The organism is Streptomyces sp. NBC_00236 (genome assembly GCF_036195045.1).
In the GTDB taxonomy this organism is placed as follows: Bacteria; Actinomycetota; Actinomycetes; order Streptomycetales; family Streptomycetaceae; genus Streptomyces.
Genome location: NZ_CP108100.1, coordinates 2000905 through 2058424, shown reverse-complemented (window position 1 = coordinate 2058424; position 57520 = coordinate 2000905). Strand labels below are relative to the sequence as shown.

Below are 57520 nucleotides of genomic sequence, written 5' to 3'. Positions count from 1 at the left end.
GCCGCGATCGCCGACGTCCTGGACTTCGCCGAGCACTTCTTCGGCGGCGGCACCGAGTTCCGCACCCCGCTGGCGGCGGCCGTCAGGCTGCTGGACGAGGAGCTCAACACCGACGGACGCCGGCGCGGCGACATCGTGATGATCACCGACGGGGAGTGCGAGGTCAGCGAGCAGTGGATGCGCAGTTGGAACGAGGCCAAGCACACACTCGGCTTCCGCACCTTCGGCGTGGCCGTCGGCGCCCCGCGGGCCACCGGCCCCGGCACCGTCCTGGACGCCCTGTGCGACAACCTCCGCAGCATCGACGACCTGACCGACACCCACGCGGCCGGCGACCTCTTCCGCCTCATCTGAACGGCCCCGGCGTCCGGTTTGCGTTCTAGTGGTTGCACGACCCGATGCCCGGAACACCGGCCCGCACGAGCCGGACGAAGAGCGAAGGCCCGGGCCCCCGACACACGGAGAACACCATGAGGATCCACCTGACCAGCGTCTTCGTCGACGACCAGGACAAGGCCCTGCGCTTCTACACGGACGTGCTGGGCTTCGTGAAGAAGGCCGAGGTCCCGGTCGGCAAGGACCGCTGGCTGACCGTGGTCTCACCGGATGACCCCGACGGCACCGAACTCCTCCTGGAGCCCGACGGCCACCCCGCGGTGAAGCCGTACAAGACGGCCCTGGTCAAGGACGGCATCCCGGCCGCCTCCTTCGCCGTGGACGACGTCCCCGCGGAGTTCGCCCGGCTGCGCGGACTCGGCGTGCGCTTCACCCAGGAGCCGGTGGAGGCGGGCCCGGTGACCGTCGCGGTCCTCGACGACACCTGCGGCAACCTGATCCAGATCCTGCACAGCGCGTAGGGGCACGAGAGGGAGCCGCGGTCCGGCACGGGCCAGGTGCACCACCGTGCCGCCCCGGGGGCCGAACGTGCGAGGGCCGCCACCCCGGTCATGGGGTAGCGGCCCTCGCCCTGCTCAGAACTGCTGAGCCACCTGCTGCCTAGAGGTCGAAGTACAGCTCGAACTCGTGCGGGTGCGGGCGCAGCTGGATCGGGGCGATCTCGTGCGTGCGCTTGAAGTCGATCCACGTCTCGATGAGGTCGGACGTGAAGACGCCGCCCGCCAGGAGGTACTCGTGGTCGGCCTCCAGGGCGTCGAGCACGGCCGGGAGGGAGGTCGGGACCTGCTGGACGTTGGCGTGCTCCTCGGGAGCCAGCTCGTAGAGGTCCTTGTCGATCGGCTCCGGCGGCTCGATCTTGTTCTTGACGCCGTCCAGGCCGGCCATCAGCAGGGCCGAGAAGGCGAGGTACGGGTTGGACGACGGGTCCGGGGCGCGGAACTCGACGCGCTTGGCCTTCGGGTTGGAGCCCGTGATCGGGATGCGCATCGCGGCGGAGCGGTTGCGCTGCGAGTACACCATGTTGACCGGGGCCTCGAAGCCGGGGACCAGGCGGTGGTAGGAGTTCACCGTCGGGTTGGTGAAGGCCAGCAGCGACGGGGCGTGCTTCAGGATGCCGCCGATGTAGTAGCGCGCCATGTCCGAGAGGCCCGCGTAGCCCTGCTCGTCGTAGAACAGCGGGGAACCGCCGGCCCACAGCGACTGGTGGACGTGCATGCCCGAACCGTTGTCACCGAAGATCGGCTTCGGCATGAAGGTCGCGGTCTTGCCGTTGCGCCAGGCGACGTTCTTCACGATGTACTTGAAGAGCATCAGGTCGTCGGCCGCGGCGAGCAGCGTGTTGAACTTGTAGTTGATCTCGGCCTGGCCGGCGGTGCCGACCTCGTGGTGCTGGCGCTCGACCTGGAGGCCGTTCTTGTCCAGCTCCATGGAGATCTCGGCACGCAGGTCGGCGAAGTGGTCCACCGGCGGGGTCGGGAAGTAGCCGCCCTTGTAGCGGACCTTGTAGCCGCGGTTGTTGTCCTCCGACCCGGTGTTCCAGGCGCCGGCCTCGGAGTCGATGTGGTAGAAGGACTCGTTCGCCGAGGTCTGGAAGCGGACGTTGTCGAACACGTAGAACTCGGCCTCGGGGCCGAAGTACGCGGTGTCGGCGATGCCGGTCGAGGCGAGGTACGCCTCGGCCTTCTTGGCGATGTTCCGCGGGTCACGGCTGTACTGCTCGCCGGTGATCGGGTCGTGGATGAAGAAGTTGATGTTGACGGTCTTGTCGCGGCGGAACGGGTCGACACGGGCGGTCGACAGGTCGGCGCGCAGGGCCATGTCGGACTCGTGGATGGCCTGGAAGCCGCGGATCGAGGAGCCGTCGAAGGCAAGCTCCTCGGTCGGGTCGAAGACCGCCGCCGGGATGGTGAAGTGCTGCATCACACCGGGCAGGTCGCAGAACCGGACGTCGATGAACTTGACGTCTTCGTCGGCGATGTACTTCTTCACGTCGTCGGCGTTCTGGAACATCCAACTCCTCCTACTCCCGGCCCGGGAGGGACGGGGTTGCAGCTCGTTGTGTGGCCAGTGCGGTGGCACACGCTGGACCCGACCATAGGCAGACCGGATTTCTCAAGCATGACCCATTTGTTTCGCCGAAGTTAACCGAGCCGGGTGTGAGCGGCACCTCATGCGCGCGGCTCAGGGCGGTTCCCGGCAGGTTCCGGACCGGTTTCGGCGCGATGTCCCCGATGGTCCCGGCCCCCGCCCGGCGGGGGCCGGGACCGGGCGCAGTACCGTGGTCGGGTGGACAATAGGCAAGCAATCGGATCGTGGCTCTCCGGGCCGCGTGCGGCCGCCGAGGAGATGGGCGCCGACTTCGGCTACCGGGGCAAGCGGCTCGGGCTTCCCGAGGAGGGGCCGGGGGCCATCGCCCCACTCGGACGGCGTTTCGGCGCGATCTTCGTGGACTGGGCCCTGTGCATGCTGATCGCATACGGGCTGTTCGCTCGCGGTGACCAGCAGGCGACCGGAAACTGGGCGCTCGGGGTCTTCCTCGTACTGAGTGTGCTCACCGTCGGCACCATCGGCTGCACACCGGGCAAGCGCCTGCTGCGCATCAAGGTCGTCGCCGAGGACGGCGGGCGCCTGGGGTTCGGCCGGGTGCTGGTGCGCAGTGTGCTGCTGTGCCTGGTGATCCCGGCCCTGGTCTGGGACCGCGACGGCCGTGGGCTGCACGACCGGCTGGCCCGCGCGGTTCAGATCCGCATCTGACGGACGGGCGCGACGGGCGAGGGAACGCGAAGCGAAGCAACGGGCAGCACGAAGAGGGCGGGTCACGAACCACCGGTTCGCGACCCGCCCTCTTCGTGCGTTCTCTCAGTCCGCTCAGCGCATCTTTCCGCCGCGCGGCATCCGCATGCCCTTCGGCATGGGGCCCTTCGGCAGCGGCATGTTGCTCATCAGGTCGCCCATGGCGCGCAGCCGGTCGTTGGCGGCCGTCACCTGCGGGCCGGTCAGGACGCGCGGCAGCTTCAGCATCGTCGTGCGCACCTTCTTGAGCGGCACCTGACCCTCGCCGTTGCCGACGATGATGTCGTGCACGGGTACGTCGACCACGATGCGGGCCATCTTCTTCTTCTCGGCCGCGAGCAGGCTCTTCACCCGGTTCGGGTTGCCCTCCGCCACCAGCACGATGCCCGCCTTGCCCACGGCACGGTGGACGACGTCCTGGCTGCGGTTCATCGCGACCGCCGGCGTCGTGCTCCAGCCGCGGCCCACGCGGTCCAGCACGGCCGCGGCGGCGCCCGGCTGTCCCTCCATCTGCCCGAAGGCCGCCCGCTCGGCACGCCGCCCGAAGACGATCGCCATCGCGAGGAGGGCGAGCACGAAGCCCAGGATGCCCAGGTAGACAGGGTGGCCGATCAGGAAACCGATCGCGAGGAGGACACCGAAGGTGACGATTCCCACACCCGCGACGACAAGCCCGATCTTGGAGTCGGACCGCCTGGTCATCTTGTAGGTCAGGGCGATCTGCTTGAGCCGCCCCGCGTTCTCGGCGCTGTCCGCGCCTTCAGTGGTTTTTGCCTTCCTCGCCATGCAATGAAGTTTACGTGGCCTAGGAACGGCGGTCGGCCACGGCCTCCAGTACGTACTCGGACTCGACCCGGTCCTTGGCCCGGCGGCGGTCCTCGAGGACGGCCGTCCAGGCGTTTCGGCGGGCGGTGCGCTGGCCGCTGCTCAGCAGCAGCGACTCGACGGCGCGGAGAGCATCGGTGACGGACGGAAGGGCGGTGGCGCGTACCGGCACGGCCTGCATCGTGGAAGTCCCCTCGGAACGGATGCGCTCACCGGGCGGTGCCCGGCGGGCGGAGTGTGCTGTGCGGACTGGATACGGGGCGCAGGGGGCGACGCGGCCGCGAGAACCACTGCGCTGCCTGTATCCAGGGTCACTGCTTGGTGTTACCAGCGCGTGACCGGTCGGTCAAACACCAATGAAACCTTGATACGGGCGTCGCGCACGCCGAAGCGGCCCATCCGCGCCTCGGACCTGCGAGGAGGGGACGGGCCGCGTCGAACCAGCCAGTACTGTTCAGTAGCTTCTTGTGCTCGGATTCACACGGGCGCTGCTACGCGGTCGGCACCGGGGCCTCCGCGCCACGCCGCTCCATCGCCTGCTGGAACAGCCGGCCCGCGCGGTACGAGGAGCGGACGAGAGGTCCGGACATCACACCGGAGTAGCCGATCGCGTCGGCCTCCTCCTTGAGCTCCACGAACTCGTGCGGCTTCACCCAGCGCTCGACGGGGTGGTGGCGGGGCGTCGGCCGCAGGTACTGCGTGATCGTGATGAGCTCGCAGCCCGCGTCATGCAGATCCCGCAGTGCCTGGCTGACTTCCTCGCGGGTCTCGCCCATGCCGAGGATCAGGTTGGACTTGGTCACCAGACCGGCCTCGCGGGCACGGGTGATGACCTCCAGGGAGCGCTCGTAACGGAAGCCGGGGCGGATCCGCTTGAAGATCCGCGGCACCGTCTCCACGTTGTGGCCCAGCACCTCGGGGCGCGAGGAGAAGACCTCGGCGAGCTGCTCGGGCTCCGCGTTGAAGTCGGGGATCAGCAGCTCCACCTTGGTGTAGCCGCCCTCCCGCTCCGCCGTCTGCGCGTGGATCTGGCGGACGGTCTCCGCGTACAGCCAGGCGCCGCCGTCCTCCAGGTCGTCGCGCGCGACGCCCGTGATGGTGGCGTAGTTCAGGTCCATCGTGACGACCGACTCGCCGACGCGGCGGGGTTCGTCCCGGTCGAGCGCCTGCGGCTTGCCCGTGTCGATCTGACAGAAGTCACAGCGCCGGGTGCACTGGTCGCCGCCGATGAGGAACGTGGCCTCGCGGTCCTCCCAGCACTCGAAGATGTTGGGGCAGCCGGCCTCCTGGCACACCGTGTGCAGACCCTCGCTCTTCACGAGTTTCTGCAGCTGGTTGTACTCGGGGCCCATCTTCGCCCGAGTTTTGATCCACTCGGGCTTGCGCTCGATGGGGGTCTGGCTGTTTCGGACCTCGAGGCGCAGCATCTTGCGCCCGTCGGGTGCGACAGCGGACACTCCGGCACTCCCCTTTGCTTTCGCTGCATTGGATTCTTCGGCGAACACCAGGGTACGCCCGTAGTTCAAACGGCTTTACGTCTGCCCAACCTGTGGCCGGCAGGGCCTATTCCCGCGGAGGTGTTCCGAGGGTCAGGCCGTGGCCACGGCATCGTCTGTGCGCTCGATGACGCGCGGCGCGAGCTCGGCGTTCTCCAGGATGTCCCGCAGGTGCTTCTCGGCGACCGGGAGCACCTGGGCGATGGTGATCTCGCGGCCGAGCTCGTAACTGAGCGAGGTGACGCCCGCGTCCCGGATGCCGCACGGCACGATCCGGTCGAACCAGGTGTTGTCGGGGTTCACGTTGAACGAGAAGCCGTGCATGGTCACACCCTTGGCGACCCGGATGCCGATCGCGGCGAGCTTGCGGTCCTCGCGGCGCTGGCCGGCGTTGGACGGGGCGTACTCGGGTCCGTTCAGCCGGGCGTCGAACTCCTCGTCCTGGAGCCGGGGGTCGAAGTCGAGCGAAAGACCGCCGATCGCGGGGCGCTGCTCGACCGGGTCGCCCAGCACCCAGACTCCGCTGCGGCCCTCGACCCGGCTGGTCTCCACGCCGAACTCGGCGGCCGTACGGATCAGCGCCTCCTCCAGCCGGCGGACGTGTGCGACGACGTCCACGGGGCGCGGCAGCTTCTGGATCGGGTAGCCGACCAGCTGGCCCGGACCGTGCCAGGTGATCTTGCCGCCGCGGTCCACGTCGATGACCGGGGTGCCGTCCAGCGGGCGCTCGCTGTCGGCTGTGCGCCGGCCGGCCGTGTAGACGGGCGGGTGCTCCAGCAGCAGGCAGGTGTCGGGGACGGCGTCCTCGAACCGCGCCGCGTGCACCTCGCGCTGCTTCTGCCAGGCCTCCTGGTAGTCGACGGCATCCTCGCCGAATCCCAGACGGACGAACCGAAGCTCAGTCACGACAGCAGCCTCTCTACTTGCGGTGCCGGGGCCGGGGGTGTCCCGTCGTCCCGTCACCATGCACCGAATCGCGCCTCCGGCCACTGTACGACCGGTGCCGGAGCGGGGGCCCGGCAGGTGGTTCCCGTCAGCGCCGCCCTCAATCCTCACACGATCGGATGAATGTGATGCGAAGGCGGCCGGGGTAGGCCCGGAGGCCGCTAAATTCGCGCCGTTCCCTCGGGCCCGGCCCAGCACCGCGACGCGTCGGGGAGAACACAGAACAGTCCCTGAGGGGCTGCCCGCCCGGCCCCGTAGGCAGGAGACCGTACAGCTGATGTCGGAACGACCTCCGCAGCGCACCCCCAACCGCCGACTCGCCTCACTCATCACCGAAGCCGGGTTCTCCAACGCCGGCCTCGCCCGCCGGGTGGACCAGCTCGGACTCGAACACGGCCTCGACCTGCGGTACGACAAGACCTCCGTGACCCGCTGGCTCCGCGGACAGCAGCCGCGCGGCACCACGCCCGCGCTGATCGCGGAGGTCTTCACCCGGCGGCTCGGCCGCCGGCTCTCCGCGCAGGACCTGGGACTGGACGCCTGCGCGCCGGTCTACGCGGGCCTGGAGTTCGCGGCCACGCCCGCCGAGGCGGTCGACATCGTCAGCGGGCTGTGGCGCAAGGACTCCGGCAGCCATGTGGAGCTGCGGAAGATCGCCTTCACCCCGGCGGGGCTGGTCGTCCCCAGCCGGGACTGGCTGATCGGCCGGGCGGACGAGTGGGTGGGACGGGCCGGAGAGGGCGCCGCCGTCGCGGGCCAGGCCGCCAGGGTGCACGGGGCCGCCCCGGCGCACGCCGGGCAGCGTCCGGTGCCCGGGGCCGTCGGGACGCACGTCGGCGCGGCGCACGGGCCGTACGGAAGCGGCCCCGGCGGGTCCGTGCCCGGGGTGCCCGAGCAGGGCGGCGCGCCCGGGCCCGGTGTCCGGCACGGCCTGCGCGGGCCCACCCCGTCCCGGCCCGCCGGCCCGCACGCGCCGGGCGGCTCCCCGGCCGCCCTCGTGGCCGGGCCCGCCGGCGTCCCCAGGCAGCGGCAGACCGAGCGGGGCTCCGGCCAGAAGGTCAGCAGCGGTGACGTAGCCGCCCTCCGCTCGGTCGGTGAGCTCTTCCGCACCCTGGACAACGCCTACGGAGGCGGCCACGCCCGGCAGGCCCTCGTCCGGTACCTGGAGCACGAGGCGGAGCCGATGCTGCGCGGCACGTACGGGGAGGCCACCGGGCGGCGGCTCTTCGCCGCCGCCGCCGATCTGACCCGGCTCGCGGGCTGGACCTCGTACGACATCGCGGCCCATGGGCTCGCTCAGCGCTACTTCGTGCAGGCGCTCCGGCTGGCCCAGGCCGCCGGTGACCGGGCCTACGGCAGCTTCGTCCTGATCACGATGAGCCGGCAGGCCGTCTACCTCGGGCACGGCCGGGAGGCGGTCCAGCTGGCACGGGTGGCTCAGCAGGGCGTCGGTTCGTCCGCGCCCCACGCCGTCCTGGCCCTGCTGCACGCGGTCGAGGCACGGGGCCACGGGGTCCTCGGCGACGCCAAGGCCTGCGCGGCCTCGCTCACCCGGGCGGAACGCGCGCTGGAGGCGTCCCGCCCCGGCGACGAGGTGCCGCACTGGGCGCGCTACTTCGACGAGGCCCAGCTCGCCGACGAGTTCGGGCACTGCTACCGCGACCTCCAGCAGTACCGGGCCGCCGCGCAGCACGCGGAGCGCTCGCTCCAGCTGCGCGCCCCCGCGTACGCCCGCAGCCGGCTCTTCTGCCGCGTGGTGCTGGCCTCCGCCCGGCTCGGGCTCGGCGAGCTCGACCAGGCCTGTCGGCTGGGTGCGGAAGCCGCGCAGCAGGCCGCCGAGATGCGGTCGGTACGCGCCACGGAGTACGTACGGGACTTCGAGCGGCGCCTCGAACCCTTCCGGGACGCCGCAGCGGTCCGCGGCTACCGCGAGCGGGTGGCCGCGCTGGGGTGAACGCGTAACGCCTCAGGCGGCCTCCGGGAGTGCCGCGGTGCCCCCGGCCGACCGCACCCCGAGATCGGTGAGGATCGCCCCGGCCGCGCGCCGGCCGGAGGACAGGGCCCCCTGCACCGACCCGGTGTCACGGTGGTCGCCGCACACGTACAGCCCCGCGAGCAGCCGGACCGGACGCTGCGGGTCGTGCGGGGGCGGCATGGCGGGTACCGCCTCCGGATCGTGGTGGGCCGCCAGCAGTTCCCAGTCGTCGGTGGGCGTGCCGTAGAGCGATGCGAGATGTGCGCGGACCGAGCGGTCCAGATCGGGCGGCGGCGTACCGAGCACCGTCGAGCTGATCAGGACCCGGCCGTGCGGCGCGCGCGACGGGTCGACCTCGCTCATCACCGCGGTGTGCGCGACCGGGCCCGCGCGGTCGGCGTCCAGGAGCAGCGAGGCGCCGGTCGGCGGGGGAGCGGGGGCGGTGTGGTGGAGCACCGTGACGGGGTGGAAGGGCGGCACGCGCAGACCGGGCAGCAGCTCGGCGGCGGCGCCCGCGCCGGTCGCCAGCAGCAGGGAGCGGCAGCCGACCTCGCCGTGTTCCTTGGTGCGCACCGCGGTGATGTCCGCCGATGTGACGTGCACGCCCGTGCGTACGGTGCCGGGCGGCAGCGCGGCCGCGAGCAGATCCGGCAGCGTGGCCGAACCCCCCGACGGTACGCAGAGCCTGCCGCTCGCGTAGCCGCGCAGCGCGAGGTCGGCGCACCGGCTCGACGTGGCGAGCGCGGGGTCGCTGAGCAGCGCCGTGAGCAGGGGGCGCACGAATCCGTTCAGCGTCCGGGCGGACAGGCCGCGGCCGGCCAGCGCGTCGAGCGCGGCCCGTTCGGGCCGGGCCAGCACGCGGGCCCGTGGGGTGGCCGCGAGCCGGGCCAGCGCCACCCCGAGCCGGGCCTGGTCGATCGCTCCGCCCATGGCCCCGGTGAGGCTCCCGCTCAGGGGGGCCCGGGGGGCGCTTGCGAGGGCGCGTGCTGCCTTGAGTGCGCCCCGCGCGCTGCGTGAGCCCCGGGGGCTGCGTATCTCCCCGGTCCGGTACCGGCGGCCCTCGCTGTGGACGAGCACGCCGGGATCGAAGTTCCGCAGGACGAGTCCGTCGAGTCCGGGCGTCGCCTGCAGCTCCGGATACGAGGTGTTGAGAAGTGGGCCCAGGTGGTCGAGCCGGAACCCGTCCACCTCGTCGGTCATCATCCGGCCGCCGACCCGTGGGCCGGCCTCCAGGACGCTGACGCTCACTCCCGCACTGGTCAGTCGGTGGGCCGCTGACAGGCCGGCGATCCCGGCCCCGATGATGACGACGTCCGCGTGGTGTGCCGTGCTGAGCACGTGCCCCTCCCCGAGTCGGCGCAACTGGTGGGAGGCTCTTGCCCTCAACCGGCCCCCGGAATGCGCGAGTTCGGCATGAGGCTAGGAGGGTGGCGGGATTCTGCGCAGTCGCGCGCGGGCCGGGGCACCGTTGCACGGGGTCGCACGTCCGTCCGAACGAAGCGACGGAGGACGGCGCCTGGGCGGCGGGGTCAGCGCAGAGCCGCCCGGATGGCGGCGTCGATCCCGGGGAAGGCGAACGCGAACCCGGAGTCCAGCAGCCGTCCCGGCAGCACCCGCTGACTGCCCAGCACATCCTCGGAGAAGTCGCCCAGGGCGATCCGCAGTACGGGCGCCGGAGCGGTGAACAGCGTGGGCCGGCGCAGCACCCGGCCCATCGCCGCCGTCACCTCGCCGTTGGTGACCGGGGCCGGACCCGTCAGATTGACCGGCCCGGACAGCTCCGGGGTGTCCAGGACGTGCCGCAGCGCCGCGATGTGGTCGTGCAGCGCGATGAAGCTCCAGTACTGCCGGCCGTTGCCGAGCCGGCCGCCGAGCCCCGCGCGGAACAGCGGGAAGAGCCGGCCCCAGGCACCGCCCTCCCGGGCGACGACCAGTCCGGTGCGGGCGTGCACGGTCCGCACACCGGCCTCCTCCGCGGCGGCCGTGGCCTCCTCCCACTCCACGCACACCGAGGGCAGGAACCCGTCGCCGGGCGGCGCGCCCTCGTCCACGGAACGGTCCCCGGTGTCGCCGTAGTAGCCGATCGCGGACCCGGACAGCAGCACCTTCGGCGGGACGTCCAGGGAGGCGACGGCCTCGGCGATCGTGGCCGTGCCCAGCACCCGGCTGTCCCGGATCTCCCGCTTGTACGCCTCGGTCCAGCGATGGTCGCCGACCCCGGCCCCGGCGAGATGGACGACGGCGTCGCAGCCCACCAGACCGGCCACGTCCACGTAATCCCGCTTGGGGTCCCACTCCACCTCGTCGCCCGACCGGGCAGGCCGCCGGACCAGCCGGACCACCTCGTGCCCGTCGGACCGCAGCGAACGCACCAGCGCCGCTCCGATGAGTCCGGTCGATCCGGTGACGGCGATACGGGAGTGCGGCACAGGTCGCGGCATGAGTCCATCCTGCCCCACATGCCGCAGGCGACGCATGGCACAGTGACGCTTATGGCCGAGTCCTTCCCTCTTCCCGCGCCCCTTGTCCGTCCCGCGGTCCTCGACGACGGCCCCGCTCTCGCGGAGCTCGACCGGAGCACCTGGTCGACGCTGCACGCGGTGACCCCGAGCCCGCAGCCGCCGTACCCGCCGTTCTTCGACGACCGGCACCTGCCGCAGGACATCCTGGTGGCCGACGCGGTGAACCCGGCGGGCGAGACGGTCATCGCCGGGTACATACGCGTCGTGCCGCCCACTCCGCTGGCCTGCAACTCCCACGTCCGGCAGATACAGGGCCTCGCCGTGGCCGCCTGGGCACGGGGCCGCGGCACCGGCCGCACGCTGGTCCGCGCGGCGTGCGGTACGGCTCGCGGCCAGGGCGCCAACCGGATCACCCTGCGGGTACTGGCGCACAACGCGCCCGCCCGCGCGCTGTACGAGTCGGAGGGGTTCACCGTCGAGGGAGTCCTGCCCGGCGAGTTCTTCCTGGGCGGGCGCTACGTGGACGACGTGCTGATGGGCCGGCCGCTCGGCCCGTGACCGGGCCGGCCGCGCCTCAACCGGCGCCGAACCGCTGCCACAGCTCGGGCAGCCGCGCCGCGAGGACCGCGTCGTCCTCGAAGCCGAACGGGGTTCCCTCCGGCTCGACCGGCTGCGGCGGCAGCCCGAGGTCCGGCGCGACCACACCGGTGAGCTGCTCGTACGCCTCGTCGGCGGCGTAGCCCAGTTCTTCCGCGTCCCCGTCCAGCTCGTCGTCGAAGTCGTCGAGGAGCTCGGCCAGGCTGTCCGGATCGTGCACCGCGCCCTCGAAGACCTCCCGGCCCTGGCCGATCAGCCAGCAGCGGAAGTAGTCGAAGGCGTCGTCGCTCGCCCCGCCGAGCAGCACGGCGGCGGCCGCCCACAGGTCCCAGCGGTACGCCCGGTTGTAGCGGGCCTCGAAGTGCCGCGCGAAGTCCAGCACGGAATCGGGATCGAGCTGCACCAGCCGTTCGACGAGCAGGTCGGCATGGTCCTCGGGGTCGCCGTCGGCGGCCTCGCGAGTGCTGTCGATGAGCTCCCAGAATTCCGTCTCGTCCATCACGGGTCCAGCATCTGCCCCCAAGAGGGCCGATGCACGCCCAGACGCCGAAATGAAGCCTTACGGCCTCACATAGAGCGAGTGGAGCGCTTCGGCGGCCGCCGCGAACCTGCCGCGCAGCGTGGCCGGCTCCAGCACCTCCAACTCCGGCCCCAGGGCCAGCAGCTGACCGAACGCGACGTCCAGGGACTCGACCGGCAGGGTGACCGTGACCCACCCGTCGGCCCCGGGCGCACCGGCCCCCTCCAGCGCGTTCCGGGCCGCGACTCGGTCCACGGCGTGCGGCAGCCTGCGCACCCCGGCCTCCGAGAGCCGCAGCGTCACCTCGGCCCGCAGGAGCGACCGGGCGAACTGGGCCGCGCGTGCGTCCCAGAACGCGGGCAGGTCGAAGCTGTCGTCCCGGACGAACCGGGTGTCCGACACGGTCACGGCCGTGAAGCGGTCGATCCGGTAGACCCGGAAGTCCTCCTCCGCACGGGCGCAGAGGTACCAGACGCCGGCCTTGAGGACGAGACCGTACGGGGCCAGCTCACGCTCCACCTCGGTGTCCCGGCCGGCCCGCCGGTAGTGGGCGCGCATCGTCCGGTCGTCCCACACCGCCTCGGCCACGGCGGGCAGGAGCTCCGGTGTAACCGGTTCCTGGTACCAGCCCGGTGCGTCCAGGTGGAAGCGCCGGGCGGCGCCGGCGGAGGCGTCCCGCAGGGAGGGCAGGAGGGCTGCCGACACCTTGAGCCGGGCGGCGGACGCGGCGTCGGCCAGACCCATCTCGCGCAGGGCGGAGGGCAGGCCGGAGAGGAAGAGCGCCTCGGCCTCGTCCCGGGCCAGCCCGGTGAGTCCGGTGCGGTACCCGCCGACGAGCCGGTACCCACCCGCGCGGCCCCGCTCCGAGTAGACGGGGATCCCGGCCTCGGAGAGCGCCTGCGCGTCCCGGGTGACGGTCCGCTCCGACACCTGGAGCTCGTGGGCGAGCTCGGCGGCGGTCATGGCGGGGCGGGACTGCAGGAGCAGCACCATTCGGATGAGCCGGGCAGCACGCATGCGGCCATTGTGGCCGCGGTGGGGGATGCGTGTGGCTCCGGTCCGGGCGCGGCGGCCTCAAGCGCCGGCCGGGCTGGATGTGGCCTCAATCGCCGGCCGGCTCCCAAGATGGCCTCAATCGCCGGCCGGGCTTGAATGTGCCCTGGCCGGGTGGGAAGGGCGGCCCGGACGGGGCTGTCGTACGAGCAGCGGCCGGACACGACAGCGCACGGGTGCGCAAATCGAGCCTGTCCGGCGTTTGAGGACAAGGCCGGTGCCGGACATGGCAGCGTTCGGGCGGGCCGATCAGGCCTGACCGTGATCGAGGCCGGAGTGCAGCCGCGCGTGACAGCGCACGGGTGGGCACATCAAGCCCGTCCGGCGATTGAGGACAGAGCCGGTGCCGGAGCGGGGCGGACGTACGCGGAGGACGGGGCGCGGGAAAGACCCGTGCCCCGTCCTCCGGGCCGTCAGAGCCCGTACCGCTCGCGGGCTTCCTTGACCGCGGACGCCGGCACCTCGCCGCGACGGGCCAGCTGGGCCAGGGCCGCGACCGTGATCGACTGGGGGTCGACGCCGAAGTGGCGGCGCGCCGCGTCACGGGTGTCGGAGAGGCCGAAGCCGTCCGTGCCGAGCGAGGTCCAGTCCTGCTCGACCCACTGGCTGATCTGGTCCGGCACCTGGCGCATCCAGTCGCTGACCGCGAGGACCGGGCCCGGTGCGCCTTCCAGCGCCTGGGTCACGTACGGCACCCGCAGCTCACCGCGGAGCAGCGCCTCGTCGCACTCCAGCGCGTCGCGGCGCAGCTCGCCCCACGAGGTGGCGGACCAGACGTCGGCCGTGACACCCCAGTCCGCGGCCAGCAGCTCCTGGGCCTCCAGGGTCCAGTGGATCGCCGTACCGGAGGCCATCAGCTGCACGCGCGGGCTGTCCGCCTTCGCGGGCGTGCCCTCCTTGAACCGGTAGAGGCCCTTGAGGATGCCCTCCTCGACGCCTTCCGGCATCGCGGGCTGCGGCTTCGGCTCGTTGTAGACCGTCAGGTAGTAGAAGACGTTCTCGGCCTCGGGGCCGTACATCCTCCGCAGACCGTCCTGGACGATCACCGCGATCTCGTACGCGAACGCCGGGTCGTAGTTGAGCGACGCCGGGTTCGTGGACGCGATCAGGTGCGAGTGGCCGTCCGCGTGCTGGAGACCCTCACCCGTCAGCGTCGTACGGCCCGCCGTGGCGCCGACCACGAAGCCGCGGCCGAGCTGGTCGCCGAGCTGCCAGAACTGGTCACCCGTGCGCTGCCACCCGAACATCGAGTAGAAGATGTAGAACGGGATCATCGGCTCGCCGTGCGTCGCGTACGACGTGGACGCGGCGATGAAGTCGGCCATCGCGCCGGCCTCGGTGATGCCCTCGTTGAGGACCTGGCCGTCCTTGGCTTCCTTGTAGTACATCAGCTGGTCGCGGTCGACCGGATCGTACGTCTGGCCCAGCGGCGAGTAGATGCCGGCCGACGGGAACAGCGCCTCCATGCCGAAGGTGCGGGCCTCGTCGGGGACGATCGGAACCCAGCGCTTGCCGGTTTCCTTGTCCCGCATCAGGTCCTTGGCCAGGCGGACGAACGCCATGGTGGTGGCCAGTTCCTGCTTGCCGGAGCCCTTCTTCAGCGCGGCGAACGCGCGCTCCTCGGGCTGCGGCAGCGCCACCGCGTGCACCCGGCGGGCCGGGGCGGGGCCGCCGAGGGCGGCGCGGCGCTCCTGGAGGTAGCGGACCTCGGGGGAGTCGGCGCCCGGGTGGCCGTACGGCACCAGGCCCTCGTCCAGCTTCGAGTCCGGGATCGGCAGCTCCAGCAGGTCGCGCATGGCGCGGAACTGCTTGCCGTCCAGCTTCTTCATCTGGTGGTTGGCGTTGCGCGACTCGAAGCCGGGGCCGAGCGTGTAGCCCTTCACCGTCTGCGCCAGGATCACCGTCGGCGCACCCTTGTGCGCGAGCGCCGCCCGGTAGGCCGCGTACACCTTGCGGGCCTCGTGGCCGCCGCGCGAGGAGTGGAAGCACTCCGCGATCTTCGCGTCGGTGAGGAGCTTCGCCAGCTCGGCGAGCGCGGGCTCGGCGCCGAAGAAGTGCTGGCGGATGTAGGCGACGTCGCGGGTGGCGTACGTCTGGAACTGCGCGTCCGGGACCTCGCGGAGCCGGCGCACCAGCGCACCCGTGGTGTCGAGCTGGAACAGCTCGTCCCAGGCGGTGCCCCAGAGCGTCTTGACGACGTTCCAGCCGGCGCCGCGGAAGGCGCCCTCCAGCTCCTGCACCACGCGGAAGTTGGCGCGGACCGGACCGTCGAGGCGCTGCAGGTTGCAGTTGATGACGAAGGTCAGGTTGTCGAGCTGCTCACGCGCCGCGAGGGCGAGGGCGGCGGTCGACTCGGGCTCGTCCATCTCGCCGTCGCCCAGGAAGGCCCAGACGTGCGAGTTCGACGTGTCCTTGATGTTGCGGTTGGCCAGGTAGCGGTTGAAGCGTGCCTGGTAGATCGCCGAGAGCGGGCCGAGGCCCATCGACACGGTGGGGAACTCCCACAGCCAGGGCAGCCGACGCGGGTGCGGGTAGGACGGCAGACCGTCGCCACCCGCCTCCTGGCGGAAGTTGTCGAGCTGCTGCTCGCTGAGCCGGCCGTCGAGGAAGGCGCGGGCATAGATGCCGGGGGAGGCATGGCCCTGGATGTAGAGCTGGTCGCCGGAGCCGTCCCCCTCCTTGCCGCGGAAGAAGTGGTTGAAGCCGGTCTCGTACAGCCAGGCCGCCGAGGCGAAGGTCGCGATGTGGCCGCCGACGCCGAAGCGGGAGCCACGGGTGACCATCGCGGCCGCGTTCCAGCGGTTCCACGCGGTGATCCGCGATTCCATCTCCAGGTCGCCGTCGAAGGCGGGCTCCGCGGCGGTGGGGATGGAGTTGACGTAATCGGTCTCCAGCAGCTTGGGCAGCGCGAGACCGGCGCCCTCGGCGTGCTGGAGCGAGCGGCGCATCAGATACGCGGCACGGTGCGGGCCCGCGGCCTTGGTGACGGCATCCAGGGAGGCCGCCCATTCGGCGGTCTCCTCCGGGTCGCGGTCCGGGAGCTGGTCGAGCTCGCTCGGAAGCTTTCCTACGGGGTCGGTCATGATCGCCGCCTTCCGGTGAGGAGGGGGGTGGAGAAGTCCCTGACTGGCAGGACAGGGCGATGGGGCCGGTGGGCCCGCGGAGTGAACTGTAAGGCTCCGATCGATGATCGATCAAAGGATGAAAGGCAAAACTTCTCGATATGAAGAAAGTGGCATGGGGTGCCGCGAAACGGGGCACGGAGTGACGGGATATAGCAGGCAAAAGGGGCGCTCACCTGCACAGGCGAGCGCCCCTCACTACACATGCGCACCGCGGTGCGCGTCGGCCTCAGGCGTGTGCCGCCCCGGGCCTCAAGGGTGTGTCGCGCCGGCCTCGGGCGTGTGCGGCCCCGGGCCCCGACGATGTGTCGCGCCGGCCTCTGGCGTGTGCCGCCCGGCCTCAGGCGCGCGGCGCGCAGCCGAGCACATGTGCCTTGACCAGCACCCCGATGTCCGGGTCCTTCCGCAGGAACGCCTCGATGAGCGCCTCGTGCTCCTCGGCGTACGACTTCTGCACCGTGCCCAGCCAGCGGATCGAGAGGGCCGTGAACACCTCGATGCCCAGCCCCTCCCAGGTGTGCAGCAGGACGGCGTTGCCGGCCGCCCGGACCATCTCCCGGTGGAAGCCCACCGTGTGGCGCACCTGCGCCTCGCCGTCGGCCAGCCGGTCCGCCTCGTACAGCGCCGTCACGTGCGGGGCGAGCAGGGAGCAGTCCTCGCCGAGCCCCGGGGCCGCCAGCTCCGCGGCGATCTGCTCCAGGCCGGCCCGTACCGGGTAGCTCTCCTCCAGATCGGCCGCGGTGAGGTTGCGGACCCGGACGCCCTTGTTGGGCGCCGACTCGATCAGCCGGAGCGTCTCCAGCTCGCGCAGCGCCTCGCGCACGGGCGTCTGGCTGACCTCCAGCTCGGTGGCGATGCGCCGCTCCACGATCCGCTCACCCGGCTTCCAGCGCCCGCTGACGATCCCGTCCACGATGTGCTCGCGGATCTGTTCGCGCAGCGAGTGGACGACGGGCGGGGTCATGAGTGGCTCCTTCGGGGCAAACCGGTGCTGCCTGCACCAACTCGGCGGCCGGAGCGACCGGTGGTGTCTAGACAATACGGCGGCGCCCCCGCCCGGGAGTGTTCCGGACGGGGGCGCCGCTGGTGAGGCTGGTTACAACTGCGGTGCTCAGAGGCCGAGCTCGACCTCGAACTCACCGGCCTCCAGGATCGCCTTGACCGCGGTCAGGTAACGGGCGGCGTCCGCGCCGTCCACCAGACGGTGGTCGTAGGAGAGCGAGAGGTACGTCATGTCGCGGACGCCGATGACGGTGCCCTCCTCGGTCTCGATGACCGCGGGACGCTTGACGGTGGCGCCGATGCCCAGGATGGCTGCCTGGTTCGGCGGCACGATGACGGTGTCGAACAGCGCACCGCGCGAACCGGTGTTGCTGATGGTGAAGGTGGCACCGGACATGTCGTCCGGCGTCAGGCCGCCACCGCGGGCCTTGCCGGCCAGCTCGGCGGTCTTCTTCGAGATACCGGCGATGTTGAGGTCGCCCGCACCCTTGATGACCGGGGTCATCAGACCCTTCTCGGCGTCCACGGCGATGCCGATGTTCTCCGAGTCGAAGTACGTGATCGTGCCTTCGTCCTCGTTGATCCGGGCGTTGACGACCGGGTGGGCCTTCAGCGCCTGGGCGGCGGCCTTGACGTAGAACGGCATCGGGGAGAGCTTGACGCCCTCACGGGCCGCGAAGCCGTCCTTCGCCTTGTTGCGCAGCTTCATCAGCTTCGTGACGTCGACCTCGACGACCGAGGTCAGCTGGGCCTGCGAGTGCAGCGCCTTCATCATGTTGTCGCCGATGACCTTGCGCATGCGGGTCATCTTGACGGTCTGACCGCGCAGCGGGGACACCTCGAGCTTCGGCGCCTTGGAGGCGGCCGGTGCAGCGGCGGCAGCGGGGGCCGGAGCGGCTGCGGCGGCCTTGGCGGCCTCCGCGGCGGCGGCCGCCTCCACGACGTCCTGCTTGCGGATACGGCCACCGACACCGGTGCCCTTGACCGCGCCCAGGTCGACGCCGTTCTCGGCGGCGAGCTTGCGGACCAGCGGCGTGACGTACGCGCCGTCGTCACCGGAGGTCGCGGCCGGAGCGGCCGGAGCCGCCGGGGTGACCGGAGCCGGCGCTGCGGCGACGGGCGCCGGAGCGGCCGGGGCCGGAGCGGCGGCAGGCGCGGCGGGAGCCACCGGAGCCGGGGCGGGAGCGGCCGGCGCGGGGGCGGCGGCAGCCGGAGCGGCAGCAGCCGGAGCCGGAGCAGCGGCCGGAGCCGGAGCGGCGGCAGCCGGAGCCGGAGCGGCAGCAGCCGGAGCAGCGGCCGGGGCAGCACCGGGAGCACCGATGACGGCCAGCTTGGCGCCGACCTCGGCGGTCTCGTCCTCGGCGACGACGATCTCCAGCAGCACGCCGGAGACCGGGGCCGGGATCTCGGTGTCGACCTTGTCCGTGGAGACCTCGAGGAGGGGCTCGTCCTCCGTGACCTCCTCGCCGACCTCCTTCAGCCAGCGGGTGACGGTGCCCTCGGTGACGCTCTCGCCGAGCGCCGGAAGGGTGACGTCGGTGCCGGAGGCACCACCGGCGGGTGCGGCGGCCGGAGCCTCGGCAGCGGGGGCCGGAGCTGCGGGGGCCTCGGCGGCGGGCGCCGGGGCCGGGGCGGCCTCGGGCTCGGCAGCCGGAGCCGCGGCGGGTGCCGGGGCACCGGTGCCGTCGTCGATGACGGCCAGCTCGGCGCCGACCTCGACGGTCTCGTCCTCGGCGACCTTGATGGAGGCCAGAATGCCGGAGGCGGGAGCCGGGATCTCGGTGTCGACCTTGTCGGTCGACACCTCCAGCAGCGGCTCGTCGGCCTCGACGCGCTCGCCCTCGGCCTTCAGCCAGCGGGTGACAGTGCCCTCGGTGACGCTCTCGCCGAGCGCCGGAAGGGTTACGGAAACCGACATGGTTTCAGTTGCTCCTAACGAAAATGCGGAAGTGGTCGGTCGTCGCGCCCGGTCGACTGATCAGTCGTGGGAGTGCAGGGGCTTGCCGGCGAGGGCCAGGTGGGCCTCGCCCATTGCCTCGTTCTGCGTCGGGTGGGCGTGGATGAGCTGCGCGACCTCGGCCGGCAGCGCCTCCCAGTTGTAGATCAGCTGGGCTTCGCCGACCTGCTCGCCCATCCGGTCGCCCACCATGTGGACGCCGACCACGGCACCGTCCTTGACCTGGACGAGCTTGATCTCGCCGGCGGTCTTGAGGATCTTGCTCTTGCCGTTGCCCGCGAGGTTGTACTTCAGCGCGACGACCTTGTCCGCGCCGTAGAGCTCCTTGGCCTTGGCCTCGGTGATGCCCACGGAGGCGACCTCGGGGTGGCAGTACGTCACCTTCGGGACACCGTCGTAGTCGATCGGGACGGTCTTCATGCCGGCCAGACGCTCCGCCACGAGGATGCCCTCGGCGAAGCCGACGTGCGCCAGCTGAAGGGTCGGGACCAGGTCGCCCACGGCCGAGATCGTCGGAACGTTCGTCTGCATGTACTCGTCGACGAGGACGTAGCCGCGGTCCATCGCGACGCCCGCCTCCTCGTAACCGAGGCCCTGCGAGACCGGGCCGCGGCCGATCGCGACGAGCAGCAGCTCCGCCTCGAAGGTCTTGCCGTCGGCGAGGGTCACCCGGACGCCGTCCTGGGTGTACTCGACACCCTGGAAGAACGTACCGAGGTTGAACTTGATGCCGCGCTTGCGGAACGCGCGCTCAAGAAGCTTCGAGCTGTTCTCGTCCTCGACCGGGACCAGGTGCTTCAGGCCCTCGACGATGGTGACGTCGGTGCCGAAGGACTTCCACGCCGAGGCGAACTCGACGCCGATGACGCCGCCGCCCAGCACGATCGCGGACTTCGGGACCCGGTCCAGCTTCAGCGCGTGGTCCGAGGAGATGACGCGGTTGCCGTCGATCTCCAGACCCGGGAGCGACTTCGGCACGGAGCCGGTCGCCAGGAGCACGTGGCGGCCCTGGATGCGCTGGCCGTTCACATCCACCGAGGTGGGGGAGGAGAGCCGTCCCTCGCCCTCGATGTAGTGCACCTTGCGGGAGGCGACGAGACCCTGCAGACCCTTGTACAGGCCCGAGATCACGTCGTCCTTGTACTTGTGGACGGCCGCCATGTCGATGCCCTCGAAGGTGGCCTTGACACCGAACTGGTCGGCCTCGCGCGCCTGGTCGGCGATCTCACCGGCGTGCAGCAGGGCCTTCGTGGGGATGCAGCCGTTGTGCAGGCAGGTGCCGCCGACCTTGCCCTTCTCGATCAGAGCGACGTCCAGGCCCAGCTGCGCTCCGCGCAGGGCCGCGGCATAACCGCCGCTACCACCGCCGAGGATCACTAGGTCGAAAACGGTGCTGGCGTCGTTCGCCACGTCACGTCCTCCATGCATGTGCGCCGTACGCCGGGCCCCGTCATCGGGGTGTGACCGGCCGGTCGGCTGGTGTTCGGCCGCTTTTGTCATTCGGCCCTGTGGTGGGGGCCCTGTCCTGCCGAGAACCCATCTTCGCACTTGTTGACGGTGGGCGGGACGCGGGGCCCGTGTCTGAGACGGATCATCGTCCGTCCCAGTGGGTTACCGCTGCGTAGGGACAGGCCGATTCCGTCGGGTTTCGTCCAGAGCGAAACCGCCTGGGCCCTGCTGCGGTGCCGTGGATGCAACACGTACGGCCCCGGACGTATGCCCGGGGCCGTACATCAGCTGCCGGCTCAGCCGAGGTCTCCGGCCGCGGTGCGCTCCGCCAGCTTCACCAGGGTGCGGACCGCGGATCCGGTCCCGCCCTTCGGCGTGTAGCCGTACGGGGCGCCCTCGTGGAAGGCCGGGCCCGCGATGTCCAGGTGCGCCCAGGCGATGCCCTCGCCCACGAACTCCTGAAGGAACAGACCGGCCACCAGGCCGCCGCCCATCCGCTCGCCCATGTTGGCGATGTCGGCGGTCGGGGAGTCCATGCCCTTGCGCAGGTCGGCGGGGAGCGGCATCGGCCAGGAGGCCTCACCGACCTCCTCGGCGATCTCGTGGATCGAGGTACGGAACGCGTCGTCGTTCGCCATGATGCCGAAGGTGCGGTTGCCCAGGGCCAGCACCATCGCGCCGGTCAGGGTCGCCACGTCGACGATCGCGTCCGGGTTCTCCTCGGAGGCGCGGGTCAGCGCGTCGGCGAGGACGAGCCGGCCCTCGGCGTCCGTGTTGAGGACCTCGACGGTCTTGCCGCTGTACATGTGGAGCACGTCACCGGGGCGGGTGGCGTTGCCCGACGGCATGTTCTCGGCGAGCGCCAGCCAGCCGGTGACGTTGACCCGCAGGCCCAGACGGGCGGCCGCGACGACGGTCGCGAACACGGCGGCGGCGCCGGCCATGTCGCACTTCATCGTCTCGTTGTGGCCGGCCGGCTTCAGCGAGATGCCGCCCGAGTCGTAGGTGATGCCCTTGCCCACCAGGGCCAGGGTCTTCTCCGCCTTCGGGTGCGTGTAGGCGAGCTTCACCAGGCGCGGGCCGCGGGCCGCGCCCTGGCCGACGCCGAGCAGACCGCCGAAGCCGCCCTTGACGAGCGCCTTCTCGTCGAGGACCTGCACCTTGATGCCGTGCTCCTTGCCGGCGGCCGTGGCCACGGCGGCGAAGGACTCGGGGTACAGGTCGTTCGGCGGGGTGTTGACCAGGTCGCGGGCGCGGTTGATCTCCTCGACCAGCGCGAGGGCGCGCTCGGCGGCGGCCTTGAAGGCCTTGTCGCGCGGCTTGGCGCCGAGGACGGCGACCTCGCCGAGCGGCAGCTTCGGGCCGTCGGCCTTGGCACCCTTGGGGGCGAGCCTGTTCTCGCCGCCCTGGTAGGCGGTGAAGGCGTACGCGCCCAGCAGGGCGCCCTCCGCGATGGCCTCGGCGTCCTCGACGGAGGCGATGGGCAGCGCGAAGCCGGCCTTCTTCGAGCCGGCGAGCGAGCGGGCGGCGGAGCCCGCGGCCCGGCGCAGCGCCTCGGCGTCGTACGCGCCGTCCTTCTCCGGGACCGGGCCGAGTCCGGCCGCGATGACGACCGGGACCTTCAGGCCGTCGGGTGCGGGGAGCTTGGTCAGTTCGCCCTCGGCACCGGAGGCGCCCAGGGTCGCCAGGACGGTGGCGAGCTTCCCGCCGAACGCCTTGTCCACGGCCTCGGCGCCCGGCGCCAGGACCAGGTCCCCGGACTTGGAGCCGGCGCCCTTGGCGACGCCGACGACGAGCGCGTCGGCGCGAAGCGTCGCCGCACCGGCAGTGCTGAGAGTGAGAGCAGTCACGGTGGTGAAATCTCGCTTCCGTTGAGTTCTTTTCCGGTCTGTGCTGGTCGAGGGGTGGCCGACCGTGCCCGGCGCATCGTAGACGCCGCCCGCGATGTGCCGGGAATGAGCCTACGCGCGCCTTTGCTGCCCGATTACGGCGGCGGGCCGTCAGTGCGCCGCGGCGGCCGTACGGTTGTCACACCGGGATGATCTTCCCGGCGGAACGGACCGCGGCCGCACAGGCGTTGGCGGACGTCCTGCGGATGGATCCAGGGGGAACGATGGACGACCGGATGACCGCCCGGGTGAGCGGCCGGCCGAAGGCCCTGCCCGCCACCGTACTGATTCTGTTGGTGATGCTGGCCGGCTGCACCTCGGCACCCGGGTCCACGCCCTCGCCCGCCTCCTCCGGGCGGTCCGCCGCGGCGCGCTGGCAGCCGGAGCCGGGCACCGACTGGCAGTGGCAGCTCTCCGGCCGGCTGGACACGTCCGTGGACGCCCCGGTGTACGACATCGACGGCTTCGACCACGACGCGGGGCAGGTGGCCGAGCTGCACCGCAAGGGGCGCAAGGTCATCTGCTACCTGTCCACGGGTGCCTGGGAGGAGTTCCGCCCGGACGCGGCGAGGTTCCCCACGGCGGTCCTCGGCAAGGGCAACGGCTGGGAGGGGGAGCGCTGGCTCGACATCCGGCGCACCGACGTCCTGGAACCGCTGATGGAGAGCCGGATCTCCATGTGCGCGAAGAAGGGCTTTGACGCGGTCGAGCCCGACAACATGGACGGCTACCGCAATCCGAGCGGCTTCCCGCTGACCGCCGCCGACCAGCTGCGCTACAACCGTCTCGTCGCCCGCATCGCCCACCGCCACCACCTCGCCGTCGGCCTGAAGAACGACCTGCCCCAGATCCCCGAGCTGGTGGACGACTTCGACTTCGCGGTCAACGAACAGTGCGCCCAGTACGAGGAGTGCGAGGAGCTCTCCCCGTTCGTCGAGGCGGGCAAGGCGGTCTTCCACGTGGAGTACGAGCTGCCCGTGGCGCGGTTCTGCGGGCAGTCCCGGCGTCTGGGGCTGAGCTCGCTGCTGAAGAAGTACGAACTCGGTGTCTGGCGGGAGCGGTGCCCGCAGGCGGGGGCCTGACGGGACGTCCGAGGGGGCTCAGCCGAGGGCCAGCCCCACGAGCGTCACCGTCGCCGCCGTCTCCGCCAGCGCGCCGAACACGTCGCCGGTCACCCCGCCGAAGCGCCGCACACAGTGCCGCAGCAGCAGCTGGGCCACCGCGAGCGCGGCCAGGGCGGCGAGGGCGCACCGCAGCGCCCCGTACCCGCCGAGCAGTGCCCCGGCGCCCGCGCAGGCCGCCACGGTCAGGACCGCCGTCACCACCGCGCCCGCCGCCGGGACCGTGCCCGCGACCGCGGCGCCGAGCCCCTCCGGCCGGGCCGCGGGGACACCGCGCCGGGAGGCCAGCGTGAGCGCGAGCCGGGCGACGACACCGGACACGGCGGCCGCCACAGCGCCCTGCGCCCAGCCCTGCGCGTACAACTGCTGAAGGACCGCCACCTGGGCGAGCAGGACGAACAGCAGGGTGATCACACCGAACGGCCCAATGTCCGACTGCTTCATGATCCGCAGTGCGTCGTCGGCCGGCTTGCCGCTGCCCAGACCGTCGGCGGTGTCCGCGAGACCGTCCAGGTGCAGCCCCCGGGTGAGGGCCGCCGGAACGGCGGCCGAGGCGACCGCGGCGAGCAGCGGCCCCGAGCCCAGCAGCAGCAACAGGGTGCCGGGCACCGCCGCCAGGGACCCCACGGCGAGGCCCGCCAGCGGGGCGCAGAGCATCCCGGCCCGGGCGGTCTCGCGGTCCCAGCGGGTGACGCGGACGGGGAGCACGGTGAGGGTGCCGAAGGCGAAACGCAGGCCGTGGCTGTTCAGGGAGGTCACGGCGCGCAGGCTAATCGGTGGGCGCGGCCGATAGATTGTGCGGAACATAACGAAGCGGGGCAACTACGACTTATCGGGAGTGGGTGGGATGGGTCACTGGTTCGATCGGAACATCATCGAGCCGGGGAAGCTGCCCCTGCTCCTGGCGCTGGCCGCCTTCGTGCTGACGTTCGCCGTCACCCGGGTCATCACCCGGATGATCCGGGCCGGCAAGGGGCCCTTTGGCAACATCACGCCGGGCGGGGTCCATGTCCACCACGTGGTGCCGGGCGTGGTGCTGAGCGTGGTCGGCGGGTTCGGCGCGGTGGCCAGCGGGAAGCAGGGCTTCGCGGCCGGGGCCTGTGCGGTCGTCTTCGGCGTGGGCGCGGGGCTCGTACTGGACGAGTTCGCCCTGATCCTTCACATGGACGACGTGTACTGGACCGAGCAGGGCCGTCAGAGCGTGGAGGTCGTGGTCCTCACCGCCGCCCTCGTCCTGCTGGTGCTCGGCGGGTTCTCGCCGCTCGGCGTGGACGATCTGAGCGACGATCAGCAACAGGGCCGGCTCGGCCTCGTCCTCACCCTCGTCGTCAACTTCTGCTTCGTGCTGATCGCGCTGTTCAAGGGCAAGGCGCGGATGGCGGTGCTCGGCACCCTGGTTCCGTTCGTCGCCCTGGTCGGGGCGGTCCGGCTGGCCAGACCGACCTCGATGTGGGCCAAGCGGTTCTACCGCAACCGGCACCGGGCCCGGTCCCGCTCGGTGCTGCGCGCCTACCACCACGATGTCCGATGGGCCGGGCCGCGGCGAAAGTTCCAGGACCTGATCGGCGGCGCACCGGACAGGGTGCCCGCTCCCTCACCCAAACCCTGACGGCGCCGCCCGCGCAGGGCCGGCACCGTGCACAGCACGAGCGCCGTCGCGATGGCCGCCAGGTGCTCCTTGCCCGCCAGGTTGTCCTTCACCGCGATCTCCGCCACCATCGCCACGATCACCAGCCCGCCGGTGAACCGGGCCCGGTAGGTGCAGCAGACGCAGACGGCCAGGGCGACCACGGCCGCCGAGGGCCCGGTGTCGACGATCTGCGCGTCGGAGCCGGGCAGGCCCAGGAGCCCGTCGGGGCCGACCGCGACGCCGATCCGCGCGTACAGCGTCCCGGCCAGCGTCGCGACGTACGCGATCAGCAGCGTCCGCCAACGCCCCAGGCAGATCTCGGCGGTCCCGAACACCAGCAGCACCTGGGCCAGCGCACCCCAGACCGGCAGGTCGAGCGCCGGGACGAACAGGGACAACGGGGTACGCAGCAGAGCCACCGGGAGCGGATCCTCGGCCCGCACCGCTCCGAGCGCCTGCACCGGCCCGTAGCCCCAGGACCGGTTCTGCACCACCTGGAGCAGCGCCGTCAGACAGACCGCGGCCAGGGTCATCGGGACGGCCCGCAGCCGCTCGGTGGCGAGCGCCGTGCGTACCGTCGTCCACAGCGGGCCCCACTCCCGGCGGGCCGCCCGCCCGAGCGTGTGCAGCGGGGTCATCCACGCGGTCCGAGCTTCGAGCGGTGCAGCCACTTGGGCAGTCCGGGCGCCTCCAGGAAGCCTTCGGCGCGGCCCGCGGCGATGCCGATGCGCGGCAGGTCCGCGCTCTTCTCGAAGAGCAGGTAGCGAGGTTCCCAGATGGGCCGGTACTTGGCGTTGGCGCGGTAGAGCGACTCGATCTGCCACCACCGGGAGAAGAAGCTGAGCAGCGAACGCCAGAGCCTGAGCACCGGCCCGGCGCCGAGCCGTGATCCGCGCTCGAAGACGGAGCGGAACATGGCGAAGTTCAGTGAGACCTGGGTGACGCCGATCTTCTCGGCGCGTTGCAGGAGTTCGATGACCATGAACTCCATCAGGCCGTTCTCGGCGTCCCGGTCACGGCGCATCAGGTCCAGCGAGAGGCCGTGCGGACCCCAGGGGACGAAGCTGAGCACGGCGCGCAGCGCACCGGGTCCGCCGCCCTCGGCAGGGGGCGCATCACGGCATTCGAGCATGACGCACTGCCCGTCGGCCGGGTCGCCCAGCCTGCCCAGCGCCATCGAGAAGCCGCGTTCGGTCGCGCCGTCGCGCCAGTCGTCGGCCCGGCGCACCAGTTCGGCCATCTCGGCCTCGGGGATGTCCGCGTGGCGGCGCACCGTCACCTCGTAACCCGCCCGCTTCACCCGGTTGTACGCCTGCCGGACGGTCCGCATCGCCCGCCCGTCCAGGGTGAACTCGCCCGTCTCCACGATCGCCTCGTCGCCCAGCTCCAGGGCGTCGAGGCCGTGCCGGGCGTAGATCGTGCCGCCCTCCTCGCTGACCCCCATGGCCGCCGGGATCCAGCCGTGCGCGCGTGCCTCGGCCAGCCAGGGGCCGATCGCGCCGGGCCAGGCCTCGGGGTCGCCGATCGGGTCGCCGGAGGCCAGCGACACGCCGCCGACCACCCGGTAGGCGACGGCGGCCTTCCCGGTCGGTGACCAGACGACGCTCTTCTCGCGGCGCAGCGCGAAGTAGCCGAGCGAGTCCCGTTCGCCGTGCCGCCCGAGCAGGGCGCGCAGCGCCGCCTCGTCCTCGGGAGTGATCGGGTCGACCGCGCGGCGGGCCCGGAACGCCACGTACACGACGGCGATGAGCAGCAGCGTGGAAAGGATGTTGATGACGACGTTCACCCAGCCCGGCGTCGAGATGCCGGGGAAGCGGGAGTCGTCGGCGGCGACGGAGACCAGGCGCAGCGCGCCGTAGCGCCAGCGGTCCAGGAACGTCGAACGGTGCTCGTCGTGCGCGGTGTTGGTGAGCGTGACCAGGCCGGCGGCGATCAGCGAGGTGACCAGCAGCCCGCCGACCGCCACCAGCGCGGCCAGCTTCGGGTTGGACCGGTCGCCCTTCGCGTAGAACTCCCGCCGGCCGAGGGCGAGCGCGAGGACGAAGGCGGCGGTCAGCGCGAGCGAGATCCAGTTCTGCGGATACCGCCGCACCTCCGGGAAGCCGATCACCGCAGCGAAGAGCAGCAGGGTGAGGCCGCTCAGCACCGTGTTGACGATCCACGCGGCCCGTTTGCGACGGCGCATCGTGACCGCCAGGAACAGGGCGACGACGCCGGAGGAGAAGCCCGCGGTGAGCAGGTAGGGCGTGAAGTAGTTCTCGGTGTTGTGACGCCGGAGGTCCTGGCCGAAGGTGACCCAGACGGCGCTCAGGAAATTGAGGAACGACACCACGCGCAGGTACCAGATGGCGAAGGCCGCGCCCCGCCGCGACCGGTCGGTGCTCTGCGGCCGGACGGCGGTCCGGCCGGATTCCTCGCTGGCGAAGCAGACCTCTCCCATGAAAAGCGATCATATGGGGCATCGCGTTTCATGAAAGGGACCGCGCTGCGGCCGGTGTCCGGACAGCCGCAGTCGCGTCGGTCAGCCGCCGTCCGTCACTCCCCGGCGGGGGAGGCCACTCCGTCGGACGTCTCGTCGTCCTTCACTTCGTCGTCCGAGTCGTCCGAGTCGTCGTTGTCGGTCTCCGGCGTACGTTCGGGCAGTTCGGCCGCCAGCGCGGCCGCGGCCTGGACGAACGGGAGCGCGAGCAGCGCTCCGCTTCCCTCGCCGACGACGACGCCATGGTCCAGCAGCGGGTTGAGCGCCATCCGGTCCAGCGCCTTCGCCTGTGCCGGCTCACCGCTCAGCTGCCCCGCCAGCCACCAGTCCGGCGCCCGGAACGCGGCCCGCTGCCCGACCAGCGCGCACGCGGCGGAGACCACACCGTCCAGGATCACCGGGAGCCGGCGCACCGCGCACTGCAGCAGGAATCCGGTCATCGCCGCCAGGTCCGCACCGCCCACCTTCGCCAGCAGCTCCAACTGGTCGCCCAGTACCGGCCGGGCCCGGCGCAGCGCGTCACGGACCGCCGCGCACTTGCGCATCCAGGCCAGGTCGTCGATGCCCGCACCGCCGCGCCCCGTCACCACCGAGGCATCGGTGCCGCACAGCGCCGCGATCAGCGTGGCCGCGGCCGTCGTACCGCCCACGCTCAGATCGCCGAGCACCACCAGATCGGTGCCCGAGTCGGCCTCCTCGTCGGCGATCGCCATGCCGAGGCGCACCGCCTGCTCGGCCTCCTCGACCGTCATCGCGTCCTCGACGTCGATCCTGCCGCTGCCGCGCCGCACCCGGGTCCGGACCACCGCTTCCGGCAGCAGCCCGGGCTCGCAGTCCAGCCCGGCGTCGACGATCCGCACCGGCACGGAGAACCGGCGCGCCAGCACGGCCAGCGGCGTCGCACCGTCCAGCGTGGCGCGCACCAGCTCGTGCGCGGTGCCGGCCGCGCGGCCGGACACGTCCAGCTGCGCCACCCCGTGATCACCGGCGAACAGCACCACACGGGCCTGCTCGATCGCCCTGACCGGCACGGCCTGCTGGGCCGCCGAGAGCCATTCGCCCAGCTCGTCGAGGCGGCCGAGAGCACCCGGCGGCACGATGAACCGCTCCCGGCGTTCCTCGGCATCGCGCCGTACACCCCCGTCGGGGCGTTCGATCAGGTCGGAGAAGTCGTCCAGATTCACGGGGGTCTGCCTCGCGGGTCGATACGTGGTGTGGGCCGGGGAGCCGGGCTCCCCGCCGAACAGTACCTGCCGCGATTTCCGGCCCCCCTCAGTGCGGCGTACGGTCCCCGAACCGGAGTTGGGTGATCGCGGGCGTCAGGGTCCGCAGTCCGGGGAGCAGGTTCTGGATCCGGATCAGCTCACCCATCGCGCCCCGCCCGCGCGGCAGATGCAGGCCCCGCACCTCGGTGATCCCCGGATGCGCGCCGCGCAGCTTCCCGCGCTCGCCGGGGTCCATCGCCCAGGGCATCGGCGGGACCGTCATGGCCCCCACCTTCGAGGTACCCGCCACGGTGCCCCTCGCGAGCCACCGGGCCATCGAGTCCAGGACGAGGATCCCGCCGGGCAGCCGTGCGGCGCAGGCCGCCAGGATCCCGCGCACCTCGGCGGGCCGCAGGTACATGAGCAGACCCTGCGCCGTGACGACGACACCCCGGCCCTCCGGGTCCTCGATCTCGTCCAGCCAGGAGAGATCCGTCGCCGAGCCGGACAGCGTCCGCAGCCGGTCCGAGGGCGGCAGCAGGGTGCGGCGCAGGGTGGCGACCGCCGGCAGCTCCACGCTCAGCCAGTTCAGCCGGCCGTTGTCGACCCGCCAGAAGCCGGTCTCCAGACCGTCGCCGAGCGCGACCACGGTGGCCTCCGGGCGGTCGGCGAGATACTCCTGCACGGCCAGGTCGAAGCAGCGCGAGCGCAGCGCCTGAGCCTGCGAGTGGAAGGCATTGGGGACCCCGAACCGCTCCTCGAACGGGTAGTCCAGGTCCGCCAGCAGCTGGAGCGCCATCGGGTCGTCCAGCACCGGATAGCGGCGGCCCGCTTCGAACGCCCGGTTGTACAGCGTCCACAACAGGGTCTCCGGAACCCCGTCCAGCATCGGCCGTACACGTGCCATGTCCCGCTCCTCCTGTTCCGTTCGGTGGCGGCTCCTTCAGCCGCGCAGCGTCAGCGCCTGGCCGGCCACCACCAGCAGTACCTGCTCGCACTCGTCGGCGAACGCGGCGTTCAGCCGGCCCAGCTCGTCTCGGAAACGCCGTCCCGCCGCGGTCGCGGGCACCACGCCCGAGCCGGTCTCGTTGGTCACCGCGACGACGGTGCGCCGGGTCCCGCGGACCGCGGCCACGAGTTCGGCCGTCCGCTTCCGCAGCGTGCTCTCACCACCGCCTGCCCACGCCGCGTCGTTCCAGGCGTCCACCCGGTCCATCGCGTCCGTCAGCCAGAGCGCCAGGCAGTCGATGAGCAGCGGTGGCCCGTCCGAGGCCAGGAGCTCCACCAGCTCACAGGTCTCCTCGGTGCGCCAGGCCGCCGGTCTGCGCTCCCGGTGCAGTCCGATCCGGGCCGCCCACTCGGTGTCGCCCTCCCGGCTGCCGCCGGTCGCCACGTACACGACCTCGGGGTAGGTCTCCAGCCGCCGTTCGGCCTCGACCGACTTCCCGGACCGCGCGCCGCCGGTGATCAGGGTGCGCCGGGGGATGTCCGGTTCGGCGTGGTACCCGCCGACGGTCAGCGTCGTCCCGTCCGGCACGGCCCGTGCCCCGCCCGCGGAGAGCCGGCGGTCGAGCTCGGGGCCGGGCGGTGCGTCGTGGTCCAGGTGGACGGCGATCACCTCGGTGGCCGGCCCGATCGCCTCGACCGCCCGCAGCCGGGCCACGGCGTCGGGCCGTCCCACGACGTCGGCGACGACCATGTCGTACGGCTCCGCCATCCGGTCGGCGAGACCGGCCGGTGCGGCGCCCGGCGGCAGGTAGAGCAGCCGTTCGCCGTCCGGCGAGGTGACCTCGTACCCGGTGCCGGGCGCGTCCATCGGCACGGCCCGCACCCGGTGTCCGCTGATCAGGGTCAGCACCCGCCCGTCCGGAACCCGGCCCGCCGAGGGCAGCCCGACGGGCAGTTCGACGGCGGGCCCGTCGTGCGGATGGGTGAGCAGCACCTGCCGTACGCCGGTGAGCGAATGGCCCGCTCGGGCGGCGGCGAACACCGCCCCGGGGGTCAGATCGAGCAGCAGTGCGTCGTCGACCAGCAGGGCGGTCGCGGCCCGTGCCCGCGCCCCGCGGGCGGTGGCACAGGCGGCGCAGGGGCAGTCGGGCCGCGGCAGCCCGTCGGGGGCTCCGGTGCCGAGCAGAGTCAGTTCCACGCTCCGATCCTCCCGCGTCCCCGCACCGGGTGCGCGACGTGGGGGTGACCGGGCACGCGCGAGCCCCTTCCCGCCCTGGTCGTCAGCACTGTGCCGCGTCAGTGCGTGCATGGTGTCGCGACGGGGCAGCCCTTAGGCTGCGGACGGAACAAAGTGACCCAGGAGGCGGACATGGCGTGGACGTGGCGGTTCGAGAAGTCCGACGGTACGGAGACGGAGCCGGCCCTGCAGCCGGAGGAATTCACGACCCAGGGTGACGCGGAGTCCTGGATCGGTGAGTACTGGAAGGAACTCCTCGACGGCGGGGCGGACCAGGTGACGCTCTTCGACGACACGACGAAGATCTACGGCCCGATGAGCCTCCGGGCCGAACAGGCCGAACAGGCCGAGCAGAGCGAGACGTCCGCCGGCGAGGCCTGAGCCGCAACGGCCGCCGGGCGGACCCGTGAGGGCCCGCCCGGCGGACTGCGCTGCGGTGGACGGAGCGCCTGCGGCTGCGTCCACCCGGATCAGATCTCGCCGAGCGTGACCTCCGCCGTCTTCTCCGCATCGCTGCGCAGATACGTCACGGTGACCTTCTCGCCCGGCTTGTCCGAGGCCAGGGCCTCCGACAGGGACGTGATCGTGGTGACGGGCGCGTCGCCGACCTTGGTGATGATGTCGCCGGCCCGCAGCCCCGCCTTCTCGGCCGCGCCGTCCTTGGCCACACTGACGATCGCGACGCCCGCCGGCTTGTAGCTGTCGTCGACGACCGTGCGGCCCGTGATGTTCAGGGCCGCCCGGCCGGAGTCGGTGACCTTGCCGTCCTTGATGATCTGGTCGGCGACGGTCCTCACCATCGAGACGGGGATCGCGAAGCCGATGCCGGGCGCCGCGCTGTCACCCATCTGGGGGTCCGTCGCGGCGAGCGTCGGGATGCCGATGACCTCGCTGTTCAGGTTCACCAGCGCGCCCCCGCTGTTGCCCGGGTTGATCGCCGCCGAGGTCTGCACCATGTTCGCGATGGTCGCGCCCGTGCCGCCGCCCGAGCGGCTCTCGCTCACGGTCCGGCCGAGGGCCGAGACGATGCCCTGGGTGACGCTGCTGGACAGCCCGAGCGGCGAGCCCATGGCCAGCACGATCTGGCCGACCTCGACCTTCTCCGAGTCGCCGAACTTCGCGGGCTTCAGCCCTTCCGGGACGTCGTCCAGCTTGATGACGGCCAGGTCCTGTTCGGGGTAGGCGGCCACCAGCGCGGCGCTCATCACCTTCTCGCCGTTCGCCACGGTGACCTTGAAGGTCTTCTCGTCACCGACGACGTGGGCGTTGGTGACGATGTGGCCCTTGGCGTCGTAGACGATGCCCGAGCCCAGACTGTCGGAGGCGTCGATCTGCACCACCGACGGAAGCACGTTGTTGATGACGGTCTGGTAGTCGTTCTGCAGATCGCCGGTGGCCTTCGAGGCCGAGCCCTGCTGGGTCTGTCCGGACTTCGTCGCGGCGGCGTTCGAGGTGCTGGAATTTGAGTCGGAGCAACCGCTCACCAGCGCGATCGCGCAGACACCTGCGGACAGAGGCAGCAGCAGCCGGCGCACACGGCTGTGGGAGTGAAAGGCATCCATGTCCGGATTATTGCTTTCAACCCGGTTGGTGGCCTGTTGGGTTCACCCGGCAGGGGAGCCCCGGCCGGGGAGTTGTCCGGCCGGGCGTCTCAGCCCCGCACCCCGCACAGATGGAGCAACGCGGCCACTCCGCGGTACGGATCCGTCCGTCCTGCCCGGTCCTCCGCCGCGAGCACCCGCTCCAGCTCCGCCGCCGACGGCAGCTCCACGTCGTTGCCCACGTTGTCCGTGAAGATCCGCACCCCGTACCAGGCGTGCAGTGGTGCCGCGATCCCGGCGAGCGTGGCCGTGAGGGCGTCGAGCCGGTCCACGCGCACGGAGAGTCCGAGGCGGTTGGTGTACCGGTCCGTGTCGAACGCGGCCAGGGCCGCGTCCCAGTCCCCGGCGATCCCGGGCCGCATCGCCAGCGCGTCGGCGTTCCGCACGAGCAGCGACAGCAGACCGCCCGGCGCCAGCATCCTGGCCAGACCGGCCACCATGGCGTCGGGTTCCTGGACATACATCAGCACGCCGTGGCAGAGCACCACGTCGAAGCTGCCGGGCAGGAAGTGGACCCCGGTGTCCTGGCCGTTGCCCTCGATGAACCGGACCCGCTCACGGATGCCCGCCGGCTCGCCCCCGAGCGCCTCGCGGGCGACCCGCAGCATCTCGGGGTCGGATTCGAGGCCGGTGACGGTGTGGCCGGCCCGGGCCAGGCGCAGGGCCTGGGTGCCCTGGCCCATGCCGACGTCGAGGATCCGGAGCCGCTGCCCGACGGGGAAGCGTGCCGCGATCTGTTCGTCCAGCTGTCGGGCGACCAGCTCCTGGCGCACCGTGTTACGCAGTCCGCCGAGCCCCTTCAGCCACACCGACGAGGCCCCGGAGAACCCGGAGACCGCATCACCCGGCCGGCCCGCGGACGCGCCGCCGGCCGAACCGGAGAGATGCGTACTCAGGGCCGCTCTCCGCGCTTGACCTGCGGCTTCGGCAGCCGGAGCCGACGCATCTGGAGCGTGCGCATCAGCCCGTAGGCCACCGCGCCGCGCTTCGGCGTATCGGGGAAGCGCTCGTTCAGCTGCTTGCGCAGACGGAAGGTGAGCCCGATCGAGTCGACGACGATCAGCACGATCACGCCGAGCCAGAGCAGCAGCGAGATGTTCTGGATGCCCTGCACCTGGATCACGCTGAGAATCAGGATGACCACGGCGAGCGGCAGGAAGAACTCCGCGATGCAGAAGCGCGAGTCCACGAAGTCGCGGACGAAGCGGCGCACCGGGCCCTTGTCGCGGGCCGGCAGATAGCGCTCGTCGCCACTGGCCAGCGCCTCGCGCTGCTTGGCCATGTCGACGCGGCGCGCTTCGCGCTGGCGCTTCATGGCCTCCTTGCGGTCGAGCGGCGCACCACTGGAGGCGCGACGGCGCTGCGACTGGGCGTCGCTTCGCTTGGGGGTGGGGCGACCCTTGGGAGCCTGCGGGTCGCGGGACGTCTTGGAGAGGTCCGCCGTCACCTTGTCGGTGGGGGCCTTCTCTTCCTTGGAGCGGCTACGGAACACAAGGCCCAAGGGTACGGGGTCGATCGCCACGACACCGGGCCGGCCGGGAACGATCCGGCAACGGCCTGCGTCCTTGCTGGTGTCCGAGCCGGACGATACGGGCGTCATCGGCTGTTTCCCCGACCGTCACCTACTCCCTGGGCTGGAGCGGTCACCGGGGGCAGTCGTCCTTGGGGAGGACCCCATCGCTGCTCGAACAGTGCGGTAATAGAGACAGGGCCCGTACTGTGGGTTCTGTCGGAGTGCTGGTGACCGGTTGAGTCAGAAGGGGGCGCGCGAAGCCCATGAGCGGTGTCATGAAGCGTATGGGGATGATCTTCCGCGCGAAGGCAAACAAGGCCCTTGACCGGGCCGAGGATCCGCGCGAGACCCTCGATTACTCGTACCAGAAGCAGCTGGAGCTGCTTCAGAAGGTGCGGCGCGGCGTCGCCGATGTGGCGACTTCGCGCAAGCGCCTGGAGCTGCAGCTGAACCAGCTGCAGGGCCAGACGTCCAAGCTGGAGGACCAGGGCCGCAAGGCGCTCGCGCTCGGCCGCGAGGACCTGGCCCGCGAGGCGCTGTCCCGCCGCGCGGCCCTCCAGCAGCAGGTCACCGACCTGGAGACGCAGCACACCACGCTGCAGGGCGAGGAGGAGAAGCTCACCCTGGCGGCCCAGCGGCTGCAGGCCAAGGTCGATGCCTTCCGTACGAAGAAGGAGACCATCAAGGCCACCTACACGGCGGCCCAGGCCCAGACCCGGATCGGCGAGGCCTTCTCGGGCATCTCCGAGGAGATGGGCGACGTCGGCCTGGCCATCCAGCGGGCCGAGGACAAGACCCAGCAGCTCCAGGCACGGGCCGGCGCGATCGACGAACTGCTCGCCTCCGGAGCCCTGGACGACCCGACCGGCACGGCGAAGGACGACATCGCCGCCGAGCTGGACCGGATCTCCGGTGGTACGGATGTGGAGCTGGAGCTGCAGCGCATGAAGGCCGAACTGGCCGGCGGCTCCACCTCGAAGCAGGCCATCGAGGGCGGCCCTCAGGACGCCGGGCAGCAGCAGGACCAATCCCGGTCCCCGCACAAGTTCGACAAGGATTAAGGCAGCGTCATGATCGTACGGATCATGGGGGAGGGCCAGGCAGTCCTGGCCGACAGTCATCTCGCCGAGCTCGACAAGCTCGACGACGAACTGCTCGCCGAAATGGAGCGCGGCGACGGCCCCGGCTTCCGCTCCACGCTCCACGCGCTCCTCGCCAGGGTGCGCGAACTCGGCACACCCTTGCCGGACGACTCCCTGGAGCCGTCCGAACTGATCCTGCCGTCGCCCGACGCGACCCTCGAAGAGGTCCGCGCCATGCTCAGCGACGACGGTCTGATTCCCGGCTGACCGGCTGACGACCGGAGGCTCCACCACCCGCACCCCCGTGCCCCGTGACCGGCCCCGGCCGGTCACGGGGCACCGTGCTGTGAGCTCTCCGCCGGTTCTCCGGCCACGCGGCCCGATTTCCTCGCGACACGCCGTAACGTAGCTTGACGTGACCACTCTCGGAACCGGGGTTCTGCGCGTCCGGAACTGGCTGCGCGACCATCCCCTCGCGCTGGACGGCGCGCTCGCCCTGGCCGTGTTCGTGGCCATGGTCGTCGGATCGTTCGTCGACCCGGGCTCGCACCACGGGCCCACTTTCGGCACCCGCGCGCCCGCTGCCGGCAGCGTGCTCCTGATGGCGCTCGGAGCTCTCGCCCTCGTCTGGCGCCGCCGCCGGCCGATGGCCGTGCTCGGCGCCACCGGAGCGCTCGCCGTCGTCGAGCTGCTGGCCGCCGATCCGCCGGCCCCCGTGGTGATGAGCACCGTCATCGCCCTCTACACCGTGGCGGCCCGCACCGACCGGCCGACGACCTGGCGGGTCGGGCTGCTCACCATGGGCGTGCTCACCGCGGCCGCGATGCTCTTCGGAGCGGCGCCCTGGTACAGCCAGGAGAACCTCGGGATCTTCGCCTGGACCGGGATGGCGGGCGCCGCGGGGGACGCGGTCCGCTCCCGGCGGGCGTTCGTCGACGCGATCAGGGAGCGCGCCGAACGGGCCGAGCGGACCCGCGAGGAGGAGGCCCGGCGCCGGGTCGCCGAGGAACGGCTGCGGATCGCCCGTGACCTGCACGACGTCGTCGCCCATCACATCGCCCTGGTCAACGTGCAGGCCGGGGTCGCCGCCCACGTCATGGACCGGCGCCCCGACCAGGCCAAGGAGGCGCTCGCCCATGTCCGGGAGGCCAGCCGCTCCGCGCTCAACGAGCTGCGGATCACCGTGGGCCTGCTCCGCCAGTCCGGCGATCCGGCGGCACCGACCGAACCCGCCCCCGGTCTCGCCGTCCTCGACGAACTCGTGGAGACCGTGCGGCGGGCCGGGCTGCCCGTCGAGGTGGCCTGCGCGGCGAAGGACGGCCCGCCGCTGCCCGCCGCCGTGGACCTGGCCGCGTACCGGGTGATCCAGGAGGCGCTGACCAATGTGGGCAAGCACGCGGGCCCCGGGGCGAAGGCCGAGATCAGCGTCGTACGGGTCGGGGCCACGGCCGAGGTCATGGTGCTGGACAACGGCCGCGGCACGGCCGCCGGTGCGGGCGGCGACATCGTCCGCGGCGGCCACGGCCTGCTCGGCATGAGGGAGCGGGTCACCGCCCTCGGCGGCACCCTCACCGCCGGACCCCGTTACGGCGGCGGCTTCAGGGTCCATGCGATCCTGCCCCTCAAGGCCCGTGAGCGGGAGCCGGACCATCCGGGCGAGGCGGGCCGTACGGGGGAGAACGTATGACACCGGCCATCAGGGTGCTGCTCGTCGACGACCAGGCGCTGCTGCGCAGCGCGTTCCGGGTGCTGGTCGACTCGGAACCCGACATGCAGGTGGTCGGCGAGGCGGCGGACGGGGCACAGGCCGTGGACCTGGCCCGCTCGACGCGCGCCGACGTGGTGCTGATGGACATCCGGATGCCCGGCACGGACGGGCTCACCGCGACCCGGATGATCAACGCAGATCCGGAACTCGCGGACGTCCGCGTGGTCATGCTCACCACCTTCGAGGTGGACGAGTACGTGGTGCAGTCGCTGCGGGCCGGCGCCTCCGGCTTCCTCGGAAAAGGGGCGGAACCCGAGGAACTCCTCAACGCCATCCGGATCGCGGCGGGCGGCGAGGCGCTGCTGTCGCCCGCCGCGACCAAGGGGCTGATCGCCACGTTCCTCGCTCAGGGCGGCAGCGCGGGCGGGGACGGGCCGGGCGCCGCCGAGTACTCCGCGCGCCTGGAGGCCCTGACGGCCCGGGAGCGCGAGGTGCTGGTGCTGGTCGCGGGCGGGCTGTCCAACGACGAGATCGCCGAGCGGCTGGTGGTCAGCCCGCTGACCGTCAAGACCCATGTGAACAGGGCGATGGCGAAGCTGGGGGCCCGGGACCGGGCCCAATTGGTCGTCATCGCGTACGAATCGGGCCTGGTCCGCCCTCGGGTGGAGTGAGGGTGCAGGCGCGGCGTACTCCAGCTGCGGTATGCGCGGCATAAGGAAAGCGACCTGCGACCGACGCATTCGGCCTGGGCGGTGAGCGATCGTATAGAGGCCGACCGGTATACCGATCGGCCCGGGCCGGGTCTGTCCCCGAGTTACCCGCCCACCTGCCGCGTAAGCCACAGAAGAGAGACCTAACCCATGTCCTGGCTGTCCAGATTCAGCCTCGCGCAACGGGCCCTGATCGGGCTGATGTCGATCGTCGCGCTCGTCTTCGGAGCGATCGCGATCCCGCAGCTCAAGCAGCAGCTGCTGCCCACCATCGAACTCCCGATGGTGTCGGTGCTCGCCCCTTACCAGGGTGCGTCCCCCGATGTGGTCGAGAAGCAGGTCGTCGAACCGCTCGAGAATTCGATCAAGGCCGTCGACGGCGTCACCGGAATGACCTCCACCGCCAGCGAGGGCAACGCCGTCATCATGGCGACGTTCGACTTCGGCGACGAGGGCACCAAGCAGCTCGTCGCGGACATCCAGCAGGCGGTGAACCGCTCCCGCGCGCAGCTGCCCGAGGACGTGGACCCGCAGGTCATCGCCGGCTCGACCGACGACATCCCGACCGTCGTCCTCGCTGTCACCTCCGACAAGGACCAGCAGGCGCTGGCCGACCAGCTGGACCGCACCGTCGTCCCCGCCCTGGAGGACATCGACGGCGTCGGCCAGGTCGCCGTCGACGGTGTGCAGGACCTCCAGGTCTCCATCACGCCCGACGACGCGAAGCTCGCCGCGGCCGGACTGAACGCCGGCTCGCTCGCCCAGGCACTCCAGGCCGGCGGCGCGACCGTCCCGGCGGGTTCCTTCTCCGAGTCGGGCAAGAGCCGCACCGTCCAGGTCGGCGGCGCCTTCACCACTCTGCGGCAGATCGAGGACCTGCGGGTCACCGGCCAGAACCCGGCGACCGGCAAGCCCGGCAAGCCGGTCAGGGTCGGTGACATCGCGACGGTGAAGCAGGAGCCCTCCACCGCGGTCTCCATCACGCGGACGAACGGCAAGCCGAGCCTCGCCGTCATGGCGACGATGGACAAGGACGGCAGTGCCGTCGCCATCTCCGACGCCGTCAAGGACAAGCTCCCCGACCTGCGCAAGGACCTCGGCGCCGGCGCCGAGCTGACCGTCGTCTCCGACCAGGGCCCCGCCGTCTCCAAGGCGATCTCCGGCCTGACCACCGAGGGCGCGCTCGGCCTGCTCTTCGCGGTCATCGTGATCCTGGTCTTCCTGGCCTCGCTCCGCTCGACCCTGGTCACCGCGGTCTCCATCCCGCTCTCCGTGGTCCTCACGCTGATCGTGCTCTGGACCCGCGACCTGTCGCTCAACATGCTCACCCTGGGCGCGCTGACCATCGCGATCGGCCGGGTCGTCGACGACTCGATCGTCGTCCTGGAGAACATCAAGCGCCACCTCGGCTACGGCGAGGAGCGCCGGTCCGCGATCATCGCCGCGGTGAAGGAAGTGGCCGGTGCGGTCACCGCCTCGACCCTCACCACGGTCGCCGTCTTCCTGCCCATCGGTCTGGTCGGCGGCATGGTCGGCCAGCTCCTCGGCCCGTTCTCGCTGACCGTCACGGTGGCCCTGCTGGCTTCCCTGATCGTCTCGCTGACCGTCGTCCCCGTGCTGTCGTACTGGTTCCTGCGCGCCCCCAAGGGAACGTCCGAGGACCCGGAGAAGGCCCGCCGCGAGGCCGAGGAGAAGGAAGCCCGCAGCAAACTCCAGCAGCTGTACGTGAAGGTGCTGCGCTTCGCCACCCGGCGCCGCATCACCAGCATCGCCATCGCCGTCGTCGTGCTCATCGGCACCTTCGGCATGGCCCCGCTGCTGAAGACCACCTTCTTCGACCAGGGCGAGCAGGAAGTCCTGACCATCAAGCAGGAGCTCACCCCGGGCACCAGCCTGGCGGCCGCCGACGAGGCGGCCAAGAAGGTCGAGAAGGTCCTCACCGACGACAAGGGCGTCAAGACCTACCAGGTCACCGTCGGCTCGTCCGGCTTCATGGCGGCCTTCGGCGGCGGCACGGGAGCCAACCAGGCCTCCTACCAGGTCACGCTGAAGGACTCCGGGGACTTCGAGGCCGCCCAGGACCGCATCGACACGGCCCTGGGCAAGCTCGACGGCATCGGTGACACCACCATCGCCGCGGGCGACGGCTTCGGCAGCCAGGACCTGAGCGTCGTGGTCAAGGCCGCCGACGCGGACACCCTGAAGAAGGCCTCCGAAATGGTGCGCGCCGAGGTCGCGGAGCTCAAGGACGTCACCGACGTCCAGAGCGACCTGGCGCAGAGCATCCCGCGGATCTCGGTCACGGCGAACGACAGGACCGCCGACGCGGGCTTCAGCCAGGCCACGCTGGGCGCAGCCGTCGCCGGAGCGGTGCGCGGCACCCCGTCCGGCAAGGCCATCATGGACGACACCGAGCGCGACGTCGTCATCAAGTCGGCCCACCCGGCCACCACGATGGAGGAGCTGAAGAACCTCCCGCTCGGCCCCGTCAAGCTGGGCACGATCGCCGACGTGAAGCTGGTCCCCGGACCGGTCTCCATGACCCGGATCGACGGCCAGCGCGCCGCGACGATCACGGCCAAGCCCCTCGGCGACGACACCGGCTCGGTCAGCACCGACCTCAGCAAGAGGATCGACGCACTGGACCTCCCGGAAGGCGCCACGGCCACCATCGGCGGCGTCAGCGAGGACCAGGCCGACGCGTTCGTGAAGATGGGTCTGGCCATGCTGGCGGCGATCGCGATCGTCTTCATGCTGCTCGTCGCCACCTTCCGCTCGCTCGTCCAGCCGCTGATCCTGCTGGTCTCCATCCCGTTCGCGGCCACCGGCGCGATCGGCCTGCTGCTCATCACCGGCACCGCGATGGGTGTCGCGGCGATGATCGGCATGCTGATGCTCATCGGCGTCGTGGTGACGAACGCGATCGTGCTGATCGACCTGATCAACCAGTACCGGGCCCAGGGCCTCGGCGTGGTCGAGGCGGTCGTCGAGGGCGGTCGCCACCGTCTGCGCCCGATCCTGATGACGGCACTGGCGACGATCTTCGCCCTCCTCCCGATGGCGCTCGGCGTCACCGGCGAGGGCGGGCTCATCTCGAAGCCGCTGGCCGTCGTGGTCATCGGCGGCCTGGTCACCTCGACGCTGCTGACGCTGCTCCTGGTGCCCACGCTGTACACGATGGTGGAGCTCTTCAAGGAGCGCCGCGCGAAGAAGAAGGCCGCGAAGCGGGCCAGGAAGGCCGGCGTCCCGGCCCCGGCCGCCTCCGAGGAGACCACCTCCTCCGAGGAGCCGGAGCCCGCGAAGGCCTGACCGGTCACACAGGAAGGCCCCGGCACCCTCGGATCGAGGGTGCCGGGGCCTTCCCGCGTGCGGTACCTACGGCAGCGCCAGCATCCGCTCCAGCGCGAGCTTGGCGTACTTCTCCGTCTCCGGGTCGACCTCGATCCGGTTGACCAGGTTCCCCTCGGCCAGCGACTCCAGCGTCCACACCAGGTGCGGCAGGTCGATCCGGTTCATCGTCGAGCAGAAGCAGACCGTCTTGTCGAGGAAGACGATCTCCTTGTCCTCCGCGGCGAACCGGTTGGCCAGGCGGCGCACCAGGTTCAGCTCGGTGCCGATCGCCCACTTCGAGCCGGCCGGGGCCGCCTCCAGCGCCTTGATGATGTACTCCGTCGAGCCGACGTAGTCCGCGGCGGCGACGACCTCGTGCTTGCACTCCGGGTGCACCAGCACGTTGACGCCGGGTATGCGCGCCCGCACGTCGTTGACGGACTCCACCGAGAAGCGCCCGTGCACCGAGCAGTGCCCGCGCCACAGGATCATCTTCGCGTTGCGCAGCTCCTCGGCGGTGAGGCCGCCGTTCGGCTTGTGCGGGTTGTAGAGGACGCAGTCCTCCAGCGTCATCCCCATGTCCCGTACGGCCGTGTTGCGGCCCAGGTGCTGGTCGGGCAGGAACAGCACCTTGTCGCCCTGCTCGAAGGCCCACTCCAGGGCGCGCTTCGCGTTCGACGAGGTGCAGATCGTGCCGCCGTGGCGGCCGGTGAAGGCCTTGATGTCCGCGGAGGAGTTCATGTACGAGACGGGCACGACCTGCTCGGCGACGCCGGCCTCGGTCAGCACGTCCCAGCACTCGGCGACCTGCTCGGCGGTGGCCATGTCGGCCATCGAACAGCCCGCCGCCAGGTCCGGCAGCACGACCTTCTGGTCGGCGGTGGTCAGGATGTCCGCGGACTCCGCCATGAAGTGCACGCCGCAGAAGACGATGTACTCGGCCTCCGGGCGGGCCGCCGCGTCCCGGGCGAGCTTGAACGAGTCTCCGGTCACATCCGCGAACTGGATGACCTCGTCGCGCTGGTAGTGGTGCCCGAGGACGAAGACCTTCTCGCCCAGCTTCTCCTTGGCCGCGCGGGCGCGCTCCACCAGGTCCGGGTCGGACGGGGAGGGCAGGTCGCCGGGGCATTCGACGCCGCGCTCGCTCTTGGGGTCCGCGTCGCGGCCGAGCAGGAGCAGGGCGAGGGGCGTCGGCTGGACATCGAGTTCCTGGACGGGGTGGGCCGTGGTCACGTCACGCACCCTTTCTTCTCTGCGGGGGAAGCCTTTTCGTCTAATTGACGCTATCTATCATAACTGCTTCACGTCACTTTGACGATGCCGATAGCGTCGATGTGACGCATCCGCCCGCGCGGCCGGTGTGCGAGCATGAATGGAACAGGCAAGCGCTCGGCCCGGAATGAATCCGCGGTCCCGACGGTTGCAACGTCGGCAAGCAGTCTCCGTACAACCCGGGAGAGAAGCAGATGTCCGTATCGGACGAGACCACCACCGTGAGCGACGGCATCCTCCTGTCCGACGCCGCCGCAGCCAAGGTCAAGGGCCTGCTGGAGCAGGAAGGCCGCGATGATCTGGCACTGCGCGTCGCCGTCCAGCCCGGCGGCTGCTCGGGCCTGCGCTACCAGCTCTTCTTCGACGAGCGTTCGCTGGACGGCGATGTCGTGAAGGACTTCGACGGCGTCAAGGTCGTCACGGACCGGATGAGCGCCCCGTACCTGGGCGGCGCCTCCGTCGACTTCGTCGACACGATCGAGAAGCAGGGCTTCACGATCGACAACCCGAACGCCACGGGCTCCTGCGCCTGCGGCGACTCGTTCAGCTAGAGCGCGCAGCGACGGTACGGCGGCGGCCCCGGGATTCCGATCCCGGGGCCGCCGCCGTTCTCGTGTGCGGGTGTGTGCGGGGCGCTCAGCCTCGCGGCACCACGGTGCCCGACGCCGCGTCGACCACGTTCCGCTCGCCGAGCGGCTGGTCCAGCGTGACCGTACGGGTCAGCTCCTTGGCGATCATGATGCAGACCTTCCCCTTCTCCGGCTTCGTCTCCGTCACGGACACCCGCACCGTCGACCCGTCCTCGCTCGCGCTCGCCGTGTACGTGCTGCAGACGCCGCCCCAGAACGTCACCGAGAGCGTCCGCCCGTCGGTGCCGTACGAAAGGACCGTGCGCCCGGACTCCGTCGTCCCGCCGCTGTCCGGGGTCTTCTCCGAGGGGGCGTCCTTCGTCAGGTACGCCGGATCCACCGCGACCTGGGTGACGGTGTCGCCCGTACCGCCGGCGCCCGGCCGGACCGTGAAGATCCAGGACGGTACGAGCAGTTGCTCCCCGTCCACGTACCGGGCCGCCAGACCGAAGGCCGCCTTGTCGACCGTCACCGTCGTCGTGGACGGCTCCGCGCCGGTCCGTGTGCCGCAGCTCATGCGGGACGGCTTCTCGCCGTCGCCCAGGGGGGCGGGAGTCGCGCAGTCGCCCGTCTTCGGGCCGCTCGGCGGCTGCGCGGCGTTCAGCTGCTTCAACGCCTCGGCCGCGCCGATCACCGGGTAGTCGGCGCCCTTCTCCAGGCCCTTCAACTGCCCGCTTCCGCCGACCACTTCGCCATCGGAGCCGACCTGGATCCCGGTCGCCCAGCCGTACGTCGGCAGTCCGCCCACCACCGGGTCGGCGTTCACCACCCGGACCGAGCCCATCAACTGGCGGGCGTCGAGGGCGGCGTCGTCCTGGCCGACCGCCTTCAGTACCGGCACCGCGGCGGCCTTCGCGGCCTTCTCGCTCACCGGTGTCCCCGATCCGCCCGGGCCCATGTGCTTGCTCGAACAGACCGTCACACTCTCGCAGTTGTCCGTGCCGCCGGAACCGTACCGGGCGAACGTCCAGGTTCCGGGCGCCTGCTTGGTCACCCGCAGTACCGGCCCCGAGCCGTCCCCGTCGGTGCCCACCTTCCAGGACGTTCCCTCGGCCCGCGGTGTGCCCTGCACGCCCAGCGCCTTGGCCAGCCGGGCGACCTCGGGCGCCGAAACGGTCCCGCTCGCACGCCGGACCGCCGCCTTGTCGGGCCCGTCCGGCAGGGCGCCGGACGCGCGGTAGACCAGCCGGCCGCCATGCGGATCGGGCTCACCCGGCGCGATGCCCTCCGTGGGGGCCGAGGGCCGGGGGGAGGGCGTGGCCGGTCCGCCCGACCGCTCGTCCAGGGAGAGCGGCGGGGGAGTGGCACCGGAACCGTCCGCGGCGCTGTACTCGCCGCCGCCATGGCCGTCCGCCGCCATCGCCCAGTACGCGCCGCCGCCTCCGGCCACCAGCACGGCCGCCGCCACCGAGGCCACGGCGAGGGGAGACCGCCGCCGTGGGCGGGTCACATCGTTGTCGGGTCGCTCGGTGCTCACCGGTTCGCTCCTTCGCCGTCGTACGCCAGGACCCTGCGGGGCCCGTCCCGTTGGTACGGAACACCGTTGGGACGGGGCGCGGGCGCACACGGTTCCCTCGTGGGGCAGCCGGTGCGGCGAGGAGCCCGGCTACTCAGTCGCCGTACTCCGCCATCGCGTCGATCAGCCGGGCCGAGGCGGGCGGCACGTTCACGCCGTGAATCAGGGAGGGCGCCACAGGGGTGGGAACGGTCCTCACGGGTACCACCCAGTGCGGAGCCATCCGTGCGCAGTCTCCACGTAGCTCGGCCAGAGTGGTCTCGGACTCGCGCGGGGCGATGTTGTTCGACATATCGGCACCGTAGGCACCCCTCGGCTCAGGAGGAAAGCCCTACTATCGGGTAGTTTCCACCCTTCGCCTGATTGCCGGAAACGGGTAGCGTGGGGTGGCTCGGAAATCGGGGGTGGGTGAAGGCGCGTGACCAGTCCCGTGACGCCGCCCCCCGATTCCCCGGGCCACCCCATCTGTCACGCCGTCCCGGGAACGCAGACACCGTTCCCCTCGACCTCCGCAGGAGCAGTCTCCCCGTGCGTATCGCAGTCACCGGCTCCATCGCCACCGACCACCTCATGACCTTCCCCGGCCGATTCGCCGACCAGCTGGTCGCCGATCAGCTGCACACGGTCTCGCTCTCCTTCCTGGTCGACAACCTGGACGTGCGCCGGGGAGGTGTCGCCGCCAACATCTGCTTCGGCATGGGGCTGCTCGGCACCCGTCCGATCCTGGTCGGCGCCGCGGGCTCCGACTTCGACGAGTACCGGGCCTGGCTCGACCGCCACGGCGTCGACACCGGTTCGGTGCGGATCTCCGAGGTCCTGCACACCGCCCGCTTCGTCTGCACGACGGACGCCGACCACAACCAGATCGGCTCCTTCTACACGGGTGCCATGAGTGAGGCCCGCCTGATCGAGCTGAAGGCCGTCGCCGACCGCGTGGGCGGCCTCGACCTCGTCTCCATCGGCGCCGACGACCCCGAGGGGATGCTCCGCCACACCGAGGAGTGCCGCTCCCGGGGCATCCCGTTCGCCGCGGACTTCTCGCAGCAGATCGCGCGGATGGACGGCGACGAGATCCGGATCCTGCTCGACGGCGCCACGTACCTCTTCTCCAACGAGTACGAGAAGGGCCTCATCGAGTCCAAGACCGGCTGGACCGACGCCGAGATCCTCGCCAAGGTCGGCCACCGGGTCACCACCCTCGGCGCCCAGGGCGTGCGGATCGAGCGCGTCGGCGAGGAGCCGATCGAGGTCGGCTGCCCGGAGGAGAACGTCAAGGCCGACCCGACCGGCGTCGGCGACGCGTTCCGCGCCGGATTCCTCTCCGGTCTCGCCTGGGGCGTCGGCCTGGAGCGCGCCGCCCAGGTCGGCTGCATGCTCGCCACCCTGGTCATCGAGACGGTCGGCACCCAGGAGTACACCCTGCACCGCAACCACTTTATGGACCGCTTCACCAAGGCGTACGGACACGAGGCCGCCGCCGAGGTGCGCACGCACCTCGCGTAAGGGGCTTCAGGACAGCCGGCGGACCACATAGGCCGAGCCCCGGTCCGCCGGCTCCTCACCCACGTACTCCTGCTCCCGCATCGCACACCAGGCCGGGATGTCGAGGCGCGCCGCCTCGTCGTCGGACAGCACCGTCACCGTCCCGCCCACCGGTACCTCCCCGATCACCTTTGCGAGCTCGATCACCGGAATCGGGCAGCGTCTCCCGAGCGCGTCCACGACCAGCGAGGGCGCCGCGGCGGGGGAGGGGGCGGTCGTGGAGGGTGCGCCCAGCTTCTCCCGTACGCCCGCCACCGCCGGGGGCAGCGCCTCCAGGAAGCGGTCGACGTCCTCCTCGGACGTCCCCGCCGGCAGCGATACGCGCACGTTCCCCTCCGAGAGCACCCCCATCGCCCTGAGTACATGGCTCGGCGTCAGCGTGCTGCTCGTGCAGGACGAACCGGACGATACGGAGAAGCCGGACCGGTCCAGCTCATGGAGCAGGGTCTCCCCGTCGACATAGAGACAGGAGAAGGTGACCAGATGCGGCAGCCGCCGCACCGGGTCTCCCACCACCTCCACATCCGGCACCAGCGCCGGGACCCGGGCCCGGATCCGGTCGACCAGCGCCCGCAGCCGCACCGACTCCGCGGCCGCCTCCGCCCGCACCGCCCGCAGGGACGCCGCAGCGGCCACGATCGCCGGAATGTCCTCGAAGCCGGCGGCCCGCCCCGACTCCCGCTCGTCGGCAGGGCCTTGGACCGCGAACCGCACCCCCTTGCGCACCGCGAGGAGCCCGACCCCGGCCGGTCCGCCCCACTTGTGGGCGCTCGCCGTCAGCAGCGACCAGCCGGCCGGCACCGGCTCCCATCCGAGCGACTGGGCGGCATCCACCAGCAGCGGCACACCCGCGGCCCGGCAGACCTCGGCCACCTCGGCCACCGGCTGCTCGGTGCCCACCTCGTGATTGGCGGACTGCAGGCAGGCCAGCGCGGTGTCCTCGCGCAGCACGTCCGCGTACGCCTGCGCACGCACCGCACCCGTCACGTCCACCGGCACCTCGGTGACCGATCCGCCGCCGCTCTCGTGCGTGGCGGCCGAATGGAGCACCGCCGAGTGTTCGACGGCCGACACCACCAGATGGCGGCCGACACGCCGACGTCCCGCGAGAGCTCCGGAAATTCCGGAATGGATCGCGCGCGTGCCCGAGGAGGTGAACGTCAGCTCGTCGGGACGGCAGCCGACGGCCTCCGCCGCCGCCTCCCTGGCGGCGTCCAGCAGCAGCCGGGCGCGCCGCCCCTCGCGGTGCAGGCGGGCCGGGTCGGCCCAGCCCTCGTCCAGCGCGGCAAGCAGCGCCTGACGGGCGACGGGGTGGAGGGGGGCGGCGGACGCGACATCGAAGTAAGGCACCCGGCCACGCTAGCCGGGTCCCGGCCGCCACCCGGGACCCGGCTGCCCGGACGACAGGGAGAGGGGGCGTCAGATGGCGGCCGGAGCCCTGGATTCCACCCCTTCGGGGAGTCGGGCGGCGCGTTGGGCACCCTCCCCGCGCGACCCCAAATAGCGTCCAGTAGGGTTTGGTCCGCATAAACATCCAAACCCCTGCCCGCGTCAGGGCCGGCGACCGACCAGCGAGACGGGCGCGCCGACCGTGCGGGCGAGACTCTCGGGAAGGCGCTACGTGAGTCCCAACGGCTCCGACCGCTTGTCGCGGCGCCCGATGCGGCGGAAGCTGCCGCAGGTGCTGACTGCGGGCCTGGTCCTGGCGACGGCCTCCGGTTGTTCATACAACTGGGAGGATTTCCCCCGCCTCGGTATGCCCACCCCGGTAACGGAAGAGGCTCCTCGGATCCTTTCCCTCTGGCAGGGCTCGTGGGCGGCAGCGCTCGCCACGGGCGTCCTTGTCTGGGGACTGATCATCTGGAGCATCATCTTCCACCGGCGTAGCCGGACCAAGGTGGAGGTACCTCCACAGACCAGGTACAACATGCCCATCGAGGCGCTGTACACCGTGGTCCCTCTGATCATCGTCTCGGTGTTGTTCTACTTCACCGCGCGCGATGAATCGAAGCTCCTCGAGCTCTCCCCGAAGCCTGCCCACACCATCAACGTGGTCGGCTACCAGTGGAGCTGGGGCTTCAACTACATCGAGAACGTGGACGGCTCGGCCGCCACGGGCAACGAGGTCCCCAAGGAGCTCGACGCCATCCCGGACCGGTTCCGCGAGCAGTTCCCCAAGGGTGCGGACGGCGTCTACGACGCCGGCATCCCCGGAGACCGGAACCCGCAGAACGGCAACCCCGGCCCGACCCTGTGGCTGCCCAAGGGTGAGAAGGTCCGCTTCATCCTGACTTCGCGTGACGTCATCCACTCCTTCTGGGTGGTGCCGTTCCTCATGAAGCAGGACGTCATTCCGGGCCACACCAACGCCTTCGAGGTGACTCCGAACAGGGAGGGCACCTTCATGGGCAAGTGCGCCGAGCTCTGCGGCGTCGACCACTCCCGGATGCTCTTCAACGTCAAGGTCGTCTCCCCGGAGCGCTACCAGGCGCACCTCAAGGAGCTCGCGAAGAAGGGCCAGACGGGCTACCTGCCGGCCGGCATCGAGCAGACCGACCCGGCCAGGAATGCGGAGACGAACAAACTGTGAGCATCCTCAACGAACCTCAGGGTGCCGCGGCAGCAGACGACTCGTACGAGGACGAGCTGCCGGTCCGGCGCAAGCAGCCGGGAAACGTCGTCATCAAGTGGCTGACCACCACTGACCACAAGACGATCGGCACGATGTACCTGGTCACGTCGTTCGCGTTCTTCTGCATCGGCGGACTGATGGCGCTCTTCATGCGCGCCGAGCTGGCCCGTCCGGGCACGCAGATCATGTCGAACGAGCAGTTCAACCAGGCGTTCACGATGCACGGCACGATCATGCTGCTGATGTTCGCGACGCCGCTGTTCGCCGGATTCGCGAACTGGATCATGCCGCTGCAGATCGGCGCGCCCGACGTGGCGTTCCCGCGGCTGAACATGTTCGCGTACTGGCTGTACCTCTTCGGCTCGATCCTCGCGGTGGCCGGCTTCCTGACCCCCCAGGGTGCGGCCGACTTCGGCTGGTTCGCCTACTCCCCGCTGTCGGACGCGGTCCGTTCGCCGGGTGTCGGCGCCGACATGTGGATCATGGGTCTGGCCTTCTCCGGCTTCGGCACGATCCTCGGTTCGGTCAACTTCATCACCACGATCATCTGCATGCGCGCGCCCGGCATGACGATGTTCCGCATGCCGATCTTCGTCTGGAACGTCCTGCTGACCGGTGTGCTGGTCCTGCTGGCCTTCCCGGTGCTGGCGGCGGCGCTCTTCGCGCTGGAGGCGGACCGTAAATTCGGTGCGCATATCTTCGACGCGTCCAACGGCGGCGCATTGCTCTGGCAACACCTCTTCTGGTTCTTCGGCCATCCAGAGGTGTACATCATCGCTTTGCCCTTCTTCGGGATCATTTCGGAAGTGATCCCGGTGTTCAGCCGCAAGCCGATGTTCGGTTACATCGGCCTGGTGGCCGCGACGATCTCCATCGCCGGCCTCTCCGTGACCGTGTGGGCGCACCACATGTACGTCACCGGAGGCGTGCTCCTGCCGTTCTTCTCCTTCATGACGTTCCTCATCGCGGTGCCCACCGGGGTGAAGTTCTTCAACTGGATCGGCACGATGTGGAAGGGCTCGCTGTCCTTCGAGACACCGATGCTCTGGGCGATCGGCTTCCTGATCACCTTCACCTTCGGTGGTCTGACCGGCGTCATCCTGGCCTCGCCGCCGATGGACTTCCACGTCTCGGACTCGTACTTCGTGGTCGCGCACTTCCACTACGTCGTCTTCGGCACCGTGGTGTTCGCGATGTTCTCCGGATTCCACTTCTGGTGGCCGAAGTTCACCGGCAAGATGCTGGACGAGCGGCTCGGCAAGATCACCTTCTGGACGCTGTTCATCGGCTTCCACGGCACGTTCCTGGTGCAGCACTGGCTGGGTGCGGAAGGCATGCCGCGTCGTTACGCGGACTACCTGGCCGCGGACGGTTTCACCGCGCTGAACACGATCTCGACGATCTCCTCGTTCCTGCTCGGTCTGTCGATCCTGCCGTTCTTCTACAACGTGTGGAAGACCGCCAAGTACGGCAAGAAGATCGAGGTCGACGACCCGTGGGGCTACGGCCGTTCGCTTGAGTGGGCGACCTCCTGCCCGCCGCCGCGGCACAACTTCCTCACGCTGCCCCGGATCCGTTCCGAATCCCCGGCGTTCGACCTGCACCACCCGGAGATCGCGGCGCTCGAGCAGCTTGAGCACCACTCCGAGGGTGACAAGGCCCTCGCCGGCGGCAAGGAGGCGGGCAAGTGAAGGTCCAGGGCAAGATGTTCCTCGGTCTGGCGCTGTTCATCCTCGTCATGGCCATCACCTACGGCGTGTGGTCCAAGGAGCCGGTCGGCACCACCGCCCTCGTCCTGGCCTTCGGGCTGAGCGTCATGATCGGCTTCTACCTGGCCTTCACGGCCCGGCGGGTCGACGCACTGGCGCAGGACAACAAGGAAGCCGATGTGGCGGACGAGGCCGGCGACGTGGGGTTCTTCTCCCCGCACAGCTGGCAGCCGCTCTCACTGGCGGTCGGCGGCGCTCTCGCCTTCATGGGAGTCGTCTTCGGCTGGTGGCTGCTCTACTTCTCGGCCCCGATGCTCCTGATCGGTCTGTTCGGCTGGGTCTTCGAGTACTACCGCGGTGAGAACCGCACCCAGTGACACCGCTCCACCCGTGACACCGCTCCACCTGACGGGGGGCCCGCACTTCCACGAGAAGTGCGGGCCCCCCGTTTGCAGTCACCCGGCGCGCTGAAACGGATGAATCTTCTTAGCGTGGGTTCATGAACCACACGCCGCGTATCCGTCCCGTCATCAGCTGCGCTCTGCTGGCCGCGACCCTGGTCGCAGGGGCGGCAGCCTGTGGGGAGTCCGACGACCATCCGCTCTCGGCGCAGCCGTTCGACGCGGCCGACGAGATCTCCTCCAACACCCCCGACGGCGGCGAGAAGGTCGATCCGGACAAGCCCCTCGAAGTCAGCGTCGACAGTGACGACGGCCGCATCACCGACGTGACGGCCGTGGACACCGAAGGACGCCACCTGGCGGGCGAACTGGCCGCGGACGGGCACCGCTGGCACTCCACGGCCCCGCTCGCCGCAGGGACCCGTTACACCGTCAAGGTCGGCATGGAGGACGACGACGGCGCCCCAGGCAGCCGTACGCTCACTTTCGAGACCGCGGCGGCCCAGAAGTTCCTGAAGGTCACGTTCGGCCCGCAGGCGGGCACCTACGGCGTCGGACAGCCCGTCACAGCGGTACTCAGTGCTCCGGTGGCCGACCGAGCCGCCCGTGCCACCGTGGAACGCGCCCTGAAGGTGCGCTCCACGCCCGCGGTGACCGGCTCCTGGTACTGGGTGGACGACAAGACGCTCCACTACCGGCCGCAGGACTACTGGCCGGCGAAGGCCACCATCGAGGTCAGCAGCAATCTGACCGGGATCAAGGTGACCAACGCGCTGTACGGCGCTCCCACGAAAGCGTTGAAGATCACTACCGGCGACCGCATCGAGGCCATCACCGACGCCTCGGAGCACTCCATGACGGTCAAGCGCAACGGCGAAGTGATCAACACCATCCCGGTGACCACCGGCAAGCCCGGCTTCTCCACCCGCAACGGCGTCAAGGTCGTGCTGGGCAAGGAGTACTACGTACGTATGCGCGGGGAGTCCATCGGCATCGCCGAGGGTTCCGAGGACTCCTACGACCTGCCGGTCTACTACGCGACGCGGGTCACCTGGAGCGGCGAGTACGTCCACGCGGCCCCGTGGTCCACCGGATCACAGGGGTCCGCGAACGTCAGCCACGGCTGCACCGGCATGAGCACCAGCGAGGCCGAGTGGTTCTTCAACACGGTCCGCGAGGGTGACATCGTCACCGTCGTCGGCAGTGAGGGCGAGACCATGACGCCGTTCGACAACGGCTACGGCGACTGGAACCTGTCCTGGGCCAAGTGGCAGAAGGGCAGCGCCCTGAGCAACGACGCCACGCCCGACCGGGTCGACACGGTCCGGGCGGCGCGGCTGCGCCCCGGAGTCTGACCTCCGGAGTGCGCCGCGCCCCGGAGCGACGGCGGAAAGGCGGGGCCTCAGGCCCCCACGGACAGCCTGCTGCGCAGCAGGGCGGCCAGGGCGTCCGCGAACTCGACCGGCTCGACCGGCAGGGTCACCGCGGCGTCCGCGCGGCTCCAGGTGGCCAGCCAGGCGTCCTGGGGGCGGCCCATCAGGAGCAGAACCGGCGGGCAGCGGAAGATCTCGTCCTTGACCTGCCGGCAGACGCCCATGCCGCCCACGGGGGCCGTCTCGCCGTCCAACACGCAGACGTCGACGCCTCCGTGGTCCAGTGCGTCCAGGACGGCGGGCAGGGTGGCGCACTCCAGGAACTCCACCTGCGGCACGTCGGCCGCGGGCCTGCGCCCGGCCGCCAGCCTCACCTGCTCACGGGTGTGTGCGTTGTCGCTGTAGACCAGGACCGTGGCGGTCGGCTGCATTGTTCCTCCGTGACGTCTGTGTCTTCGGGGCATGGGGGACCGATGCGCGGATCGTACTCCGCCCGACAGGCTGTCAGCACCGGTCCGGGCAGCGGATCCATGGGCCGTTCGGGGAGGACACACCCCTCTGACACACCGAACGGCACCCCCCGGAGTGAGGGCGGGATAAGCGACCGACATAATGTCGGTCGTGGCGACAGCAACGACAGTAGAAACCGGGCACGCGCACCCGTCGGTCAATCGGCCGAACCTCACCAGCGTCGGAACCATCATCTGGTTGAGTTCCGAGCTGATGTTCTTCGCGGCCCTCTTCGCGATGTACTTCACCCTGCGATCGGTGACCGGAGCGGAACACTGGAAGGAAATGGCGTCAGCCCTGAACTTCCCGTTCTCGGCGACGAACACCACGATCCTGGTGCTCTCCTCACTCACCTGCCAGCTCGGCGTCTTCGCCGCGGAGCGGGGCGATGTGAAGAAGCTCCGTACCTGGTTCGTGATCACCTTCGTGATGGGTTCGATCTTCATCGGAGGCCAGGTCTTCGAGTACACCGAGCTGGTGAAGAAGGACGGCCTCTCGCTGTCCTCGGACCCGTACGGCTCGGTGTTCTACCTGACCACCGGCTTCCACGGTCTGCACGTGACAGGCGGTCTCATCGCCTTCCTGCTCGTTCTGGGCAGGACATACGCAGCCAAGAGGTTCACCCATGAGCAGGCGACCGCAGCCATCGTCGTGTCCTATTACTGGCACTTCGTCGATGTCGTGTGGATCGGCCTGTTCGCCACGATCTACATGATCAAGTAACCGGGCTCGCACCCGATCCATCATCGACGCAGAAGATCCTGACACCGGGGTAATCCGTGAAAAAGCTCTCCGCACGACGACGCCATCCGTTGGCGGCGGTCGTCGTACTACTCCTCGCGCTTGCGGCTACTGGGGGGCTGTACGCCGCGTTTGCGCCCGCGAGTAAGGCGCAGGCCGACGAAACCGCCCAGTCCCTCGCCATCGACGAGGGCAAGAAGCTGTACTCCGTCGGTTGCGCCAGCTGCCACGGAACCGGCGGTCAGGGCACCACCGACGGGCCCCAGCTTGTCGGCGTGGGCTCGGCCGCCGTCGACTTCCAGGTCGGTACCGGCCGTATGCCGGCGCAGCAGCCGGGCGCCCAGGTACCGAAGAAGAAGGTCATCTACACCCAGGCCGAGATCGACCAGCTCGCGGCGTACGTCGCGTCGCTCGGCGCCGGTCCGATCGTTCCGACCAAGAGTCAGGTCAGCCCCGAGGGCGCGGACGTGGCCAAGGGCGGCGACCTGTTCCGTACCAACTGCGCGCAGTGCCACAACTTCACGGGTGAGGGCGGTGCCCTCACCAACGGCAAGTACGCCCCCAGCCTTGAGGGCGTGGACCCGAAGCACGTCTACGAGGCCATGCAGACCGGCCCGCAGAGCATGCCGTCCTTCCCTGACTCGACGATGCCCGAGCAGCAGAAGAAGGACATCATCGCGTACATCAAGACGGTGAACAGCTCGGAGTCGGCGAGCCCCGGCGGCCTCAGCCTGGGCGGACTCGGTCCGGTCAGTGAAGGCCTGTTCGGCTGGATCTTCGGGCTCGGCGCACTGATCGCAGTTGCCATCTGGGTCGCGGCCCACACCGCTAAGGCCAAGAAGTCATGAGTAGCCAAGAGATTCCAGAAGAGAACCTGCCCGCAGAGCAGGACGCCGCGCACGGCGCGGTAGAGGGAGCGGGCGATCCGTTCGCCGACCCGGGGCTGCCGGCCCACAAGCCGCGCATCCAGGACATCGACGAACGGGCCGCCAAGCGGTCCGAGCGCGCGGTCGCGTTCATGTTCACGCTGTCCATGCTGGCGACGGTCGGCTTCATCGCCTCCTACGTCATCTTCCCGGTCGACAAGATCGTCTACATCTTCCCGTTCGGTCATGTGAGCGTGCTCAACTTCTCCCTGGGTCTGACCCTGGGCGTGGCGCTCTTCGCGATCGGCGCGGGCGCCGTCCACTGGGCGCGCACCCTGATGTCGGACGTCGAGGTCGCGGACGACCGTCACGCGATCGCGGCCGAGCCCGAGGTCAAGGCGAAGGTGCTCGCCGACTTCGCGGCAGGTGCCGAGGAGTCCGCGTTCGGCCGGCGCAAGCTGATCCGGAACACCATGTTCGGCGCGCTGGCCCTGGTGCCGCTCGCCGGTGTGGTGCTGCTGCGTGACCTCGGTCCGCTGCCGGAGAAGAAGCTCCGCTCGACGCTGTGGGCCAAGGGCAAGCAGCTCATCAACATGAACACGATGGAGCCGCTGCGTCCCGAGGACGTCGTCGTCGGTTCGCTGACCTTCGCCATGCCCGAGGGCCTGGAGGAGGACGCGCACGACTTCCAGGTGCAGATCGCCAAGGCCGCACTGATGATCATCCGCATCGAGCCGGACAACATCAAGGACAAGCGCGAGCGCGAGTGGGCCCACGAGGGAATCGTGGCCTTCTCCAAGATCTGCACCCACGTCGGTTGCCCGATCAGCCTGTACGAGCAGCAGACGCACCACGTGCTCTGCCCGTGCCACCAGTCCACCTTCGACCTCTCCGACGGCGCCCGCGTCATCTTCGGTCCGGCCGGTCACGCTCTTCCGCAGCTGCGGATCGGCGTGAACAGCGAGGGCAACCTCGAGGCGCTCGGTGACTTCGAAGAGCCCGTCGGTCCTGCATTCTGGGAGCGCGGATGAGTACTGCGACCGATACGAAGCGCAAGGCGCCCGCCGGTGAGAAGGTTGCCGACTGGGCGGACGGCCGGCTCGGGATCTACTCCCTGGCCAAGGCCAACATGCGCAAGATCTTCCCGGACCACTGGTCCTTCATGCTCGGTGAGATCTGCCTCTACAGCTTCATCATCATCATCCTCACGGGTGTGTACCTGACGCTGTTCTTCCACCCGAGCATGAACGAGGTCGTGTACCACGGCCCGTACGAGCCCATGCAGGGCATCCGGATGTCCGAGGCCTACGCCTCGACCCTGGACATCAGCTTCGACGTCCGCGGTGGTCTGCTCGTCCGGCAGATCCACCACTGGGCCGCGCTGATCTTCCTGGCCGGCATGTTCGTGCACATGATGCGCGTGTTCTTCACGGGTGCGTTCCGCAAGCCCCGTGAGATCAACTGGCTGTTCGGCTTCCTGCTGTTCGTCCTGGGCATGTTCACCGGTTTCACCGGTTACTCGCTCCCGGACGACCTGCTCTCGGGTACGGGTGTCCGCTTCACGCAGGGCGCGATCCTGTCGATGCCGATCGTCGGCACCTACATCTCGATGTTCCTGTTCGGCGGGGAGTTCCCCGGCGGCGACTTCGTCGCACGGTTCTACTCGATCCACATCCTGCTGCTGCCGGGCATCATGCTCGGGCTGCTGGTGGGCCACCTGATCCTGGTCTTCTACCACAAGCACACGCAGTTCGCGGGTCCCGGCCGGACCAACAAGAACGTCGTGGGCATGCCGCTGCTGCCGGTGTACATGGCGAAGGCCGGAGGCTTCTTCTTCCTGGTCTTCGGTGTCATCGCCGTCATCGCGGGCATCGCCTCGATCAACCCGATCTGGGCCATCGGCCCGTACCGCCCGGACCAGGTGTCCACCGGCGCCCAGCCCGACTGGTACATGGGCTTCGCCGAGGGTCTGATCCGAGTGATGCCTGGCTGGGAGATCAACCTCTGGGGCCACACCCTGGTCCTGGGTGTACTCATCCCGCTGACGCTCTTCGGTGTGATCCTGGGGGCCATCGCGGTCTACCCGTTCATCGAGTCCTGGGTCACCGGCGACAAGCGCGAGCACCACATCCTGGACCGCCCGCGCAACACGCCGACCCGGACGGCCTTCGGTGTCGCCTGGATCACGGTGTACTTCATCGGTCTCGTGGGTGGTGGAAACGACCTGTGGGCCACGCACTTCCACCTGTCGCTGAACGCCATCTCGTGGTTCGTCCGGATCTTCTTCTTCGCCGGACCGGTCATCGCGTTCATCGTCACCAAGCGGATCTGCCTCGGCCTTCAGCGCCGCGACAAGGAGAAGGTGCTGCACGGGCGCGAGTCCGGCCTCATCAAGCGCCTGCCGCACGGTGAGTTCGTCGAGGTCCACGAGCCGCTGGCACCCGCTCAGCTGCACACGCTCACCGCGCACGAGCAGTACAAGCCGGTCGAGATCGGCCCGCTGGTCGACGAGAACGGCGTCAAGCGCAAGGTGTCCCTGGTGCAGAAGCTGCGGGCCAGGCTCAGCAAGGGCTTCTACGGCGAGAACAACCAGATCGCCAAGCCCACCGCCGAGGAGTACAAGGAGATCACCAGCGGCCACGGCCACCACTGATCACCTGAACTGATCGCCACAGCAGGAGCCCCGTCCATTCGATGGACGGGGCTCTTCGCTGTCCACGGGGCTCGATAGGGTGGCCCCATCCCCTTTATCGGCTGTGGACCCCAGGAGCGGACCATGAACGTTGTGACCCCGGCAGGCGGCGACAGCGTGGCGGCTCGTTCCTGGCCCGGCGTGCTGACCCCCCTGCTGCGCGGCCAGGACCTGACCGAGGACGACACCGCCTGGGCGATGGACCGCATCATGAGCGGCGAGGCGACCGATGTGCAGATCGCCGGCTTCGCGGTGGCGCTGCGGGCCAAGGGCGAGACCGTCACGGAGGTCTCCGGCCTGGTCCGTGCGATGTACGAGCACGCCACGACCATCCATGTGCCGGGCCGCACGGTCGACATCGTGGGCACCGGCGGCGACATGGCCAAGACGGTCAACATCTCCACCATGTCGGCGATCGTCGTGGCGGGTACGGGCGCCAAGGTCGTCAAGCACGGCAACCGCGCCTCGTCGTCGGCCAGCGGTTCCTCCGACGTCCTGGGCAAGCTCGGCGTCAACCTGGACCTGCCGCCGCAGCGCGTCGTCGAGGTCGCCGAGGAAGCGGGCATCACGTTCTGCTTCGCCGTCAAGTTCC

The 57520-nt window shown here is 70.6% G+C and carries 52 protein-coding genes (2 of these 52 running past the window's edge); 24 read left to right on the top strand and 28 right to left on the bottom strand.

What is annotated here, in order from left to right:
• Both OG446_RS09095 and OG446_RS09090 read left to right on the top strand, forming a co-directional pair.
• On the top strand, positions 1–354 hold the final stretch of the coding sequence (locus tag OG446_RS09095; protein WP_328893531.1) for a VWA domain-containing protein. The gene continues 1269 nt to the left of window position 1, outside the view; only the last 354 of its 1623 coding nucleotides appear in the window; its start codon lies beyond the left edge, outside the window; its stop codon occupies positions 352–354.
• Between the two features lie 116 nt (positions 355–470).
• Positions 471–857: a VOC family protein gene (locus OG446_RS09090; protein WP_328893530.1), complete on the top strand. Its 387-nt coding sequence runs from the start codon at positions 471–473 to the stop codon at positions 855–857.
• A gap of 139 nt (positions 858–996) precedes the next feature.
• Here the strand turns inward: OG446_RS09090 and glnA are convergent, their stop codons facing one another.
• Positions 997–2406 (bottom strand): type I glutamate--ammonia ligase, encoded by a 1410-nt coding sequence (gene glnA / locus OG446_RS09085; RefSeq protein WP_219568005.1) that lies wholly within the window; start codon positions 2404–2406, stop codon positions 997–999.
• Positions 2407–2682: 276 nt separating this feature from the next.
• Here glnA and OG446_RS09080 point away from each other — a divergent pair, with 276 nt between their 5' ends.
• Positions 2683–3150 carry an RDD family protein gene (locus OG446_RS09080; protein ID WP_328893529.1) on the top strand — a complete coding sequence of 156 codons (468 nt, stop codon included), beginning with the start codon at positions 2683–2685 and terminating at the stop codon, positions 3148–3150.
• A 114-nt stretch (positions 3151–3264) separates the two neighbouring features.
• Here the strand turns inward: OG446_RS09080 and OG446_RS09075 are convergent, their stop codons facing one another.
• The 4 genes from OG446_RS09075 to lipB all read right to left on the bottom strand — a co-directional run bounded on the left by OG446_RS09075 (position 3265) and on the right by lipB (position 6416).
• Positions 3265–3975, bottom strand: a complete 711-nt coding sequence (locus tag OG446_RS09075; RefSeq protein WP_306069852.1) for a DUF4191 domain-containing protein — start codon at positions 3973–3975, stop codon at positions 3265–3267.
• A gap of 19 nt (positions 3976–3994) precedes the next feature.
• Complete coding sequence (locus tag OG446_RS09070) at positions 3995–4195, bottom strand: SCO2195 family GlnR-regulated protein (protein WP_328893528.1); 201 nt, start codon at positions 4193–4195, stop codon at positions 3995–3997.
• 310 nt (positions 4196–4505) lie between these two features.
• Entirely contained in the window at positions 4506–5471 is a 966-nt protein-coding gene (gene lipA, locus OG446_RS09065; RefSeq protein ID WP_328893527.1) for a lipoyl synthase, read from the bottom strand.
• A 132-nt stretch (positions 5472–5603) separates the two neighbouring features.
• A complete protein-coding gene (gene lipB / locus OG446_RS09060; protein WP_328893526.1) occupies positions 5604–6416 on the bottom strand; it encodes a lipoyl(octanoyl) transferase LipB in 813 nt (270 codons plus the stop codon).
• 316 nt (positions 6417–6732) lie between these two features.
• Between lipB and OG446_RS09055 the strand changes: the two genes are divergently transcribed.
• Complete coding sequence (locus OG446_RS09055; RefSeq protein WP_328893525.1) at positions 6733–8409, top strand: regulator; 1677 nt, start codon at positions 6733–6735, stop codon at positions 8407–8409.
• Between the two features lie 12 nt (positions 8410–8421).
• Here OG446_RS09055 and OG446_RS09050 read toward each other — a convergent pair whose 3' ends face one another.
• Complete coding sequence (locus tag OG446_RS09050; protein ID WP_328893524.1) at positions 8422–9768, bottom strand: NAD(P)/FAD-dependent oxidoreductase; 1347 nt, start codon at positions 9766–9768, stop codon at positions 8422–8424.
• A gap of 191 nt (positions 9769–9959) precedes the next feature.
• Complete coding sequence (locus OG446_RS09045) at positions 9960–10859, bottom strand: TIGR01777 family oxidoreductase (RefSeq protein ID WP_328898246.1); 900 nt, start codon at positions 10857–10859, stop codon at positions 9960–9962.
• A 63-nt stretch (positions 10860–10922) separates the two neighbouring features.
• Between OG446_RS09045 and OG446_RS09040 the strand changes: the two genes are divergently transcribed.
• Complete coding sequence (locus tag OG446_RS09040) at positions 10923–11450, top strand: GNAT family N-acetyltransferase (RefSeq protein ID WP_328893523.1); 528 nt, start codon at positions 10923–10925, stop codon at positions 11448–11450.
• Positions 11451–11466: 16 nt separating this feature from the next.
• On the opposite strand, the gene OG446_RS09035 is transcribed toward OG446_RS09040, so the two are convergent.
• The 7 genes from OG446_RS09035 to OG446_RS09005 all read right to left on the bottom strand — a co-directional run bounded on the left by OG446_RS09035 (position 11467) and on the right by OG446_RS09005 (position 22442).
• Positions 11467–11988: a DUF4240 domain-containing protein gene (locus OG446_RS09035; protein ID WP_328893522.1), complete on the bottom strand. Its 522-nt coding sequence runs from the start codon at positions 11986–11988 to the stop codon at positions 11467–11469.
• Positions 11989–12048: 60 nt separating this feature from the next.
• Positions 12049–13026, bottom strand: coding sequence for a helix-turn-helix transcriptional regulator (locus tag OG446_RS09030; protein WP_328893521.1), 978 nt, complete (start codon positions 13024–13026; stop codon positions 12049–12051).
• A gap of 449 nt (positions 13027–13475) precedes the next feature.
• A complete protein-coding gene (aceE, locus tag OG446_RS09025; protein WP_328893520.1) occupies positions 13476–16145 on the bottom strand; it encodes a pyruvate dehydrogenase (acetyl-transferring), homodimeric type in 2670 nt (889 codons plus the stop codon).
• A gap of 379 nt (positions 16146–16524) precedes the next feature.
• A complete protein-coding gene (locus tag OG446_RS09020) occupies positions 16525–17148 on the bottom strand; it encodes a GntR family transcriptional regulator (RefSeq protein WP_148017657.1) in 624 nt (207 codons plus the stop codon).
• A gap of 147 nt (positions 17149–17295) precedes the next feature.
• A complete protein-coding gene (gene sucB / locus OG446_RS09015; protein ID WP_328893519.1) occupies positions 17296–19104 on the bottom strand; it encodes a 2-oxoglutarate dehydrogenase, E2 component, dihydrolipoamide succinyltransferase in 1809 nt (602 codons plus the stop codon).
• 60 nt (positions 19105–19164) lie between these two features.
• Positions 19165–20553 carry a dihydrolipoyl dehydrogenase gene (lpdA, locus tag OG446_RS09010; RefSeq protein WP_328893518.1) on the bottom strand — a complete coding sequence of 463 codons (1389 nt, stop codon included), beginning with the start codon at positions 20551–20553 and terminating at the stop codon, positions 19165–19167.
• Positions 20554–20888: 335 nt separating this feature from the next.
• A complete protein-coding gene (locus OG446_RS09005) occupies positions 20889–22442 on the bottom strand; it encodes a leucyl aminopeptidase (RefSeq protein WP_328893517.1) in 1554 nt (517 codons plus the stop codon).
• Positions 22443–22705: 263 nt separating this feature from the next.
• Here OG446_RS09005 and OG446_RS09000 point away from each other — a divergent pair, with 263 nt between their 5' ends.
• On the top strand, positions 22706–23563 hold the full coding sequence (locus OG446_RS09000; RefSeq protein ID WP_328898245.1) for an endo alpha-1,4 polygalactosaminidase: 858 nt from the start codon (positions 22706–22708) through the stop codon (positions 23561–23563).
• Positions 23564–23581: 18 nt separating this feature from the next.
• On the opposite strand, the gene OG446_RS08995 is transcribed toward OG446_RS09000, so the two are convergent.
• Positions 23582–24361 carry an adenosylcobinamide-GDP ribazoletransferase gene (locus tag OG446_RS08995; protein WP_328893516.1) on the bottom strand — a complete coding sequence of 260 codons (780 nt, stop codon included), beginning with the start codon at positions 24359–24361 and terminating at the stop codon, positions 23582–23584.
• An 88-nt stretch (positions 24362–24449) separates the two neighbouring features.
• Here OG446_RS08995 and OG446_RS08990 point away from each other — a divergent pair, with 88 nt between their 5' ends.
• Complete coding sequence (locus OG446_RS08990) at positions 24450–25211, top strand: hypothetical protein (protein WP_328893515.1); 762 nt, start codon at positions 24450–24452, stop codon at positions 25209–25211.
• Here the strand turns inward: OG446_RS08990 and OG446_RS08985 are convergent.
• The 5 genes from OG446_RS08985 to OG446_RS08965 all read right to left on the bottom strand — a co-directional run bounded on the left by OG446_RS08985 (position 25112) and on the right by OG446_RS08965 (position 31062).
• The gene (locus tag OG446_RS08985; protein WP_328893514.1) at positions 25112–25870 is read right to left on the bottom strand and encodes a hypothetical protein; all 759 of its coding nucleotides are present in this window, start codon (positions 25868–25870) and stop codon (positions 25112–25114) included. The two genes, OG446_RS08990 and OG446_RS08985, sit on opposite strands and share 100 nt — an antisense overlap.
• The gene (locus OG446_RS08980; protein ID WP_328893513.1) at positions 25867–27672 is read right to left on the bottom strand and encodes a phosphatidylglycerol lysyltransferase domain-containing protein; all 1806 of its coding nucleotides are present in this window, start codon (positions 27670–27672) and stop codon (positions 25867–25869) included. Before OG446_RS08980 ends, OG446_RS08985 begins: the two co-directional genes overlap by 4 nt.
• Before the next feature lie 95 nt (positions 27673–27767).
• Positions 27768–28895 carry a nicotinate-nucleotide--dimethylbenzimidazole phosphoribosyltransferase gene (gene cobT / locus OG446_RS08975; protein ID WP_328893512.1) on the bottom strand — a complete coding sequence of 376 codons (1128 nt, stop codon included), beginning with the start codon at positions 28893–28895 and terminating at the stop codon, positions 27768–27770.
• A gap of 88 nt (positions 28896–28983) precedes the next feature.
• The gene (locus OG446_RS08970) at positions 28984–29823 is read right to left on the bottom strand and encodes a class I SAM-dependent methyltransferase (protein ID WP_328893511.1); all 840 of its coding nucleotides are present in this window, start codon (positions 29821–29823) and stop codon (positions 28984–28986) included.
• Between the two features lie 36 nt (positions 29824–29859).
• Positions 29860–31062: a bifunctional adenosylcobinamide kinase/adenosylcobinamide-phosphate guanylyltransferase gene (locus OG446_RS08965; protein WP_328893510.1), complete on the bottom strand. Its 1203-nt coding sequence runs from the start codon at positions 31060–31062 to the stop codon at positions 29860–29862.
• A gap of 171 nt (positions 31063–31233) precedes the next feature.
• Between OG446_RS08965 and OG446_RS08960 the strand changes: the two genes are divergently transcribed.
• A complete protein-coding gene (locus OG446_RS08960) occupies positions 31234–31482 on the top strand; it encodes a hypothetical protein (RefSeq protein WP_328893509.1) in 249 nt (82 codons plus the stop codon).
• 89 nt (positions 31483–31571) lie between these two features.
• On the opposite strand, the gene OG446_RS08955 is transcribed toward OG446_RS08960, so the two are convergent.
• The 3 genes from OG446_RS08955 to OG446_RS08945 all read right to left on the bottom strand — a co-directional run bounded on the left by OG446_RS08955 (position 31572) and on the right by OG446_RS08945 (position 34194).
• The gene (locus OG446_RS08955; protein ID WP_328893508.1) at positions 31572–32663 is read right to left on the bottom strand and encodes a S1C family serine protease; all 1092 of its coding nucleotides are present in this window, start codon (positions 32661–32663) and stop codon (positions 31572–31574) included.
• Between the two features lie 89 nt (positions 32664–32752).
• A complete protein-coding gene (locus tag OG446_RS08950) occupies positions 32753–33511 on the bottom strand; it encodes a class I SAM-dependent methyltransferase (protein ID WP_443050067.1) in 759 nt (252 codons plus the stop codon).
• 83 nt (positions 33512–33594) lie between these two features.
• On the bottom strand, positions 33595–34194 hold the full coding sequence (locus OG446_RS08945) for a DUF3043 domain-containing protein (RefSeq protein ID WP_148017835.1): 600 nt from the start codon (positions 34192–34194) through the stop codon (positions 33595–33597).
• A 296-nt stretch (positions 34195–34490) separates the two neighbouring features.
• Here OG446_RS08945 and OG446_RS08940 point away from each other — a divergent pair, with 296 nt between their 5' ends.
• From OG446_RS08940 to OG446_RS08920, 5 genes are all read left to right on the top strand, one after another.
• Positions 34491–35276, top strand: a complete 786-nt coding sequence (locus tag OG446_RS08940; RefSeq protein ID WP_328893507.1) for a PspA/IM30 family protein — start codon at positions 34491–34493, stop codon at positions 35274–35276.
• Positions 35277–35285: 9 nt separating this feature from the next.
• Entirely contained in the window at positions 35286–35564 is a 279-nt protein-coding gene (pspAA, locus tag OG446_RS08935) for a PspA-associated protein PspAA (protein ID WP_148017670.1), read from the top strand.
• A 148-nt stretch (positions 35565–35712) separates the two neighbouring features.
• Positions 35713–36984, top strand: coding sequence for a sensor histidine kinase (locus OG446_RS08930; RefSeq protein ID WP_328893506.1), 1272 nt, complete (start codon positions 35713–35715; stop codon positions 36982–36984).
• Positions 36981–37676, top strand: coding sequence for a response regulator transcription factor (locus tag OG446_RS08925; RefSeq protein WP_328893505.1), 696 nt, complete (start codon positions 36981–36983; stop codon positions 37674–37676). Before OG446_RS08930 ends, OG446_RS08925 begins: the two co-directional genes overlap by 4 nt.
• A gap of 189 nt (positions 37677–37865) precedes the next feature.
• Positions 37866–41024 carry an efflux RND transporter permease subunit gene (locus OG446_RS08920; RefSeq protein WP_328893504.1) on the top strand — a complete coding sequence of 1053 codons (3159 nt, stop codon included), beginning with the start codon at positions 37866–37868 and terminating at the stop codon, positions 41022–41024.
• Positions 41025–41090: 66 nt separating this feature from the next.
• Here OG446_RS08920 and nadA read toward each other — a convergent pair whose 3' ends face one another.
• Positions 41091–42287 carry a quinolinate synthase NadA gene (gene nadA, locus OG446_RS08915; protein WP_328893503.1) on the bottom strand — a complete coding sequence of 399 codons (1197 nt, stop codon included), beginning with the start codon at positions 42285–42287 and terminating at the stop codon, positions 41091–41093.
• A 224-nt stretch (positions 42288–42511) separates the two neighbouring features.
• Between nadA and OG446_RS08910 the strand changes: the two genes are divergently transcribed.
• On the top strand, positions 42512–42868 hold the full coding sequence (locus OG446_RS08910) for a HesB/IscA family protein (RefSeq protein WP_030970782.1): 357 nt from the start codon (positions 42512–42514) through the stop codon (positions 42866–42868).
• Between the two features lie 85 nt (positions 42869–42953).
• Here the strand turns inward: OG446_RS08910 and OG446_RS08905 are convergent, their stop codons facing one another.
• Entirely contained in the window at positions 42954–44423 is a 1470-nt protein-coding gene (locus tag OG446_RS08905) for a hypothetical protein (RefSeq protein ID WP_328893502.1), read from the bottom strand.
• A gap of 133 nt (positions 44424–44556) precedes the next feature.
• Positions 44557–44754 (bottom strand): hypothetical protein, encoded by a 198-nt coding sequence (locus OG446_RS08900; protein ID WP_328893501.1) that lies wholly within the window; start codon positions 44752–44754, stop codon positions 44557–44559.
• Positions 44755–44990: 236 nt separating this feature from the next.
• Here OG446_RS08900 and OG446_RS08895 point away from each other — a divergent pair, with 236 nt between their 5' ends.
• Positions 44991–45965, top strand: a complete 975-nt coding sequence (locus OG446_RS08895) for a carbohydrate kinase family protein (RefSeq protein ID WP_328893500.1) — start codon at positions 44991–44993, stop codon at positions 45963–45965.
• A 6-nt stretch (positions 45966–45971) separates the two neighbouring features.
• On the opposite strand, the gene OG446_RS08890 is transcribed toward OG446_RS08895, so the two are convergent.
• On the bottom strand, positions 45972–47354 hold the full coding sequence (locus tag OG446_RS08890) for a cysteine desulfurase/sulfurtransferase TusA family protein (RefSeq protein ID WP_328893499.1): 1383 nt from the start codon (positions 47352–47354) through the stop codon (positions 45972–45974).
• 271 nt (positions 47355–47625) lie between these two features.
• On the opposite strand from OG446_RS08890, the gene ctaC reads away from it, so the two are divergent.
• The 4 genes from ctaC to OG446_RS08870 all read left to right on the top strand — a co-directional run bounded on the left by ctaC (position 47626) and on the right by OG446_RS08870 (position 52101).
• A complete protein-coding gene (gene ctaC / locus OG446_RS08885) occupies positions 47626–48594 on the top strand; it encodes an aa3-type cytochrome oxidase subunit II (protein ID WP_328893498.1) in 969 nt (322 codons plus the stop codon).
• The gene (gene ctaD / locus OG446_RS08880) at positions 48591–50327 is read left to right on the top strand and encodes an aa3-type cytochrome oxidase subunit I (protein WP_148017681.1); all 1737 of its coding nucleotides are present in this window, start codon (positions 48591–48593) and stop codon (positions 50325–50327) included. The genes ctaC and ctaD overlap by 4 nt, the downstream gene beginning before the upstream one ends.
• Positions 50324–50722 carry a cytochrome c oxidase subunit 4 gene (locus OG446_RS08875; RefSeq protein ID WP_219570668.1) on the top strand — a complete coding sequence of 133 codons (399 nt, stop codon included), beginning with the start codon at positions 50324–50326 and terminating at the stop codon, positions 50720–50722. Before ctaD ends, OG446_RS08875 begins: the two co-directional genes overlap by 4 nt.
• A 122-nt stretch (positions 50723–50844) precedes the next feature.
• Positions 50845–52101 carry a L,D-transpeptidase gene (locus OG446_RS08870; protein ID WP_328893497.1) on the top strand — a complete coding sequence of 419 codons (1257 nt, stop codon included), beginning with the start codon at positions 50845–50847 and terminating at the stop codon, positions 52099–52101.
• A gap of 47 nt (positions 52102–52148) precedes the next feature.
• Here the strand turns inward: OG446_RS08870 and OG446_RS08865 are convergent, their stop codons facing one another.
• Positions 52149–52550, bottom strand: coding sequence for a hypothetical protein (locus OG446_RS08865; RefSeq protein WP_328893496.1), 402 nt, complete (start codon positions 52548–52550; stop codon positions 52149–52151).
• Between the two features lie 181 nt (positions 52551–52731).
• Between OG446_RS08865 and ctaE the strand changes: the two genes are divergently transcribed.
• The 5 genes from ctaE to trpD form a co-directional block, all read left to right on the top strand.
• Positions 52732–53352: an aa3-type cytochrome oxidase subunit III gene (gene ctaE / locus OG446_RS08860; protein ID WP_328893495.1), complete on the top strand. Its 621-nt coding sequence runs from the start codon at positions 52732–52734 to the stop codon at positions 53350–53352.
• A 56-nt stretch (positions 53353–53408) separates the two neighbouring features.
• On the top strand, positions 53409–54218 hold the full coding sequence (gene qcrC / locus OG446_RS08855; RefSeq protein WP_328893494.1) for a cytochrome bc1 complex diheme cytochrome c subunit: 810 nt from the start codon (positions 53409–53411) through the stop codon (positions 54216–54218).
• The gene (gene qcrA, locus OG446_RS08850; protein ID WP_328893493.1) at positions 54215–55267 is read left to right on the top strand and encodes a cytochrome bc1 complex Rieske iron-sulfur subunit; all 1053 of its coding nucleotides are present in this window, start codon (positions 54215–54217) and stop codon (positions 55265–55267) included. Before qcrC ends, qcrA begins: the two co-directional genes overlap by 4 nt.
• Positions 55264–56889, top strand: a complete 1626-nt coding sequence (gene qcrB / locus OG446_RS08845; RefSeq protein ID WP_328893492.1) for a cytochrome bc1 complex cytochrome b subunit — start codon at positions 55264–55266, stop codon at positions 56887–56889. The genes qcrA and qcrB overlap by 4 nt, the downstream gene beginning before the upstream one ends.
• A 123-nt stretch (positions 56890–57012) precedes the next feature.
• On the top strand, positions 57013–57520 hold the beginning of the coding sequence (trpD, locus tag OG446_RS08840) for an anthranilate phosphoribosyltransferase (RefSeq protein WP_328893491.1). Its footprint extends 557 nt past the window's final position; only the first 508 of its 1065 coding nucleotides appear in the window; it begins with the start codon at positions 57013–57015; its stop codon lies beyond the right edge, outside the window.

Coding starts and splice junctions, on each gene's coding strand:
- OG446_RS09090 (WP_328893530.1), top strand. CDS start 471: ATGAGGATCCACCTGACCAGCGTCTTCGTCGACGACCAGGACAAGGCC.
- glnA (WP_219568005.1), bottom strand. CDS start 2,406: ATGTTCCAGAACGCCGACGACGTGAAGAAGTACATCGCCGACGAAGAC.
- OG446_RS09075 (WP_306069852.1), bottom strand. CDS start 3,975: ATGGCGAGGAAGGCAAAAACCACTGAAGGCGCGGACAGCGCCGAGAAC.
- OG446_RS09070 (WP_328893528.1), bottom strand. CDS start 4,195: ATGCAGGCCGTGCCGGTACGCGCCACCGCCCTTCCGTCCGTCACCGAT.
- OG446_RS09055 (WP_328893525.1), top strand. CDS start 6,733: ATGTCGGAACGACCTCCGCAGCGCACCCCCAACCGCCGACTCGCCTCA.
- OG446_RS09040 (WP_328893523.1), top strand. CDS start 10,923: ATGGCCGAGTCCTTCCCTCTTCCCGCGCCCCTTGTCCGTCCCGCGGTC.
- OG446_RS09035 (WP_328893522.1), bottom strand. CDS start 11,988: ATGGACGAGACGGAATTCTGGGAGCTCATCGACAGCACTCGCGAGGCC.
- OG446_RS09030 (WP_328893521.1), bottom strand. CDS start 13,026: ATGCGTGCTGCCCGGCTCATCCGAATGGTGCTGCTCCTGCAGTCCCGC.
- aceE (WP_328893520.1), bottom strand. CDS start 16,145: ATGACCGACCCCGTAGGAAAGCTTCCGAGCGAGCTCGACCAGCTCCCG.
- OG446_RS09020 (WP_148017657.1), bottom strand. CDS start 17,148: ATGACCCCGCCCGTCGTCCACTCGCTGCGCGAACAGATCCGCGAGCAC.
- sucB (WP_328893519.1), bottom strand. CDS start 19,104: ATGTCGGTTTCCGTAACCCTTCCGGCGCTCGGCGAGAGCGTCACCGAG.
- OG446_RS09000 (WP_328898245.1), top strand. CDS start 22,706: ATGGACGACCGGATGACCGCCCGGGTGAGCGGCCGGCCGAAGGCCCTG.
- OG446_RS08990 (WP_328893515.1), top strand. CDS start 24,450: ATGGGTCACTGGTTCGATCGGAACATCATCGAGCCGGGGAAGCTGCCC.
- OG446_RS08985 (WP_328893514.1), bottom strand. CDS start 25,870: ATGACCCCGCTGCACACGCTCGGGCGGGCGGCCCGCCGGGAGTGGGGC.
- OG446_RS08980 (WP_328893513.1), bottom strand. CDS start 27,672: ATGGGAGAGGTCTGCTTCGCCAGCGAGGAATCCGGCCGGACCGCCGTC.
- OG446_RS08970 (WP_328893511.1), bottom strand. CDS start 29,823: ATGGCACGTGTACGGCCGATGCTGGACGGGGTTCCGGAGACCCTGTTG.
- OG446_RS08960 (WP_328893509.1), top strand. CDS start 31,234: ATGGCGTGGACGTGGCGGTTCGAGAAGTCCGACGGTACGGAGACGGAG.
- OG446_RS08955 (WP_328893508.1), bottom strand. CDS start 32,663: ATGGATGCCTTTCACTCCCACAGCCGTGTGCGCCGGCTGCTGCTGCCT.
- OG446_RS08940 (WP_328893507.1), top strand. CDS start 34,491: ATGAAGCGTATGGGGATGATCTTCCGCGCGAAGGCAAACAAGGCCCTT.
- pspAA (WP_148017670.1), top strand. CDS start 35,286: ATGATCGTACGGATCATGGGGGAGGGCCAGGCAGTCCTGGCCGACAGT.
- OG446_RS08925 (WP_328893505.1), top strand. CDS start 36,981: ATGACACCGGCCATCAGGGTGCTGCTCGTCGACGACCAGGCGCTGCTG.
- OG446_RS08920 (WP_328893504.1), top strand. CDS start 37,866: ATGTCCTGGCTGTCCAGATTCAGCCTCGCGCAACGGGCCCTGATCGGG.
- OG446_RS08910 (WP_030970782.1), top strand. CDS start 42,512: ATGTCCGTATCGGACGAGACCACCACCGTGAGCGACGGCATCCTCCTG.
- OG446_RS08900 (WP_328893501.1), bottom strand. CDS start 44,754: ATGTCGAACAACATCGCCCCGCGCGAGTCCGAGACCACTCTGGCCGAG.
- OG446_RS08870 (WP_328893497.1), top strand. CDS start 50,845: ATGAACCACACGCCGCGTATCCGTCCCGTCATCAGCTGCGCTCTGCTG.
- OG446_RS08865 (WP_328893496.1), bottom strand. CDS start 52,550: ATGCAGCCGACCGCCACGGTCCTGGTCTACAGCGACAACGCACACACC.
- ctaE (WP_328893495.1), top strand. CDS start 52,732: ATGTCGGTCGTGGCGACAGCAACGACAGTAGAAACCGGGCACGCGCAC.
- qcrA (WP_328893493.1), top strand. CDS start 54,215: ATGAGTAGCCAAGAGATTCCAGAAGAGAACCTGCCCGCAGAGCAGGAC.
- qcrB (WP_328893492.1), top strand. CDS start 55,264: ATGAGTACTGCGACCGATACGAAGCGCAAGGCGCCCGCCGGTGAGAAG.